This window comes from Halobacillus litoralis (assembly GCF_009856445.1).
In the GTDB taxonomy this organism is placed as follows: Bacteria; Bacillota; Bacilli; order Bacillales; family Halobacillaceae; genus Halobacillus; species Halobacillus litoralis.
Map to the genome: position 1 here is coordinate 56,392 of NZ_WMFA01000006.1, position 57,671 is coordinate 114,062.

Below are 57,671 nucleotides of genomic sequence, written 5' to 3' on the forward strand. Positions count from 1 at the left end.
AAAACCTACTTCGTAACCAATTCCATACAGCAACCAGGGAGCTAAAAAACATAAAATAGAGAGAGGGAGATACTTTTGATCACTTTTTATGTAGTAAAGAGAAAGAATGGCCACAACCAGGGTTATTCCTCCGATGATTTCCGATATGAGAATCATCACCTGTTGGGTGGCATCAGCTTCAGCTGTTACCAAGCTCAGGAATAATAAAACACCCAGTAAAATGACACACCCCACATTTGCATAAAGAAGATTTTTTTCTGACATCACGAAAACTCCTTCCGTCAAAAGCAAAACTTTTCCATACTATCATAACAAAATTTCCAATGCTTTGCGGAAGAAAAAAGCAAAAATGTGTCGGGATTCCCAGAACTGTGACGAACTCTCTGATTGAGGGGGAACGCTCACGGGGATAATAAGACCACTCCTTTCATAAAGGAAGTGTCATCCAATGAGTCACTATGATTACGATAAAGCCCTGCACTTCATGATTTGGGGGCAATGGGACGATTTGCTCGTCCTCATGGTACGCACAAGGGATGAATTTCTTTCAAAAAAGATTGAAACATTCCTTCACTCGGCCTACTATCCGAGTAAACAAAGCGAAATGCTGGAGTCACACGAAGCTTTGTTGAGTTATATCGATCACGCTCAAGCAACCACCCTACAACCAAACTTTTTCACATAAAAGAAAGACCGGGTCATCCAATTGATGGATGACCCGGTCTTCATTAGTTTTCCTTTTATACACGCGGATAATCCTGTATGAGCGGGTGGAGATGCATTTCATCAATGACCATATGTTTCGGTGCAAGCGCCATATATACAACAGCTTCAGCAATATCATGAACCTTGAGCCACTCTGCTTTTTCCGGGTCTCCCTGAGTCCCATTGGCGAAATAAGTATCCACCATTCCGGGATTAATGGTACCTGCCCGGATGCCATCTTTTCTTACTTCTTGAGCAAGCGATCCCATAAACCCTTGAACCGCATATTTCGTAGATGTGTATAAAGCTCCACCTTCTGGAATTGTATAACGAGAGACATCGGATGCGACCGTAATGATTGTACCGAACTTTTGTGACTTCATGATAGGCAGAACGGCTTTGGTCGCAAGAAATACGCCCTGTACATTAATATCAAACGTTCGACGCCATTCTTCTACAGTCACTTCTTCGATTGGCTTGAAGTCTCCAATCCCTGCATTGTTCACAAGAATGTCCACTTTGCCATATGCTTTCTTCGTTCCTTCCACGACCTGATCCATTTCGTTCTCATCACTCACGTCAGCAGTATAGGCCAAAACATTAGTGAACCCTTGCTTTTCTAGTTTTTCCTTCGTATGGTGAATTTCTTCTGAACTGCCTATAATCGTTAAATAAGCTCCTTTTTCAGCGAGTTGGAACGCAATTTCTTTTCCAATTCCTCGAGAAGCTCCTGTCACAATAGCTACTTGTTTGTCCAACACAACACTTCCTCCCTTACGTTCGTTCTGGCTTTTCTTCTGTGTCTAATTTAAATCGAAGATCAAATAAATCCCGACGTCGATCCCGCAGCTGCCGGACAGTCCCTGATTTTCGTTGTCTTCTCAGTATTTCTAAATCAACATCTCCAACAACAACTGTTTCCACATTTGGGTTACACTCGCCAATAATCCCATCACGGGCAAATTCAAAATCCGATGGCGTAAAGATGCCTGATTGTGCATACTGAATATCCATATTCTCCACTTGCGTCAGGTTCCCTACTGTACCTGCAATAACGGTATAGACCTGATTTTCAACGGCACGAGCCTGGGCGCAATATCGCACGCGCAAGTACCCTTGTCTGTCATCTGTACAAAACGGAACGAAAATGATATTCGCTCCCTGATCGACCGCATAGCGAGCGAGCTCAGGAAACTGGATGTCGTAACAAATTTGAATAGCAATCCTGCCACAATCCGTATCAAAAACTTTGACTGCATCTCCAGGCTGAATGCCCCACCAAGTCCGCTCGTTCGGCGTAACATGAATTTTGTATTGCTTTTCTATCGTACCGTCACGTCTGAATAGATAAGAGATGTTATAAATTTGCTCTTCTTCCTCTACGAAATGAGACCCGCCGATAATGTTCACATTGTACTTCACAGCAAGATGTGTGAACATTTCTATATATTCTTCGGTGTATCCACTCAATTTACGAACCGCTTGAGAAGGTACTTTTTCTTCTAAAAAGGACATGAGCTGTGTAGTGAAGATTTCAGGGAATACGGCAAAATCAGAGCCGTAATCAGCGGCGACATCTACGTAGTACTCGCATTGCTTCGCAAACTCTTCGAAAGAATCGATATTTTTCATCATATATTGAATGACCATGATTCTCACTGGGTGACTTGTCTTGAAATATCGCTTCGTCCTGGCACGATAATCTATATTATTCCATTCCATCAGCGTCGCATACTTTAAAGACTGCTCGTCATCCGGAAGATAGTCTGGATTAATCCGCATGACAGTAAAGCCATTCATGATCTGGAAAGTGAGGACAGGATCATAAATGTTTTGATTGCGAACTTCCTCCACATATTCACGCGGCGTCATTTCATCTTCATACTTGTGGTAATTCGGTATACGGCCACCGATAATGATGCTCTTCAAATTCAACTCGCGTGCTAATTCTTTCCTTGCTTCATACAAACGCCTTCCAATTTTCATACCTCTGTATTCAGGATGGACCATCACTTCAATTCCATACAAATTGTACCCGTCTGGGTCATGATTGGTTATATACCCTTCATCTGTAATGTCATCCCAGGTGTGTTTGTCATCATATTCGTCAAAATTCACGATCAAACTTGAACAGCTTCCAATAATTTTCCCGTCGAACTCGACGACAAACTGCCCTTCTGCAAAATGTGTCAAGTGGCTCTCCAGGTGTTCCCTCTTCCATGGATCCATATCAGGAAAGCAAACCTTTTGTAACTTAAATATCTGTTCGATATCTTTATCCTGCATATTTCTAACAATCATTTTCTTTTCATATTGAGTCAGATCAAGCTTCGACATTTTATCTTCCTCTCCTCATCATGATCGTTCAACCATTTTCATCGTACTCAACCTCCATCCTTCTTGTCTAGTTTTTAATAAAGTTATTCCACTATATGGCAGGATTGTGGAAGACTCAGTTTCGAGACGTTTGTTGAGTGGATGGGGGCTGCGGGGAATGACTCGCTTTCCGCGGGAGCGCGGTGAGCCTCCTCGGACTGCGTCCTGTGGGGTCTCACCAAGCACTTTCTTCCCGCAGGAGTCTCGCCATTCCCCTCCGCCCCTTAACCAAGTATGATTCTCGAAACCACTTCTAAAAGATCAGCTGGAATAATGAAGCGAAATGAATCATATAAAATTTTCTACTGCTGGCTGCCAGAACTTAAGGATTGATATAGAGCGTTTTATGCCTACTTAGGATAGAGGAATAAGAGACACTCACTTTCTGTATAGGGGTTCGTTCCACTTCTCCACAAATGGGGTGGTTGGGAAGCTGCGAGACTCCCGTGGGAGAAAGGAGATCGGCGAGATCCCGCAGGACGTAGTCCGAGGAAGCTCGCCACTCCCCCACAGGAAAGCGAGTTGCTTCCCAGCCACCCCTAACGCTTAACCAGGCAACGAACCCTGGAAACATCTCGAAACTGAGTCTTCAACTAAAGGGAGCGTTAGTGAAATAGGGATGGTTGGATTAAGTGTGTGCAGAAATGAAATGTATGAATTGAATCGGTTCATAACTTCGTGTATGATGGTTTAAGAAGAGGTGTAGACAATGAACGGATTTGAAAGAAGGAAAGAACGCAAAAAGCAGAATATTTTGAACGCCTCCCTGAAATTGTTCTCAGAATATGGGGTGCAGAAAGTCAGCATCCAGGAAATTGCCAAAAAAGCACAAGTTTCTCAAGTCACCATTTATAATTATTTTGGCGGTAAAGATGAACTGCTATTCGAGACGGTAAAAAAATTCATTTACGAACGATTGGACCGTTTTCGGGACGTCGTCCACAATGACGATATGGACTTTAAGGATAAGATTCGTTTTGTAATTCAAGATAAAAAAGAAAACATCCTCCATATGGACCCTGGATTTCTTGAAACCGTGATGAGGGACCAGCCTGAGTTACAAGAACTGATTCATACCTTCACACAAAAAGATGCGGTTCCTTTACTTATGGAACTCGTGGAACAGGGAAAAACGCAAGGTTTCGTTCATCCGGATATTTCTTTTCGATCCATTATGTTTTATATAGAAATGTACTACCAGGCGATGCGCTCGAAGGAAGATTTCTTCGATCATTCTTTACCTGAATTAAGTGAAGAGATCACCCATATGTTTTTCTATGGCCTTATGGGGAATCAAGACGAACATTTGCACGAAGACTAAAATATTGGATAGAAAAAATGCGTAGAGAAACGTTTCTCTACGCATTTTTGGATCCTTTATTTATCTCCATTTTTTCACATACCAGCGAATAAGATCATTCCATTTACTTCCGAACAGTTTCTCTCGCCAATACAGGTCTGCGGTTTGAGAAACGACATTGTTTTTAGCCGGGTAAGGGTGTATAACATTCGAGATGCTTTGAAACCTCTTATTGAGGGCCTGAACGGTCCCGACTTCCTGCATCCATTCTCCAGCACCGTCGCCAATAGCATGAGCTCCGACGATTTTCCCGCGATTCGTTGTCAAAATTTTTACAAGACCCTCTTTTTTCCGTTCGGCCATAAACCGATCGTTATCAGCTAATTTTGTTTTAAAGGTTAATAAATCTTCCCCATACTTCTCTTTTGCTTCTTGTTCGGTCAAACCAAGATGATAAATCTCTGGGTTTGTGTAGACAACCCACGGGATTTTTTCATAAGAAGCTTTTCTAGAAAGGCCCAGAACCGCGTTGGATACAGCGATTTTCCCTTCCATTCCTGCAACATGAGTGAACGGCATTGAGCCATTACAGTCACCTACAGCATAGATATGTTTCTGATTCGTTCTTAAAGCTGCATCCACTTGGATCGAACCTTTCTCAGATACAATACCTGCCTTGTCCAACCCAAGCCTACCGATGTTCGCTTTTCTTCCAGCCGCTACAAGGATGGTATCGGCAGTCATGCTGTTTTGAGCCCCGTCTTTCGTATAGTGAATTTTCACCTGTTTCCCGTCTCTCTCGACTCGTTCAGCCTTAGTATTTGTTAAAATATTCAGCTCTTCTGATAACAATCGTTGGGAGAGATTTGCAATTTCCTTATCCTCTTTGGATAAAACTTGTTCACTTCCTTCAATTACTGTCACTTCTACACCCAGACGACTCATGGCCTGCGACAGTTCTACTCCAATCACTCCTCCACCGATCACCACCATGGAAGAAGGTTTTTTCCTTAGAGAAAATATGGTTTCATTTGTTAAGTAATCCACTTCGCCTAAACCATCAATAGGAGGGACTGCGGGGGAAGATCCGGTAGCTATAACAAAACGTTTAGCGGTGATCGTCTGTTCTCCTACCTGCAGTGTATGTTCATCTAGAAAACTTCCTTCTGCTTCATAAATATCAATTCCCAGGTTGATAAAGCGGTCTTTGGAATCATGTGCCTGGACATCTTGTAAAGCTTCAGATACTCGTTCCATCGCTGATGTGAAAAAACTTTCGTAATCATCTTCCGTCAATTGAGTATATTTAGATGCATCTTCTATTTCTTTAGAAGCTTGAATCAATGCCTTCGAAGGCATGCATCCATAATGAAGACAATCCCCGCCAAGTTCATTTTTCCGTTCAATAAGAGCTACTTTAGCACCAAAACTTGCCGCACCTGCTGCTACCGTTAACCCACCAGAACCGCCACCTATAACAACGATCTGATAATCAAACGTCATGGGTTTCTCTCCTCATTGAATCATAATGTTGGGATATGGCTTCCATTCGTTTTTTATTGACTCCGAAGTCGGAATATCCCACTCTTGAAGCAGACCTGAAATGGACGACCTCATCCTTCTGATCAAAATAAAATTCAACGTCGTCCTTGAATTTGATCCACTTGGATTCAACTACAGCATGGATATAATTTTCGTTCTCTGTCTCAATCGTCGTTCTTTGTCTCTCACTTAAAATCTCTTCTATCAAAGACTTTGTGGTTTCCAAGTCCTTGGTAAATACCAAAGCATCCATTCTCTTTTCTTCCTGATCTGTTTGAGTACTGACACAGTTTGGAGACGTCGGGCATTCAGAGAGTCTCCCGTTCTTAACGCCTATATATGGTTTACTCATCATTACTCCTCCTTTTCTACACGATACCCTTATCTTCCCTGCTTCTTCAACAAAAAAGCACTCCCAACTGTCTAGGAGTGCTTTCCGTTCGAAGAATTTCCGTTACCTTGAGGAGGTTTCTCTTTCCCTTTTGATCCTCCTCTTTCTCGTTCATCCTTCTTATGATTATGTTTTGAACCATTCCCCTTACCCTTCTCTTGGCCTTTTTCTTTCTTGTTTGGCTTAGGAGACGGCTTTTTGGGTTTTTCCTGATGTTTACTGTTCGTTTTTTTATCTTCGTTTTCTTTATGTTTATTCTTGTGGTCTTTCTTTTCTATGTGTTTGTTCTCGTTGTCTTTCTTTTCTATGTGTTTTTCCTCATGTTCAGACTTTTGCTTTTCTTTTTGCTGACCCGGAGCTTGGGATTTCCCTTTTTGACCCTCTTGTTCAGGTTGTCGGTTCTTCGCACTCTGGTTTTCAGGTTTTACATTTACAGCCGGAGGAGCCGTGGGTTTCTCTTCGGAATCTAGAACTTCCTTCTGTTTTTCTTCAGATGATTCTTCTTTATAAAACGATTGTATAATTTCTCGATCATCATCTTCAACGTGAACAGGGAGTTCTGATTCTCCTGTCTGATCCTTTTCTTCACTCTTTATTCTGTCTGCAACCATTTCATTGACAGATGCCTTCTGAGCAATGGCTTCCCTTCGTAGATCCTTCGGGACCAGAAAAGTAGCAACGCTTATATTCGCCGCTTTATTCATGAGAAATGTTTCAATTTCTTCCGCGTACTTCTGGTTCTCTTGTTCTTTTAAATAACTGATACCAATGAGGACTTGATTCGCATCATTGACATACCCTTTCTCTTGACTCAATTCAATCAACTCAAAGGTAACCTCGGATGCATCTTTCTTTTTCCAATCTTCTAAAGAGGAAACAATCTTTTCAGCTTCCTCATTTTGAGGGATGATATCTATGACTTTCATTTGATCATTCAATTCAAGTTCAACACTGGGATTAATATCGATATTCATATAGGCAAACGCCTGATTGCTGCCATACCACGAGAATACAGGGAAGACCATTAATAGAAAGATAATGGCTACAACAGCTGCCCGCGTATAATTGTTACGCAACACTTGAGTCCATCGATGCAGGACTTCACGCTCACTGATTGTCCTGAACTGGATTTCCATCCCAATATCTACATGGTCAACCTTTTCAGCTCTATGAAACTTGCCATCACTAGTCATGACAATCATATATTCATTCTGCTGTTCCATGACAATACCTTTTTTCACATACCCACCCCTTTCAGATAATCCTTAAGATATACGTAATCCCCGTTCAGGATGAGAACTAAGGCGATAATGAATTTACGGTTCCGTTCTAATGTTTTCTTACTAACATCAACACGATCGACCAAGTCCTTGATCGGTAAACGTCCTTTATCAATGACTTGCGAACATAAAAACTCATCTTCATAAACGAGCCTGGCCACCTGAACCGCGGATTCCCTAGCATCTCTATGTTTTGGAGAAGCCTCAATCAGCTCTTCAAATGAAAGCTTATACTTTTGCAACTGAGCCTGAAATTCCAAAATTTCCTCTTTACGATGCCAAGCTTCCGTTTCCAATTGAAACTTCTCCTTGGCTGCTGAAATTTCGACAGGGTTTTCCATTTGTTCTTCATCATGGAAATCCTCATCAAGAGAAGTGACTTGCACACGTTTTTGTTCATTCCGAATGTAATCAATCACTTTCCGCTTAATGACAAGTCTTGCAAAAGAAAGAAATGAACTGCCCTTATCACAGGAATAAGATTGGATGGCTTCATTGAATGCAAGCAAACCGATACTAAACTCATCATCTTTTTTAGGGTCTATATATCTTTTACAAACTTCAGAAACACTTTTGGCGATGAAAGGTTGATACTGTTTCAGCATTTCATTACGTGCATCATCATCTCCCTGTTTGGCTGAAGCTACTTGTTCATCCAGGGAGGGATCTGCTTTTTGAAAAAGACGTTTGATCAACCTTTATCACCTCCAGCCTATTAATGTTTTCGATTATGGCTTATATTTTTTGGGTGTCTTTTTTAAGATTATTTCAATTGTGTTACAAAATCGTATCAACCAAAATTTCTGAAGTTTGCAGTTATTGGGTCAGGGAAAAAGGTATTGTCCTCGACCATGACCATTTTACTGAACAACGCCTGAACGGTCTACTTCATAGGGGTTACATTTTATTAAATAACCATTTCAAAAAATAAGACCTAAGACTCTTCCAAGGTATACAAGGAATTATAGTAGTCGAAAATAAGGAATTTATAGGCATATATACCCACCAGAGCAATGAATGACATACCGTATGATCCATTGCAAGAAAATCAAAAGAGGAAACCCTAGGGGAGGTTTCCTCTTTCGGTCTGTTCGTAGTAATAATCTATAGGTACCGCCAGGCCGACCCGTCCCTCATCATCATCATGTAATGTTGCAAAAACTACACCAATCACTTCTCCTTGATCATTGATGACCGGGCTTCCTGAGTTCCCTCGATATATCGGCGCATCAAGCATTAGAACTTGTTGGTCCCAATCAGACAACTGTTTATATCCAATCACATTCCCCTCATTGGCAATCCCCGTAAACTTGAGAGGATTCCCGATGAAGTACACATGTTCACGGTCATCGAAAACCGCTTCATCAGCAAGTTCCAAATGAGGAAGGTTTTCTCCTTCGACATCAAGAACAGCAAGGTCGACTTCTGGAAAAGAGGCAATGACTTCAGCGTCGAAAAGCCCGTCATCTGGAAAGCCAACAGAAATTCTTTTTTCATCTTCAACCACATGATGGTTCGTAAGGATATAACCGTCTTCGGTAAAAGCAAACCCGGTGCCTTTACTTTGTCCTGCCTCAACCACAACAACGGATTCCTTATAAGTCTGCACCTTTTCATCTGTCGAAAGTTTTGCAGAAGTCATAAGAAAGTCAATCGCCGGTATAGAGAATGTATTCGGAAGGACAGCGACGATATTCAGGACCATCATGAAAGCGATCAACCAAAATATCCACTTAGGGAAAGGACGCTTTTCCTTCCGCTGTTCTTTCTCTATCCTTTCCCGTTCATATGCTTTTCTCTTTTCTTCCTGAACGAGTTCATATAGTTCTTCATCATCTATTTCTTCATACAGGTCTTCATCGATGATGTCTTTTTTTTCGTATTCTTGCTCATGCATGAAACCTGCCTCCATGTCAGCAGTTTTGAGACCTCTATACCGCTTCTATACCTGCAGCACCTTGCTGCATTTGGTACATGCGATAATACTCACCTTTGTTATGAATCAGTTGCTTGTGGGTCCCTTGCTCCATTATTGTACCATGATTCAGGACAAAAATTTGGTCGGCTTGCTGGACAGTAGACAATCGATGAGCAATCACCAAAGTGGTTCTCCCTTTCTTTAAGACTTCCAATGCTTTTTGTATCCGTTGTTCTGTTTCCGTATCGATGTTGGCTGTTGCTTCATCCAAAATCAAAATGGCAGGATCAAAAGCCAACGCCCGGGCAAAGGAAATCAACTGCCTTTCACCCATCGACAAGGTATCCCCTTTTTCGTTAACGGGTTCATCATATTTTCCGGGTAATTTCCCTACAAAGTGATCAGCACCGACAGCTTCTAACGCTTTGACGGCCATTTCCCGGGAAATACGCTCATCATTCATGGTCACATTCGACAGAATCGTCCCACTAAAAATGAAAGGGTCTTGAAGGACAGTGCCCATGTGGCTGCGAACTTGTTGTCTAGACCACTCGCTCGTCGACTTTCCATTAATACGAATTGCTCCCCGCTGCGGATCATAGAAACGGAATAACAGATTCATGATAGAGCTTTTACCTGAACCGGTATGACCGACGAAGGCCGCTGTCTCTCCAGGTTTTACTTTGAATGAAAGATCTTTTAGCACATCGTTGCCTTTTTCATAGGCGAACGTCACATGATCAAAGTGAATCTCCCCATTGTATCGTCCAATTGGGTTATTCTTGACAGGCTCCCCATGTTCATTAAGAATTTCAAAGACACGCCCTGCAGCTACTCGTGCTTCCTCGAGCTGAGGCAACTGATTGACGAGATCGGTCACGGGCTGAAAGAGTCTGTTCAAGTAATCAACGAATGCATAAAGTACTCCTGCCGTAACCATTCCTTCAGGACCGATGGAACCTGCTCCGAAGTACCAGATAAAAGCTACGAAAGCGAGATTTCTCAATACATTCACGAGATTAAATGATGTTAAAGCATTAAGCCTGATCAATTTCCTCTGGTAGGTGAAGTGACGCTCATTCAAGCTTTCAAACCCAGCTGATGTCTGTTTTTCCTGCCGGAAGGATTGAATGATTGACATGCCCTGGATGGCTTCATTAATATTGCCATTCATGTCACTGACGGTGGAGCGGATGACTTGGTTATACCTTCCTGCATACCCTTTGAACAGCTTCATCCAAATTAGTAAAATCGGGATTAATAATAAACTCAACAAAGCGAGTTTCCAATCCAAGAGCAGCAACGCAATATAAATACCGCTCATATAAAAAAAACTCGTCACAAATGTCGCCAGCACTTTTACATACAATTCACGGATCGACTCTGTATCATTCGTTATACGAGCGACTACTTTCCCTGCCGGCTGATCAACAAAGAATTGAACCGGCAGTGTCTGAATGTGTGAAAAAAGGTCATCTCTCATTTTCCTAATAATTCTATTGGAAGACTTTTGTAACAAAAAAATATGGGAAAACTGAAAAACAGATGCTATGAGCAATAACCCTACATATAAACCGAGTAGCCAATAAATGGACTTCATTTCAGGTAGAAAAAAGCTGTACAATTCCTGAACCTCTAATTCTTCAGCACCTACAGCATACATATTGTTTGACGTTTTAATAGTCAGAACCCCATCCTGCCACTGACGACTACCACTCACCGGCACTTGTTCTTCTGTGAAGTAATAGTTTCGATCCACTTGTAAAATGGTCCGAGTTTGAACGATCTCATCCGACTCATCTTTTCGATCCGAGCGTTTATATATATTTCCTCTGTACGTTACGGTATGATCATCTTGTGTTTCAACCTGATACCATTGATTTTCAATTCCAATGATATGCTGATCAATCAGCCTTTTGGCAATGAAAGGACCGGTGAGTTCTAAAGCAACGGCGATAATTAAACAAACCAAACCAATGAATATACGTTTACGGAATAGCCACGCATACTGAAACAGCTGTTTTTCCGTCGACTTTTTCATCGTCCCACCTCCCGGCTCTCCAACTGTTGATGTTCATACTGCTGTTGATACCATCCACCATTTACAACAAGTTCTTCGTGCGTCCCCTGTTCGATAACTGCCCCATCCTCAAGGACCAGAATCTGATCTGCATGGGTTACGGCTGACAGTCGGTGAGCGGCGATGAACGTCGTCTTCCCTCTTCGTTCTCTCCTTAGGTGTTGAAGAATCTCTGCTTCAGTTTTCCCGTCAACGGCTGACATGGCATCATCCAACAAAAGAATTTCCGGGTCCATGATGAACGCCCGGGCGATGGAGACCCTTTGTTTTTGTCCACCCGATAGCGTAACTCCACTTTCCCCGACTTTTGTGTCCAACCCTTTAGGCAGAAGTTGAATATCATTTTCAAAATGAGCAAGTTCCAACACGCGGTTAATTTCAGAATCGGAGGCCCCTGGTTTACCAAATTGGATATTTTCTCGGATTGTCTTTGAGAACAGAACCTGATCTTGGGGGACATAACCGATCCAGGATCTTGTCTGATCCAGACTAAGGTCTTCTATAGAAACACCGTTCACCTCAAGACGCCCCGAAGCCCCAGGATATTCACGAAGAAGCTGACGGAACAACGTCGTCTTCCCTGCTCCTGTTTTCCCTACAACTCCAACGGTCTCCCCTCGATTCACCGTTAAATGAATGTCATCAAGACTTTTCTTCTCAGACCCTGGATAAAGAAAAGACAATCCTTTAAACTCCACCTGCTTTGGATCTTCAAGGAAGGCAGGTGACTGAGGGTCTTTTACATCTGGCTCATAGTCAAGCGTCGTTTGTACACGATCCAAAGACGCATTTCCACGCTGCAAAACGTTAATCAGTTCTCCCACAGCGAACATAGGCCAAATCAACATTCCTAGATAAACATTGAACGAAACCATTTCCCCTAAGGTGATATGTTTTTGGAAGACAAGGTTCGCTCCGTACCCCAATCCGATCGTATAAGAAAGGCCCACCAATATTTTTATGGTCGGTTCAAATAGCGCATCAATCTTGGCTACCTCTATGTTTTTGTCGTAAACCTCCGTGGTCATATGGTTAAATGAGCGTTCATCATTTTTTTCTTGCACAAAAGCTCGAATGACTCGAACTCCCCGAATAGATTCAAGAACTTGGTTATTCATTTCTCCGAAAGATTCCTGTGCTTCTGTAAAACGCTTATGAATCACTTTGCCGTACCGTTTCATCACAAGAGCCATAATCGGCAAAGGAATCAACGCCGCAAAGGTCAACGGCCAACTTATCGTAAACCCCATAACAGCAATGATCATCATCATAAACACGGTCGAATCGACCAGTGTCAGTATACCGAAACCTGCCGTCATCGTCAGAGCTTTCAAATCATTCGTTGCCCTCGCCATCAGATCCCCCGTACGGTTCTTTCCAAAGAAAGTGGGAGTCATCCGCAGAAAATGATTCATTAACCGGGATCTCATCGTTCTTTCCATCATCATTGCACCACTGAATAGCGTGTAATCCCATAAGTAGGAAATGGTATAACTCAAGATGATGATGCCCCCGTAAAGGAGCAGCAATTCCAATAGACGTTCTCTTGTAAACGAATGGAATTGTATTTCGTCTATCGCCATCCCCACAAGTTTTGGAGGGATCAGATCAATCATACTTACAACAATTAATGCTATAATCGCCAATGTGTACCGCTTCCAATAAATTTTAAAAAACCAGCTCAGCTTGAATAATACACTAAACATCGTTTACCACCCTCTCTACTAAACAGTCACTAGCCGCTCTCTTTCCAATCTTCGTTCCATTCTTTCTTTTCCATGTAGTGAACCATCTTGATTCCTCCTCTGATCATCTCATTCAATTTATATAAAAATCGGTCGTGTAACCGACTTCTATTCTCAGACACAAAAAAGCATACGTCCTTTGACGTATGCTTTCACACATAAAAAAAGGCACGTATCTACGTGACCTTGTTTCTTCTATACGAGTCCAAGTTGTCAGATAAACAAACGGCTTTCAGTCACGATCGATATGAAGTTGTCTTTATATTGAAGACGTTGCTTTTCCATCATCGTGACCTCCTTTTTGTATCAATGATTATATATTATATATTTTTCTGAATTTTAAATCAACCATTATTTTCAAACAGTCGTTATTAAACAATATGGCAGGTTTCTTGAAGACTCAGTTTCGAGACGTTTGTTGAGTGGATGGGGGCTGCGGGGAATAGCTCGCTTTCCGCGGGAGCGCGGTGAGCCTCCTCGGACTGTGTCCTGTGGGGTCTCACCAAGCACTTTTTTCCCGCAGGAGTCTCGCCATTCCCCTTCGCCCCTTTGCTATATCAGAGTCTCGAAACCACTACTGGAAAACTTAGCTTGTATGGTTATGAGAAGTGAATGATGTAAACTCTACCCCATTGCCGTTTAGCAAACGGCAATGTTTGATACAAGACACTATACGCCCGCCTAGGGGACGTGTGGGACAGGTGAGACCCCGGAAGGCGTAGCCTGAGGAGGCTCACCGCCCGCCCCATGGAAAGTGTTCAAATGCGGAATCGTCCTGGTAGACACGAGTGTCTGGACGATGGAGCAAGACGAACCTTTTCCCGGAGCCCCTAGAACCTTACAATCATCTCGAAACTGAGTCTTCAAGAAAAGGGAGCTTTAGTCAGATAATGTTCTGGCCTTCAAGAATGACAATGGCTAGGATGAGGACGATGACGATAACGAATACGATGGAGAGGGGACGGGAGACATTCGCTCTTTGAACCTCCTCCCACCGAACAGGTCGGATACCGCTGATCGAGAAGATGGAGACGGCAGCAAGGAGGATGGACATGATGTTTACCGTCACTAACAAGAATGCACCATATGCGGCTGCCATCGATCCATCGCCGATCGACATTCCCATAGCTACAGAAGGCGGGAGCAAGGCTACAGCAACCATTACACCCACCAGGTTTCCGGATAAACGATTTAAAAAAGCTAGTGCTCCAGCAGCACCAGAAGCGACTCCCAATGGAATATCTATCAAGGTCACTTTCGTTCTATCCAAGTATTGAGCGTTCTCCATTCCGACATCCGTAAAAAAACCAAAGGCTATGGAAATAAACAATACGATGGCTACCCCGTATAATGAACTAACCGCTGACTGCCCAAGTCCTTTATAATCACCCAGAATAGCAAAAAATGCAACGGAAATGACAGGACCAATCATAGGGGCTATCACCATAGCCCCTATAACAACCGCTTCGCTATCTTTAATGATACCGACAGTTGCTACAATAGCTGATAGCAAGATAAGTAAGGAATAATTCATTGTAATATGGCTGTTTTTTTCAGCGGCATTCATTAATTCATGGCGACTTGCTCGCAGCAAACGGGACTTTTCCTCTTCGTCGTCTTCTTTTTCTTTTTCCTTTTCCTCTTTGGTTTCTTCATGAATGGTTTCTTTAGATATATAAGTTTGGACAGGAATTAACAGGGTCTCAAACCCTTCCACCACATTAGAAACTTCCTCCAAATAATTAAGGATCTTTTCCACTTCATTTTTTTGGACGAGTATGCGCACAAGCATACGTTCTTCTGATTCACTTGACACCCAATATGAACGATGATCATACTTTTTCAACTTTTCATCAATGGATTCAAAGTGTTGGTCAGGAATGTACACTTCAATTAATTGCAAGTTCATGCTGTTCACCTCTATTCAACCATTCTGTATAAGCTATGAAGTATTAAAAGAACACTAAACTATGGGTGATTCTGATAACTCCAGTCCCTCCGCTCCCTTTTCCAGATGGAGATGTACTGAATCTCCTTCATAATGTCTCCTATTTTCCACATACTAATTCTACTTAGAGAAGAATAGAAAGGGGGTTCCTTGATGTCTCTCCTACTACCGATGAAGAGAGAACAGTTTCTGTCGTCATCCAAAGATTTACTTAATCAAAGTCCGGACCTTGTCCAAAAAGTGTTTAATCATGAAGGTCAATCGATCATTGTCCAATTCATTCATTATCAAGTAAACAAAGAACAGCTGGAGGATGAAATTTTAGAAATTATCACTAGATCTACTCATCCTTGGTCGAACGAGGGACTGATGAATAAAATCCCTCTAGCTTCCACGAAACAAGAGAACAAAATGGATGCCATCATAGAGCAGATGATTCACGGGAGTGTCTGTATTTACATTGAAAGTGAAAAAGAAGCCACGCTATTCGCTCTGCCAAATCAAGAACACCGTGCTTTAAACCGTGCAGAAACAGAGTCGCTGGTTTTCGGTCCTCAAGTGTCGTTTACTGAATCCCTCATGACGAACTTGAATGTTATCCGTTGGCGTCTAGACACATCAGACCTCGTTACGGAAAAGTTGATTGTTGGCGAACGGATTCAATCGGAAATACGTATCGTGTACTTGAAGTCTCTTGCCAATACAGAGAATGTGAACACTATGAGACAACGGATTCAGGATTTAAATATCTCTGAAGTTGAAGACACGAGTGTCCTTGGACAATTGATAGAGGATTCCTCAAGTACCGTTTTTCCTCAGTTGATATTCACGGAACTGCCCGATCGCTTTTGTAATGCCATTTCTAAAGGTCGTGTAGGGGTTATGGTCGATAAAAGCCCGACCATGTTGCTGGGACCGATGAATCTCTTCAGTTTTTTTGAGTCGACGGAAGATTTATATATGCGCTGGAATATGGGGAGCTTCATAAGGCTGCTTCGATTCGTTTCTATGGCTTTGTCCATCATTTTGACACCGATGTATGTAGCAGCACTGACGTTTCACTATGAAATCATCCCTAGCACATTACTTGTATCCTTAGGACAATCCAGATCGACGGTACCTTTCCCACCTGTTTTAGAAGCTCTTTTACTGGAAATCCTAATTGAATTGCTTAGAGAAGCAGGCGCTCGCTTGCCTACAAAGGTGGGGCAAACGATGGGTATTGTTGGAGGAATCGTCCTTGGTCAAGCTGCTGTAGAAGCTGGATTCACGAGCAACATTCTCATTATTATCATCGCACTCAGTGCTCTGGCTTCCTTTACTGCCCCAAGTTATTTAATGGGGACAGCGATTAGAATCATCCGCTTTCCGATGATCCTTCTGGCAGGTGCCTGGGGAATCATCGGTATTGTATTCGCCTTATCTTTCCTTGTTATTCATCTATTAAAGCAGAAATCATTGGGACGTCCATATTTGGCCCCCATCTATCCATTTGAATGGAGTGATTTCAATGAATCCATTTTCAGAGTACCTTTTCAAAAAAACGCCAAACGCTCCAAAGCTCTTATGACCAAAGACAACTCGAGGTACAGTGAGTCAAAAGCGAGAGAACGAAATGATGTGGACCGTCTATGAAAACGAATATCCCCTTTCATCCTGATCGTACCGTTCAAGCTTTCTATCTTTTCTTTATCATCCATACCTCACAAATCGGTGCTGGGTTAATGGGGGTACCCCGAATACTTGTGCTGGAAGCAGGGGTGGATGCCTGGATTTCAGTATTGGTAGCGGGCCTTTACCTTCATTTGATAGTTTTCATCATGCTCCAAATATTGAAATCTTATGAGAATGCCGACATTCTTGGGATTCAGCAAGATTTGTTTGGCGTGTGGATCGGGAAAGCCTTGGGCATAATATATGTCCTCTACATTTACATGCTTCTTTTGACGGTCATTAAAAATTACATTGAAGTGGTTCAGGTATTTATCTTTCCTGAAATGCCGATATGGCTGATGTCTCTCTTTTTACTATCGCTCATGGTTTATAGTATTTTAGGCGGATTCAGAGTGGTCGTAGGGACAAGCGTCGTTTTTTTCTTTCTTACCATCTGGCTTGTCTTTACCATCTACAAACCGATCACCTATATGGATTGGGAACACTTCTTCCCCGTGCTTCAGACACCTGTTCCTGATCTGCTAAAGGGAGTGCAGCAAGTCACTTTTTCCGTGCTTGGACTCGAGATTCTCTTTTTTGTTTATCCGTTTATCCAGGATAAAAAAAGAGCAGCCCTTCCAGCACATGCAGGTGTACTCTTTACGACTTTTCTCATCCTGTTGGTTACCGTTGTTTCCATCGGTTATTTCAGCCCTGATCAGTTAAAGTCCACTGTATGGGCCACTTTATCTTTGTTCAAAATCATAAGTTTTTCCATATTAGAACGATTTGATTTTATTGCTGTGGCGTTATGGATGATGGTTATCATTCCGAATATCGTTTTATTCGGATGGATGATCATCCATTCTTTAAATCGGCTTTTCAATGCACCAAAGAAACCATCCTTGTACGGATTAGCCTTTCTCTTATTCATAACCTCGATCACAGCAGAAAAAAGGGTCGCGCTAAACGAACTGACCGACTGGACGGGGCAAATTGGTTTTTGGATTGTTTTTGTCTATCCATTATTGATTTACGTGTTGGTTCTACTAAAAAAATCAATGAAAAAGAGGCATGCATCATGAAATGGTCATCCCTTCTTGTCGTCCTATTCCTCTTGGCCGGCTGCATCCCCAAATCGTATATAGAAACATTAGGTATCATTTCAGCTGTTGGATATGACTTGACTGAAGATGAAAGGATACGAGGCACTCTTGTCATGTATCAATTTGATGCTGGGGAAACAAGCACCTCGCAGGTCGTTACGGGAGAAGCAGATACATCAAAAGGGATACGATTTGCTACAAGCCGTCTCACCAGTCATCAACTCGTCTCCGGTCAAGTAAGACTTGAAATATTTGAAAACGAGCTGGCCAAACGAGGGATGATGAAGTATATGGACACCCTTCAAAGAGATGCTGCCATATCGGATATGGGTTACTTAGCTACAAGTGAAGTTCCGTCAGAAGAATTGTTGAAATCAGGAAATGACGAAGATCGCCCGAACACGGGGAATTATATTCAGGAGCTAATTAAAAAAAGCATTAAAGAAGAAGCGATTCCCAATGCTGTATTGACAAGCTTTCTGCATGACTATTATGACACGGGTAAAGACCCCATTCTTCCATCACTTACACTTGAAGACGATAAAGCCGTGATCAACGGGATCAGTTTATTCCAGGATGACCGCTATGTCCATACGACATCCCATGAGCACACGTTCTACATTATGCTCATGAAACAAGAATTTGACCATGGGCAATTTCAAGTCCAACTGCCCAAGGACGCATTAGAGAAGTACCACAAAAAAGAAAGCATCGACCAACCAGGGGAAAATGCTCTGCATGTATCTATCCATGAGCTGAATTCTGAACATGCCATTACCCCTTCTAAAGGAGATCCAACCAAACAATCATTCAAACTGAAAATGGAAGGTCGTTTGTTGGAAATCACACAGGATATAGATTTAAAAAATGAAGAAGCTGTAGAAACTTTAGAAAAGGAAATTGCAAAACAAATAAAAGAACACCTTCAAGAAACCTTGCAGGTGCTGATTGATAATAAAGTCGATCCTGTTGGATTCGGTGCAAAGTACAACACCCAGAACAGAACGAATCGGGTAACTAAAGAAAATTGGCGGGAGCAAATCCCAAGTCTTCAAGTCGATTTTGATGTATCCTTTAAACTTCTTCGCTATGGCATTTCCGAATAATGTAGAAACCCTTGTGAAAAATGTTGCACCTTCTTATCACAAGGGTTTATATCCATTTATGCATTCTCAAGGATGGACTTTGGATGTGTGCATCAACCACTCCTGCGCTTTTAAGCGGGAAGTACTAAAGCGTCCAAAGTCCATCCTTATCTGTAAGGAGAAAGTCTTCCGGCTGCCTTCCAATCAAATAAAGACGATGCAGAGGCCTCGTCATAGCTACATAAAGCATTTTCAGATCCAGTTCATTTCTTTCATACGTATGTTCATTACAGTAGAGAATAACAACATCAAACTCCAGTCCCTTGGCAAGATAGGCGGGGAGAATGACGCGATCTCCTAACACGTCCGTGTTTTCGTCCATAATCTCAAATGAAGGAAGTTCATGAGCTAACTGCTCCGCTTCATGTTTTGTTTTCGTAACAAAAGCAAAGTTATTCATCCCTTTTTCGAGTAAATCTTTAATCAATGGATGGATATTCTTAATTGCATGCTCATCCCTATAAAGGAAAGCAGGTACATCCCCATGTCGGACGACGGGCTCGGCTTTAGGAAGTGCATCTGGCATATCATCCAAAAGGCTGTTCGCTAAATTCATGATTTCAATGGTCGTGCGGTACGTCTTCTGCAAAGTAAGATAATTCGCGGTTGGGAATATTTCGTTTTGTAACGTCTCCCAATTCTCTAAACCTCGGTAATGATAGATCCCTTGAGCCAAGTCCCCTACAATGGTGAACAAATCTGTTTGGAAAGCCTTCCTCAAACTGAAGATTTCCATAAAGCTATAGTCCTGCGCTTCGTCAATGACCACTTTCTTTGCACGATCATCAGGGTCAAGACCGGTGATAAAGGTCTTTAAATACAAAAGAGGAGCTAAATCCTCCGCACAAAGCTTTCCTTTTGCATGAACTTTTCTTGTATTCTTTCTCATTTGTTCCCATTCAGAAGATTCTTCAGCAGCAACCAGTGAAAAGCATTCTTCCTGAAAGAGCTGCTGATAGAGTGTCCAGACAGCCACTTCCGGATATTTCTTCATGTAACGATTGACCGCTGTCCTGGCTGCTTTTTTAATTTCATCCAGCCTCTCCTCTTTCCGTGTAATCAAAAAACTAACACGGATTTTGCGTTTTTCTGCATTCTTCATCCCATAAAGCGCATCATCCAGGGCTTCATCATATTTGACAGCCATTTTATTCAAAATTTCCTTCTTTTTTCTTCGTAATTCACTTTGCAAAACAGCCTTGATTTTTTGAACGCGCACCTCGTAAGGAAAATAACTGTATTCCTCAAAAAACAGTCGATTGATGGCTTTTGCACTTTTGCAGATAGCGATCCAGGATGTCTTTGAACATTTTGGACCCTTTAAGTCTCGCATCATGAATAACGCTGTGTTTCTTAGGATCTTCTACAACATTCATGAGCACCTCGTGCTGGGAAATGACCGGCAGATGAAGACTGGTAGCTTCTTGAACAAACTCGGTAAATGTGGTCTGTCTCGCTCGATCTACTCCAAGTTCCGGCAGGACTTCAGATATGTACTGAATAAACAGACGGTTAGGGGCGAGAATGAGCATTTCTTCCGGGCGGAAAATCTCTTTCATTGTGTAGAGAAAATAAGAAATCCGGTGAAGAGCAATCGTCGTTTTCCCACTCCCCGCAGCCCCTTGCACAATGATTGGTTTTCGTAAGTCTGCACGAATGATTTTATTCTGTTCTTCTTGAATAGTTGCTACAATTTCAGTTAAACGCTTTTCTGCATTTTGAGCTAACGAATCCTGCAGCAACTCATCCTTTGTAGTAAGGTCGATATCCCGATAATCCAACAGCTCACCATCTTCAATCTGATACTGTCGTTTTAGGGAAACATCTCCTTCATACCTTTCTCCAAGGGCTTCGTAACTCACTTCTCCCAAGCGGCCTTCATAATAAACATTGGCCAGAGGGGATCGCCAATCCAAGATAATAGGAAATTGAGTCTCCCGGTCAAATAAAGACGTCTTACCAATATAAAAGATTTCTCGATCGGGTTTTTCTTTCTGATGAAAATCAATGCGGGCAAAGTACGGTTTATTTCGTAGATGTTTGAGGTTCTCCAGCTGTTCTTTGGACATTTTCATGAAATTTGCATGAGAGAGCATTTCTTGATATCTAAGACTGCTGTCTTTAAAGCTAAGGTTTTCAAGGGTGTCTTCCTGGCGCTTCTTCAGTGATTCCTGACCTGTTTCCTGTGAGGCGATCAGTTTGTCCATGTACGTTTTCGTAAAGGAAAGCCGATCCAATTCTTTTTCAAATTCCGGATGCCGTTCCGTCATTTGAGCCATTCCTCCTTCTTTTTGTTCTGAAGAGTTCACAGAACATTTACCTAATGGAATGACGCGTGAGCGCTGGCCCATCATGCAGTTTTTCGAAGCAACGAATAAATAAGATACCACACACGCCTTGGAAGCGCAATCATAATTGTGCGCTTCAACTGAAATCATGAATGTGAAACGTCACGTAATCCATTCAATCACCTCAAAATTACGTTTAAAAAAATCCTTCTCTATCGTTATGTAAAAAAAAAAGCAGTTTAGTTTAAGGATGCGCTTTATCCTGCGCATACACCTAAACTAAACTGCTAACATTAGGGGCCTAGTGTCTGTTTTTATTTTCTACATATTTTGGCAGATGCATTTCAAATATGAAGAAAGAAAGAATACGCAAAAGTACAGGATATAAGGCCAGGAATCCTACCAAATCCCCAATCCTCCCAAGAAGATCGGTTAAAAGAAGAACGATTGAAAGAACAAGCATGAGAAAAACAGTCACAAGTCCTACTCTCCCATTAATAGGTGTCCACGCTCCTGCAATGGTCCTTGTGTCCTGCTCTAACAGTTCGAAGCAACGGTAGTGATAAGGGCGTATTCTGAACCAGTTGGATGCTGTGACAAGCTGGTCACGGTCCTGGATTTTTTTGAAACAATAACGACAGATGTTTGTGTTCACGAAATCTACTCCTGATTGAGATATTTTTTCATCAGCAAACACTCGTTGCCCTTTTCATTATATCGTAAAACATCCATAACTCTAAGCATTAACGTAATTCCACGTCCACTCTCATCTAAATCTTCCACACTTGGGAACCAGTGCTTTACATCACCTGTCACCTGATAAGGCCTCCAGTCAAACCCATCTCCATGATCATAAATTCTGACGAGCAACCTTTTGTGAAGAAAGTGGATTTTTAACAAGACGGGATAATCTGTCCTCTCATGGTGGCCGTGGACCCATGCATTCCTTACAGCTTCAGTAATGGATGCATCCACAAGAAGTTGATCATTTCCGTAGTATTTGGAAAGATATGGTGAATATTTGCGTCGGACATCTCTCAGTTCTCTCGGATGTCTGATATTGGCTTCTATAGATGCCTTCATTATTCAGCCTCTCCTCTTTTAAGTCAATGATGTGCAATCATTGTACTTAGCAAATGGATTTGTTCACTTTCCTATTCCCTTTATCCAAATCACTTAAAAGGGGATGTCCTGTTTTTTTCATAAAAATGGAAAACGATACCAGTTCCAGGCGGAAGAACATTACTCCTTGCCTATCTTTGACTATAGGAGTACGGATCTTATTTATTCTTTTCATGACTCTGAATGATGTCCACCACTTTTTCCTTCGTTTGTTCACTTTGATAGCTTTGCATAGAGTCAAGAATCTGATTACGATTATGAATGAGTTGACGGAGGTCATTTACTAATGTTTCATTAGTAAGTTCCTCTTCCTCTCTTTTAAGCGCATACCCCTGTTTAACAAAAGAGTCTGCATTCAAAATCTGATCTCCGCGGCTGGCTTTTCTTGATAAAGGAATAAGAAGCATCGGCTTCTTCAAAGCTAAAAACTCGAAAATGGCATTTGATCCTGCCCGAGAAACAATATAGTCTGTAGCAGCAAACAAATCTTTCAGCTCATCCTGAACATATTCGAACTGGGCGTATCCCCGCTTATTGATGGACGTATCCTTGTGCCCGTGCCCGCAGATGTGAACAATCTGGACTTCCTGAAGCAATTCATCCAGATTACCACGAATCGCATCATTGATTCTTTTCGATCCAGTACTTCCTCCCATCACCATTACTACAGGTTTTTGCTTATGAAACTCACACAAAGCTAAACCTTTAGAGCGGTCTCCTTCAAACAGTTCCTCACGTACAACGGCTCCGATATATTCGCCCTTTCCTTCTGGCAAGTGTTTCATTGTCTCTGGAAAAGTGGCCAGAATTTTTTTCGCAAATGGGAAGGAAAGTTTATTGGCGAGCCCCGGCGTATAATCCGATTCATGTATGATGGTCGGCACGTTTTTCAGGCGAGCCGCCATGACTACAGGTACAGAAACAAATCCACCCTTTGAAAAAATGACTTGAGGCTTTCGTTTCTGAATGATGCGAAGAGATTGGGCTAATCCTTTCAAAACTTTAAAAGGATCCTTAAAGTTTTCCTTAGACATGTACCTTCTAAGCTTTCCAGTAGAGATGCCATGGTAGGTGACTCCATCTAAAGGCTCGATCAAGTTTCTTTCAATCCCACTATAAGAACCGATGTAATCAACGGTATATCCTTGTTTCTGGAATTCTGGAATAAGCGCAAGGTTCACGATCACGTGTCCCGCGGTTCCTCCACCGGTAAATAAAATTCGTTTCTGACTCATATGTTAATCAACGTCCTTTCAGAGGGCTTCTTAAGTAGGTCTGTATGTGTTACTATGCTATAATCCTCGTATTCCTCTAAAGAGAATTGTACCAGAAAAGAGTGTGGCCTATGTATGAAACAAAAACATTAAAGGAAAAAATCAAATTGTTCAGCATCATCCTCATTCCTATCTTAATTACGCAAATCGGGATGTACCTTATGAACTTTTTCGATACGATTATGGCTGGGCAATCCGGGCCGGATCAACTGGCAGGAGTAGCAATAGGATCAAGTATCTGGATGCCTGTATTTACAGGATTAAATGGCATTCTCATGGCTATTTCCCCAATTGTTGCCCAATTAAAAGGGGCAAAGAAAGAAAACGAGATTTCTTATTCCGTCAAACAAGGCATCTATTTGTCCATTGTTTTGGCAAGTGGAATAGGTACCATTGGATTCTTTTTGCTGGATCCCATTTTGTCTTTATTAGACATTACTCCAGAAGTCCGGCATGTCGCAAAATATTACTTAGTGACACTGGGGATTGGAATTGTCCCTTTGTTTGTTTTCAACATCCTTCGGTCATTTGTAGATGCCCTTGGGCAAACCAAAGTTTCAATGACCGTCATACTTATGACGCTACCCATTAATGTTCTTTTCAATTATATGTTTATCTTCGGTCGATTGGGGGCCCCTGAACTCGGAGGGATCGGCGCAGGAGTAGCTTCTGCTCTCACCTACTGGGTATCATTAGTTATCCTTGTCAGTATCATTCACAAAATCCGCCCTCTAAGAACATATAAGATCTTCCAATCATGGATTTCTCCTGAATGGAAAGAATGGTGGGCACAATTAAAGATTGGCATTCCCATCGGTTTTGCCATCTTTTTTGAAACGAGTATTTTCGCAGCCGTCACTTTTTTCATGACAGCTTACGACACGAATACGATCGCCGCTCACCAGGCAGCCATCAACTTCGCATCACTTCTCTATATGGTCCCATTGAGTATCGCCTTCACCTTAACCATAGCCGTTGGTTTCGAAGTTGGGGCAGAAAGACACAAGGAAGCGAGGACGTATTCTTATTTAGGAATTGCATCAGCTGTAACGATGAGCATTTTTGCAGGACTGGTCTTATTCATATTTGATGATGCCATTGCAAGACTTTACAGTACAGATGACAGAGTGATTGAATTGACGAAGAATTTTATTATCTATGCTATATTCTTTCAGCTGTCTGATGGTTTCGGTGCGCCTCTGCAAGGGATTCTCCGCGGCTATAAGGATGTGAACATTACACTTGTCATGGCGTTTATTTCTTACTGGGGCATAGGCTTACCAAGTGGGTACTGGCTGGCGAACTATACGGCACTCGGTCCTTATGGATACTGGTTAAGCTTGACCATCGGTCTGACCGCAGGAGCCATCACCCTCCTCATCCGTATGTTGTACATCCAAAAAAGAAACACCCCATTAAGTACCACTTCCTAGAACAGCTTATTAAACATACTGGCAGGTTTCTTGAAGACTCAGTTTCGAGACTTTTGTTAAGTGGATGGGGCTGCGGGGAATAGCTCGCTTTCCGCGGGAGCGCGGTGAGCCTCCTCGGACTGCGTCCTGTGGGGTCTCACCAAGCACTTTTTTCCCGCAGGAGTCTCGCCATTCCCCTCCGCCCCTTAACCAACGAAGGTTCTCGAAACCACAAATTAAAAAATCAGCTCCTTTGGTTATCAGAAGTGAATGATGTAAACTCTACCTCATTGGTGTTTAGCAAACGCAAATGCTTGATGCAACACGCTATATGCCGGCTTAGGGTAAAAGAATTGGAACCTTACTTATGAATACAGGTGTTCTAATCGTCCACTTCCCTCAACCATTTAAGCTGACCATTTTAGAAGTGGTTTCGAGACACTTATAAGGTCAAGGAGCGAAGGGAAAAGGTGAGACTCCTATCCTTTAGTGTGGAGGTGCCTTGGTCAGCGGTGTATGGACTGGACTGAGCTGGCGGAGATAAAGGAAACACGGAGAGCGTAGCGATTCGATGTTGACTTATCATACAGAAGCGAGGGAAGTCTCACTAGCCGCTAGGCGCCGGAACCGGATAACCAAAAGGACGTGTGGGACAGGTGAGACCCCGGGAGGCGTAGCCTGAGGAGGCTCACCGCCCGCCCCATGGAAAGCGAACCTTTTCCCGCAGCCCCCATCCACCTAACAAAAGTCTCGAAACTGAGTCTTCCACTAAAGGGAGCATATCTTGAATATAAAAAGAAGCGTCCTGAGTCAGGACGCTTCTTTTTGGTTTATGGTCGATAGTTATTGGTTTAGGTTAAGAACGATTAAGCGTTCTTCTGTCATATCTTCGATCGTGTATTTCGGCCCTTCTTTACCCCAGCCACTATCTTTCACGCCCCCATAAGGCATGAGGTCGACACGATATTGCGAGGAATCATTGACCATTAAACCTCCAACTTCCACATTTCTCGCTGCATAAAAAGCGGTATCAAGATTCTTCGTGAAAATACCCCCTTGGAGGCCATAAGGGGAATCATTCACTTCCTCTATACATGATGGAAGATCAGAGAACGGAATGATGCTCACAACAGGAGCGAATATTTCTTCGCAGACGACTTTCATATCTGGCTTTACATTTGTTAAAACTGTTGGATGGAATAAAGCGGCTTCGCGATTACCGCCGTGGATGACTTGGGCTCCTGCTGATTTCGCTTCTTCCACCCACTGTTCGGCGCGATCAGCTTCATCTTCGCTGATCATAGGACCAACATCGGTATGAGGGTCATTCGGGTCGCCTACATTCAACTTTTCAATCGCTTGAATGAACTTGTTCTGGAATTCTTCTCGGACTTCTTCGTGGACGTACAATCGTTGGACAGATATACAAACCTGTCCGGCAAACGCATAACTTTTAGCGGCCACATTTTCTGCAGCTGCATCAAGATCCGCTTCTTTATCAACGATAACTGGTGAGTTATTTCCGAGTTCCAGGATTAGTTTGTTCAGCCCTGTATTTTGTTTTAACTTGAGCCCGACTTCTGCACTGCCTGTAAACGTGTAAAGGTTAATCCGGTCATCCTTCATCATTTGATTTCCCACCGTAGATCCTGAACCTACCACCACATTAAGAAAACCTTTCGGAAGTCCCGCCTCTTCAAATAACCCGGCTAATTTAAGCGCAGATATCGGTGTTTTACTTGCAGGTTTCAAGACCACCGCATTCCCTGCCGCTATAGCGGGTGCGATTTTATGTGCGACAAGGTTAACCGGGAAATTGAATGGGCTGATGGCTCCGACAACTCCTACAGGAACTTTGATCGTGAAAGCCATACGGTTTTCAGACCCTGGAGCAGCCTCTACTGGAACACCTTCTCCATGGATCCGTTTCGCTTCTTCTGCTGCCAATTCAAATGTTTGAGAAGCACGGTCCAGTTCGGTTAACGCCTGTTTGATCGGCTTGCCGGCTTCCATCGTTATGACTTTTGCCATTTCCTCCTGGTTCTCTTTCAGTAGTTCACTCACACGTTTTAATATTTCAAATCTTTCATAAGGAGACATGGCATGCTTCTTATACGCATGCATGGCTGCTTCAATGGCTGCATCGACTTCTTTCTCAGAAGCTTTCGCCACCTGAGCAAAGGTTTGCTGAGTGTATTTGTCCCATACGTCCAGTTGATCATTAGTGTCTATCCATTCTCCATTAATATAGAGCTTATGACGATCCATGAACCTCTCTCCTTTGAAATAGAATCTACAACTTTTCCTATTTTCTGAGCAACGGTTGGAGGACTCGCATAGAAGAAAACAAAAAAAGTCTGAATGGAGGAAACCCTCCATTCAGACTTTTCGGCACTTTATAGGAATAATCCTGCAATTGTTGCAGAAAGCATAGAACCTAGCGTGGCACCGATAAGAAGTTTCATACCGAAACCAGATACTCGTCCACCTTTTTCCGCATCAATACCTTGAACAGTACCAGCAATGATACCAATCGAGGAGAAGTTAGCGAAACTTGTAAGGAAGACCGTGACAATACCAACTGTTTTCTCAGATACACTATCAAGCATGTTAGAGAATTCAAGCATCGCTACGAATTCGTTCGTTACGATTTTCGTACCCATGATGGCACCAGCATCAACAACTTCAGCAGCTGGAATACCCATCAGCAACCCGATTGGAGCAATGATATAACCAAGCAGTTCTTGAAGTGTAAAGCCGTTGAATACAGCTCCGAACACCCAGTTCACAAGTTCAAGTGAAGCGATGAAAGCAATTAGCATAGATGCAACGATTAAAGCGATCTTACCGCCATCAAGGGCACCATTACCCATAGCTTCAAAGAAGCTTTTCGCATTGGAAACGTCTTGAATATCAACTTTGTCCTCTTCTTTAGAAACTTTAACCGGTGCGATGATGGATGAAACAATCAAGGCACTGAACATGTTTAACGGAAGAGCCACAAGGATATATTGACTTGGCAGCATTCCAAGATAAGCACCTACGATAGATGCAGATACAGATCCCATAGCGGAAGCACTTACAATATACAAACGGTTATCATTCAAGTTGTGGAACTGTGATTTGATAGCAATCAAAGCCTCGGACTGACCGAAGAAAATACTGTTGACCGCGTTAAATGATTCAACTTTCGGCAAACCGGTAATTTTAGAAAGTCCCCAACCAAGATATTTAATAATGAATGGCAAAATCTTAAGATACGTTAAGACAGAAAGAATGGTTGCGAAGAAAATGATGATCAGCAGCACGTTGAAGAAGAAAACGCCGTTCTCTCCTACTTCTACGCCCCCTAGTACGAAGTTAACACCGACTGTTCCAAATTCAATCAGCTTGTTGAACCCGGCGGAAATTCCATCAATGATGAGTTTTCCGATGGTCGTGTTGAACATGAAAGCCGTAATTAGCAACTGAACAACAATCATAACCCCTATACCTTTGTAGTTAATGTTCTTACGATCATTGGACATTAGAAAAGCGATTCCAAGAATGATCGCAACAGCAAGAATTCCTAAAAGAATACCCACAATAAGTCCTCCCCTAATTGTAAAATAAAGTATTTATGAAAATGCTTACATCAAGTAATTCCACTATGGATTTTATCAGGTTGTCAGACGTCATGCAAGGTTTATTTGTATGTAATAAATAACAAATCATGACATGCTAGTCGTCCTATGCTCTAATATGCCTTTATTCCTAAGGGTTTATCCCCCTTTCAAAAACCTTAATTAAAAATTGTCATATGAGTATACACATGTACACAATAAAAAAGAAACGCTTTTAAAAGCGTTTCTTTTTTATGATTTCTGCATCTTTCTCAATAAGAATAGAAAGTACGGAGCTCCGATGACAGCCGTAAAAATGCCGGCAGGAACTTCTGTAGGTGGAAACAATCCCCGGCCCAGGTTGTCAGCAACCATTAAAAGCAACGTGCCCGTCAGCGCTGAAACAGGTAAGAGATAGATATGCTTATTCCCCACCAGTTGCCTAGCAATATGCGGCGCAATTAACCCGACAAACCCAAGTGTACCGACAACGGCCACTGAAGCTCCAGCTAGAATCACGGCTATGATCAATAATATCAACCTTGCTTTTCTTACGGGTTCTCCTAGCCCTTCCGCAACATCGTCTCCTAGACTAAGAACATCGAGCTTTGGAGCTAGGAAAAACGTAATGGGAACAACAATCACAATCCAAGGCAGAAGCATCCACACATCTGTCCAATCTTTTCCCCATAAACTCCCGGTCAACCAGACAAGTGCTGCATTTGTCTCCAATGGAAATTTAACGGTTAAAAATTGTATACCAGCCTGACATATTGCTCCTAAAGCAATCCCCACCAGGGCGAGAGTCGCTGGTTGGACTCCCCTTTTAAAAGCAAAAATATAAAGGCCGATTGTGACCAGCCCCGCTCCTAAGAATGCAGCGATCGGGAGACCGATGACAGGCAATGAAGGAAAGAGGATGATGACAGCTGCGGCTGCAAACCCAGCTCCCTTGGTGATCCCAATGACGTCTGGAGATGCCAGGGGGTTACGGATAATTCCTTGCAGCAAAGCACCAGATACACCCAATCCAGTCCCTACCAACAAACTCATAATGATGCGGGGCAATCGGAAATTTTCAATGATATAGCCACTGCCGCCTGCATCAACTCCAACCATATAGTTGTATATCGATCCAGGAGGAATCCAAACAGCACCTACACCAATGGAAACAAAGGCTCCTAACAAAACCAGAATGGTAAGGGAAACAATAATCGTTATTGGATTCAACTTTTGCAATCTCACACTGAACGCCCCCCTTTACTAGCAAGGTATAAGAAAAACGGGGCTCCAAGCAGTGCCGTTACTATACCCACTGGAGATTCTGCAGGAAAAGAAATGAACCTTGAAAGAACATCAGAAATTGTTAATAATGCTGCCCCGAAGATAGCTGATACCGGAAGTACTAAGCGGTAATCTGATCCAATGAGCTTACGTACAATATTCGGAATAATTAAGCCTATGAAACCGATTGGACCAGCAACCGCCACGGAAATGCCGGCCAATAGAATGACTAAGATAGCTGATGAAACCCGGATCCATCCAATTCTCTGCCCTAATCCCCTTGCAACATCTTCACCTAATCCAAGGATTGTAAGCCCTTTACCTAGAAATAGTGCACCGATGAGACCGGTCAGTGACCATGGAATCATTAACTGGACATCAGCCCAGTTGCGACCATCGATTCCACCGGCCAGCCAAAAAAGAACATCCTCCGTTGATGTTTCATGAAAAAGGACGATTCCCTCAATTAAAGAGGAAAGAAATAAATGGACAGTAATCCCTGCCAGAGCTAATTTCACTGGTGTCATACCGCCCCCTGTAGAAGAGAGCGAATAGACGATCGCTCCTCCAACGGCTGCACCTAAGAATGCGAAATAGACGAGCGTTGAAGAACCAAGTCCCGGAAAGAGGACAACACCTGCCACTACCATTAATGAGGCTCCCGCATTCACCCCGAAAACTTGAGGAGAAGCTAAAGGATTGTTCGTAATGGCTTGCATTATTCCTCCGGCTATAGCTAAACATGCGCCTACGATGATTCCTACCAAAGCCCTTGGTAAACGGATTGTATGGATGATGGAAGCAGCTTTCCCCTCATCAGGGGCAAATAAAAATTTCCATACATCAGTAAATGGAATAGCATAGGCACCAATACTTAAACTCGCCATGAAGCTCGCCATAAGGACCAAAATACCGAACAAGAAAATGAGGACCATTTTATATTTGAATATGGATGATTGCTCAGATATATGCTGCACATGAATTCTCCTATCTATATACTCTTTTCACCATATCACAAACGATAGGAAAGCCCTATGGTAAAAAGGAAAGAGCGAAGGGAAGCCCTCCGCTCTTCATACCGTTATTCCTCATATAAATAGTTGATCGCGTCCTCTAGTATTTTTTCAGATGAAATCAACCCTCGAAAACGTGACCACATGTTGCGATCAACTTCATGGACTTCTCCATTTTCCACAGCAGAAATACCTTGATATAAGTCATTGCTTTCCCACTCATCAACAACCGTTTGATCACCAGCAACCATATGGAACATCACATCCGGATTGAATTCAACGACCTGTTCAAGGTTGATTTTATTGTAGCGCTCATCTCCACTTTGAATCGCGTTTTTCAAACCGATGGATTCCAAAAGAGAACCGGTGTAGGATTCCATGTTGTGTGCGAAGTAACCGCTGTCCGCTACTACGGCCGGAAGGACGGTACGGTCTTCGTCCTCAGGTACCTGCGCTTTAAGTTCTTCCATTTTTGCCTGATGATCGGCTAAAACTTCTTCACCTTTCTCTTCCATACCCATGGCTTTTGATACGGTTTCAAAGCTTGTAATAATGCCTTCATAATCAGCAGCTAGTGAAGGAAGGATAATCGTCGGAGCAATATCAGACAATTGATCATAGATATCCTTGTGTCTTTTCATATCGGCAATGATCAAGTCAGGTTGAAGAGAGCTAATTACTTCTAAGGAAGGCTGCTTTCTTGTACCTACTGATGTATAGTCACCGATTTTCTCACGAATCGGTTCGATAATACGTTCTGAATCATCATCATCCGCGATGCCCACGGGTGAAACCCCCAACGAAGCAAGGTTGTCCACGAATGAAAACTCCAGCGCTACAACCTTCTCAGGCTGCCCTGAAATTTCTGTTTCTCCCATTTCATGTTCAACCACACGTGTTTCCTCTGTTGTTTCACCGTTCTCATCTTTTGTATCTTCTGAAGTTTGATCTTCAGAAGCACCCCCACAAGCACTTAAAACGAGTACAAGAACAAGCATAAATAACGAAACTATACTTTTCTTCATATGTAATACCTCCATTGTTATTGATAATCATTATCAAATGCTTTTTTTATCATACTTAAATTCAGGTCAATTGTAAAGGGTACAGCAAAAGGGATGCCGCTTTTTCGAAGCAACATCCCCTCCATTTATTGTGTTATAAACATCTGAGTCCAATAATAACCGTAACTTCCGCCTTCTGCGTAACCTACACCGATCTGTCTTAAATTAGGATCTAGAATGTTCTTCCTATGCCCAGGGCTTTCCATCCACCCATTAACCACTTCCTGTGGTGTTTGCTGGCCGGCAGCGATGTTTTCGGCAGCACGATTGTAAGAAACATTAAAGTCTCTCATCATATTAAATGGTGAACCGTAAGTCGGTGACGTATGGGAAAAATAATTTTTATTCGCCATGTCTCTGGACTTGTACCGAGCCACGCGTGATAGCTGCCAATTGGCTTTTAAAGCAGGAAGTCCATTTTTCGCCCTTTCCTGGTTCGTCAAATCAATGACTTGCCTCTCGACTGATTTGATGTCTGCTTTTAGAGGAACCGTCACCCTGTCCCCTGGATAAATGAGATCAGGATTGTCAAATTGAGGGTTGGCATTGATGATTTCTCTCAAGCCGATTTTATATTTTTTTGAGATCTTCCATAGTGTGTCCCCACTCTTGACTGTGTAAGTATCCGTTTCTGCATGTGTCATTTGCGGGGCTTGCACAAACAACACGGCAGCAAAAATGATAGCGCCAAACCACATCCATACTTTCAAGTTTCTCACTCCTTTTTTAGTGTCAGATGTAGTTTGGCTCTCACACATAAAAATATGTATATAGAGGAAAAGTTTAGAAATTAAAAACGCACCCACCGGTGGTCAATCGGTGAGTGCTATACCATAGGGGAGGTATAATCATTTTATGAATGAAACGAGCGGGCCACTTCAACCAATTGTTGACGTGTCACACTCTGTTCATTATCTTCTTCATGCGCCACACTGGCGCGGTAAGTCATTAAATACGTCACACCATCTTTTGTCCAAGTTAGTTTCTTGGAAAAGCGGTTATTTTCGTATAAGCCATCTAGATTTCCAAGGATAGAAAGCTCTTCCGGATCTATCCACGGAGTATTAATTTCCCCTTGAGAAAATTGAATGGTCAGCAGATCATTATCAGGCGTATAAAAACTCAGGTCCATCAACACTGAACCTTCACTCTGATAGATGTCTGTCACGACGCTAATCATAGGTACAGGAATGTACTCAGGCAGCTCAGGTTGAAAGTCTAATTGTTCAACAGCCGAGGATACTTTTTCTAAATTGTAAGAATGGTATCCACTAGGAATGGCGTGGGTTTTACTACAAGCACTGACTAACAACAAACAGAAAAATAAAACACCAAATCTTCTCCACACACTGTTTTCCTCCGTCATTTCTATGTTTCTACTATAGAGACGAGGTGAAGCATAAAAAGGTTTCACCTCGGAGGAAAAAATTTTAATTAATAATTCCGTGTTGGATGACTTCCACTTTCACGCTCGGTTTAATGGATATTTCCGGATACTCTTCCTCCCACTTTATTTTTTTCCAAACGTCAGGATGATAAGCTTTCACTCTTCTTCCAATCCCAAAAATATCACTGTTCGCTTCTTGAAGCTGAGCGATAATATCTACAGAATCTTCGGTGAGTGTTTCTGAGAGCTTCTTGCCAATTTCCTCAACCCTCCCTTTTACGTACAAATGATCCGAAGGGTATTCTACAATCTTCACTTTCATATCGAGATTAATCGTTACAGAAATTTCTCCATCCTTATTTTCAATTTTCATTTTGCGGTCGTTTTCTGCTACATTCACAGTCACATAATCCAAAATCTCTTCTTTTTTATTATCATCAATTTTTTCCGTCAAACGGGCGACTCTTCCCTTTACCCCCTCCAAAAGCATAAACAAGGTCGTTTGCTCCGCGTCAATTTTTTCACCTGTATAGGCTTTATCATGAAATAGCCCCATTCCACTGAAAGTAAGAAGATTCCCTTCATCTTCTATTTTCAGCATAGGCACAGAGAAATCAATTCCAGGTTCCAACAATTCCGCACAAAGCAGCTGCAGGTTTTCACCAGTCGCATGAGTCGATGAAACCGCAGCCTCCAGGAGACCACTGACATAATTGCTGATTCTTGTGGCTCCCGCATGATTCATACTGATTACATCTTGGGCCGTCCCTTCCTCGACAACAGCAAGATAGGCATTCAAGTTGCTGCGAGAGTTTCGATACATGTCATCCAGGATCGGGTAGATGTTCTTCTTCGCAAGGTCTTCCCCTAATACGACGACTTTCACTTTGGAAGGGTCATAAGACTCCGAGATCATGAGGTCGATCTTATTTCTTGCTTGCAACGGGGTTTGGGCAGAAGTTGAGAGGATTTGCAGACTCTCACTCCCCGGCCCTTCTGTAGCTCTATTGACTGTAGGAATAGAAACGGTCTGTATGATTTGACCTTCGTCTCCTTGATCGAATCCTAATGAAAGCACGAGCTTAACATTTTTAAACTGTTTTTCATCCCAGCAACCCGTAAGGAATAAGAGACCTGTCATAACAACGATCAAATATCTCCTCATGATGTACCTGCCCCCTTATCTTTGTTCCTCCTCCAAAAGCTTAATGGGACCATAATTAATGGAAGAGTCACAGAAAAAACATAACCAGAATAGGTCACGACATTGTTGAAAGCTTCCATTTTTTTAATATCCATACCAATAAACATACTAATGCTGAATACGACCACGCCGATCAAGACAATAAATTTCGTTGTGGACTGCTTCTTAAACAAATCCGAAAAGCCAATACTCGATAAGTAAAGGTACGTCGCGAAGGAGGTGGCGACATTAATCACCCATATCGTTATAAAAAACAAATCAATCCGAGCGATAATCGGTAGCGAGAATGATTTCAACATATACAAAACAGGTTCTGGAACTAATGGGAGTTCACTAGTACTGAAGAAGGTGTAGCTTGCAAGCACCGTAAACAAATAAAAAAGCGTTACAAACCAGTGAGCAAGGACGATCGTCGTTAACTTTTGTTTGTTCGTTCCTTCCACTTTTGAATAAACAACCAACGTAACGATAAACCCAAAATAGGAGAAAATGGCTTGGTTGATTCCAGAAAACACCTTCCCCCATCCTGATTCTAAGATAGGAAAGAGGTACATGATTTGCATTTCTTTTGCTCCGAAGACCATAAGGATGAGCAAAAATACAATCAATATCGAAAGCATGGTGTACATCCTTCCTAGCACGAGCAACCCACCGTGAACCATGTACATACAAACGGTGATCATTAAAAGAGCCGTGACCCAAATGGGTGTATTCGGCAAGACCCACACATTAATCATTCGGCAGAATAACAAAATGATAAGTGTCCCAACACCGATAAAGTACAGGATATACAAAATGGATAGTGGCCGCCCTATCCATTTTGTGTACAACTTATCATTCATTGTATATAGAGTATCTTGTGGAAGGTTTTTAGCAACAACCCATATTCCTATCAATAAAAGTTGAATAGCTATTGCTCCTAACAAAAGAGAAATCCAACCGTCCTGCTTAGCTACCGTGTGCAGTTCATATGGAACTGATAATACTCCCACTCCAATTTGGGTTTGGATGATTATGAAGAAAAATTGCCTGCGTGACAATTTCTGCTCATTCTTTTGGTTTGTTTGTTGTGGAGGTTTGGTCCCCTCCTTGTTTTGATTGTTTTTGTTCATCACGGTTTCTCCACTCCCTTGAAGGGTCCAAAGCTATAGGTTTAATTGCATGAGCATCTTTTGGTCTTAGCTTCATCATATACATGGGCAAACGGACAAACGTGTCTTTCAAATCCACCAGACTCAAGGGAGCAAGTGGTGCAAAATAAGGAACTCCGAAAGAGTGAAGGCGCGTTAAGTGAATGAGAATGAATAACATCCCGAATACGATACCAATAAACCCAATCGTCCCTGCGAGTAAGATCAGTGGAAAAGTTAACAAACGCAGGGCTGTGCTCAGTTCATTGGAAGGGACAACAAAGGAAGCAATAGCCGTCAAGGCCACCACAATGACCATCAAGTTGGATACAAGTCCTGCCCTTACAACCGCGTCACCAATGACAAGGCCTCCGACTATCCCGATGGTCTGCCCAATGGGTTGTGGTAAACGTATACCTGCTTCCCTGATCAGTTCAATAATAATAACCATTACAAGAGCTTCTAATATGGGGGGATAAGCAATCTCATTAATCGATGCTTTGACTGGAATGATCAGCTCATCAGGAATGACTTCATAGTGGAAACTTACTACCGCAATATAGAATGCAGGTAAACTCACAGCTATCACGAAACTGAAGAGTCGAATCAAACGGACAAACGTGCCTGTGAACCATCGCATATTATAATCATCCGGGGCCTGATAGAACATAAAGAATGTAGCAGGTGCAATAAGAGTCGTAGGACTCCCTTCCGACATAATGGCGACTCTCCCCTCTACTATGTTAGCCGCCACACGATCGGGTCTTTCAGTATTTAACATTTGAGGAAAAGGAGAGTTCGACTGATCTTCAATAAATTCTTCTACGTGTCCTGGACTATGAATCATGTCTGAATCAACAGAGTGTAATCGGGTCTCAACTTCCTGGACAAGCGTAGGATCCGCAATACCATCCATATACATGACAGCAACATTCGTATTTGTCTTTCTACCCAACTTAAAGTATTTGATTGTTAAATCCCTGTGCTCTACTCTTTTACGTATCAGGTTGATGTTCGTCATCATATTCTCCACAAAACCATCATGGGCACCCCGAACAACTTTTTCGTTTTGTGGCTCTTCAGGCGTTCGGCTGAAAGATGATGTCACACTAAACTGGGCGATTTCTCGTTTCCCCTCTTCTAAATAAAGCGCATGCCCCCGCAGAATAGTGCGTACTGCTTCCTCCAAATCGTGGGTATGCTTTGCATTCGGAAGTTGAAAAACATCATCAGTGTGCCCCATTTCTATGGGAGCAAAAATTTTCTCATGGATTTTTTCGTGTTCAGCTAAGGATTCTAAATATAAAAGAGTCGCGTCCCCTTTCTTAAGGACACGGATTTTCAGATCATTCGTTTGGTGGAAAGCATCTAAGATATATTTAACATTCTCCGTTAATTTTTTTGTGGTTGGCACTTCTTTATCACCCGAAGGTTCAGACATGTGCCGGTCTTTCAATATGTCCCGGTTATTCCTGAAGAATCGCGTAAAGATTCCCATTTTCGCATCACCTACCCTTAATTTGCCACGAATAAAATGGAATATACGCAAGAAAACCTTATGAAAGCCGAATCCCCCTCTTTGTCACTAACGCTCCCGATTGTGGAAGACTCAGTTTCGAGATGTTTCCAGGGTTCGTTGCCTGGTTAAGCGTTAGGGATGGCTGGGAAGCAACTCGCTTTCCTGTGGGGGAGCGCCGAGCTTCCTCGGACTGCGTCCTGCGGGATCTCGCCTATCTCCTTCTCCCACGGGAGTCTCGCAGCTTCCCAACCACCCCTTTTGTGGAGAAGTGGAACGAACCCCTATACCGAGAGTGAGTGTCTCTTATTCCTCTATCCTAAGTAGGCATAAAACGCTCTATATAGCCTTAAGTTCTGGCAGCCCGCAGTGGAAATTTTATATGATTCATTTCGTTTCATTATTCAAGTTGATCTTTTAGAAGTGGTTTCGAGAATCAACCTAGGTTAAGGGCGGAGGGGAATGGCGAGACTCCTGCGGGAAAAAAGTGCTTGGTGAGACCCCACAGGACGCAGTCCGAGGAGGCTCACCGCGCTCCCGCGGAAAGCGAGTCATTCCCCGCAGCCCCCATCCACTCAAAAACATCTCGAAACTGAGTCTTCAAGAAACCTTCCATTAAGTTGAATAACAAAAAAATCCTATGGCTGGATTGCCATAGGATTTGGTGGAGTTAGTGGCCTGGGAAGAAGACCATTTGTAATATGAAAATAACTGCGAACATGTATAAAATCCAGTGTACTTCTTTTCCTTTTCCAGTAACGAGCTTTAACAATGGATACGTGATAAAACCAAACGAGATTCCTGTTGCAATACTGGATGTGAGTGGCATGGAAAGGATGATGATGAAGGCTGGGAAAGCGTCATCGAAACTAACCCAGTTCACCTTTGCAAGACCACCCATCATGAAGCAACCGACAATGATTAATACAGGAGCTGTAATAGCTGGTAGACCGGAAACGGCTCCTACAATAGGGGCAAAAAACATGGATAGAATGAACAATAGAGCAACGACCGTCGTCGTCAGGCCTGTCCGTCCTCCAGCTGCTACCCCTGAAGAAGATTCAATGTAAGCAGAAGAAGGACTCGTTCCAAACATAGCTCCAACGGTTGTAGCTGACGCATCTGCCATTAAAGCAGCCCGCGCCCTCGGCAGACTTCCATCTTTACGGATGAACCCAGCTTGTTCCGCCACACCGATCATCGTTCCTGTCGTGTCAAAAATCGTGACAAGAAGGAAAGCGAAAATAACCGTATAGAGGCCATTGCTGAACACCGCTCCTATATCCATATCCCAGAATACAGGAGCTGGTGGTGCCTCAATAAAGCCTTCTAGCTGAAGCTGACCAGTGAAAAAGCCGATAATACCTGTAACGAACATGCCGATGAATAATCCACCTGTCACATTTCTCGCGATCAGGACCAGTGTGAAGAAAAGCCCGAATACCGTCAATAATGGACCTTTTGCTGTCAAATCTCCAAGTGTAACCAGCGTCTCTTCACTGGAAACGATGATGCCTGACATTCTTAACCCAAGGAAAGCTATAAACAAACCGATTCCTGATGTAATCCCATATTTTAATGAAGCAGGAATCGCTGTAATCAACGTTTTACGTAAACTAGTCAAACTAAGAAGAACAAATAATATACCTGATACAAAGACAGCCCCAAAAATAACAGAATAACTAACATCCTGTTGGACAACTTCCGTAACGAAGTACGCATTCAATCCCATACCAGGAGCTATAGCAATGGGGTAATTAGCAGCAAATGCCATAATTAACGTACCAACAATTGCCGCAATGATCGTCGCCATAAACACTTGTTCGAATGGCACGCCCGCACTTGATAGAATTGCCGGGTTAACAACAACGATATAGACCATCGTTAAAAAAGTCGTCACTCCTGCAAGCAACTCTGTTTTAACATCTGTATGATTTTCATTTAATCGGAACCATTTGTTTAACATTTGGGAACACCAAACTTTCAATAAGAATTACAACGTGTATTATAATATTATTTTTACGAACAAAAATCAATAGTAACAACAAAAATGTTCGCTTTTATTATTTTCACACAAAAAAACCGCCTGAGTACTCATTCCTCAGACGGTTTTTCACTTAATCTCTTGACTCTATACCAGTGCATGATTTCCTCTGTATCGCTTTTCTCAAGGTAATAGCAGGAAGCAAGCGATCTGCCTCCTCCTGACGTTAACATAACTTCTATGCTTGAGAGATGTGTCCTTTTTTGAAAATACGTTTGTTTTTCATAAGATGCCTGAATTCGGTACTTTTTCATAAAGTACGTCTGCTTGATGATTCCTCTCGATCTTAAAGTCAGCTGATCTTCTCGAATATTCCATCCTGCATCATGGTAGGCTAACCAGCCCAGCACGGCTAAGAATCCACCGGCCAAAATGGATAACAGACCATAAGGAAAAAAGAAGATGCTGATGGGAATTGACGCTAAAAATCCGAACCATGAATGGCGCAGAATGTATCTGAATAACGATCGCTTAGGCGGTTCATGGAAATGGTCCACAACATCATAAGCAGGAAGAACCTTTTTCAGTACCTTGCCCACGTCTTCTTTTTTGATCATTGGCAGCAGTCGTAATTGGTGCTCATCATTCTTTAAAACCGATCCCCCTGCGCTGATTAGCGTTACTGAAGCGTATCCTAAAGGCTGTCGAATTAAGTTTTCTTCCATTCGAATGCCCTGAATCCGATTTAAAGGTATCGTCATCTGTTTTTTCTCAAGCCAGCCACGCGTAATAATCAAATCATCTTCGTCAATAAAAACAGAAAAGTTGGCATACCTTAGAATCGTCATTACAATTGATATCCCATAAGCCACTAAGAGTATGACAAGGGCGGTAAAAGCAATCACCAATACGCCAATTTGGATCCAGTCAAGGATTTCATTATAGATCGTTCCTACGGGTAAAAGGTCCATAAATTGAGAGAAGAAAACTGCTACTCCGGAGATGACTACCCCCGCTCCTCCAGAAGTGACGGCCATCATCACAATTTCCTTCATGGACATAGCATAGACCTTTTCACGATTTGACTCTTCTATTTCTGTCTGAGCTTGTTCAGTATCACAAAAGTCGTCATCAGGTCTTGCGTTTCTACGTTTCTTTTCCTGGAAAATAGCTTCTTCCAAAGAATCTGCCTCTTCCTTCCGGATGGCTGTTAGTTCAGCCTCTGCCTTTTCATTCCCTGTTGAGCCTGCCGTCTCAATTGACACCTTAACAAGGTTCAAAGGACGATGAAAAATACCTTCTGAAAAATCAAGACTTTGAATTCGATCAATAGGGATATACCTCTTCTTACGAAAAATAAGCCCGTATTCAATTCTCAGCTCTCCTTCTTCCATCCGGTATGTAAATCGCAGCCAGCGAATAATCCCTGCTCCCAATACAAGGATCAGTACACCGATCCATATCAGCAATGGAATCCAATCCACTTCCCCACTAAATATGTTTCCATTTAACACGAGCACAATAATCAATGGTAAAGCCGCATCTTTTAACGTCTTCACAAAGTTGATGACGGCTGAAATCGGATGCAGTCTTTTCGGTTCAAACATCATCTTCCGCCACCCTTGCTAGGGAAGAGATGGACTGACGTAGACGCTCGGCTTCCCTCTCATCCAGTGCCGGGATTTTATGTACCGTCGCAGCTGTAGAAATGCTGATGGTAGATAAACGAAACTTCCTGAGTAAAGGTCCTTGTTCTGTATCCACATGCTGAACTCTGACCATAGGTACCAGCGTACGTGTCACAATAAATAATCCGTACTGCAAATCGATTTCTGTTTCCGTGACATCATACCTCCACCTTTTCCAGCGTAAACTTGGTACGAGCCATACAAATGAAAGGACTTCCAGCAAAGCGATGCCTAGCCCAATCAGCACAATCCACCATGGCCAATCCCATAAGAACACCGTCACGGTTAATCCAATAGTCAGCAAAAGAACGATCCCTACTTGGATCCACCCATAGATGCGCCACACCGTCAGCGCTTGCTGTGATATTCTTTGTGTCGGTTGCTGTTCCATTCTTCCACCCCCTATGTATGCTTACGAATGACTGTTCGAAATGTTTCACTATTTATAAAAGAAGCCGGACGTAACAGCCCGGCCCTCCCTTTATTATTTTCCTTTTGATAATGCTTTAGACTTCTCTGTACAAGCTTCCATCCCTTGAATAATCGCATTTCTAAAGCCGGCTTCTTCAAGCTTTGTAACTCCTGAAATGGTTGTACCTCCCGGAGTACAGACGGCATCCTTCAGCTCGCCAGGGTGGCGGCCGGTTTCTTTAACCATTTGGGCCGCCCCTTGGACAGTCTGAGAAACCATCTTGTAGGCTTTGTCTCTGGGGAAGCCTTGTTGGACAGCCGCATCCGCCATTGCTTCAATGAGCATATAGATAAAAGCTGGTGAAGATCCGCTGACGGCTGGAACCGCATCCATCAACTTTTCTTCGACTATTTCAGCTTCTCCAAAGCTCTCAAACACTTCCATCACGTCTGCTAATTCTTCCTTGGTCACGAAATCGTTCGGACACAGAACGCTCATGCCTGCTCCGACAAGCGAAGGCGTGTTCGGCATGGAACGAATCACCTTCACATTACGGCCGAAGGCTTCTTTCATAGCGTCGAGAGTGATGCCGGCAGCAATGGTAACCACCACAGTATCCTCAGGTACTTCGTCCTTAATTTCCTGGACGACTCCTTGGTACACATAAGGTTTCACCGCTAAGAAAAGCAGGTCACTCTCTCTTGCCACTCGTTTATTTTCATTGGAAATGTTAATTCCGTATTCATCCGTCACAAAATCTATCGTTTCATCGGATAAAGCCGTGGCAGCGATATCACGCGCTTTCACAAGGCCTGCATCAATCATGCCCTGTATCATCGCCCGCCCCATTTGACCACAGCCGATAAAACCTATACGTTTGTTCACCGTACATCCCTCCTTAGTGATTCTTATTGTATAGGAAGATTGTCGAACGTACAATTCCATATTGGATTTCCCTTGTTTCTCTAGTAAAAATTACATGTTTTTTCTAGAAAAGGTTTACAAAGCCTTATATCTTACCTATAATAATAACTGTATTCTTCATATCATAGTGAAACGCCCAAAATATCATAGCTGCTACGAAAAAAGCCGAGCTGCCTTAAGCTCGGCTTTTTTCGTGTTCTTCTTCTTTCTCTTCATTAATTGCTTCAAGCAGCTTCTTCACTTCTTTTTTATTTTTCCTTGCAACAAGGATATACAACGTATCCCCCGCTTTAATTTCTGTTTGACCATAAGGAGTGATTACATCTCCGTCACGGATGATGGCGTTGATTAAGGCTCGATCCGGCAATTCCATATTTTCTAAAGTCTGACCAACAATGATGTTCCTTTCCGTTACATCGAACTCAATCATTTCAACATTCGCTTTGCCGATGGAAATTAACTCAAGAGAATGAATCGGGTTTCCAAGCTTATCGGAAACCAGTTTGAAACGTTCAGCAATACGGGTGATGGACGACCCTTGAACAAGAGCTGATGTAAGAACAGTAAAGAAAACAACGTTGAAGATAAGCTGGCTGTTCTGTATTCCAGCCAGCATCGGGAAGATCGCCAGTACGATTGGTACGGCACCACGCAACCCAGCCCAGGATAAAAAGTACTTTTCCTTCATCGTAAACGAAAAACCAGACAGGCTTAAAAGCGTGGCTACAGGCCTTGCAATAAATATAAGCACAAGTGCTATAAGCAATCCATCCATCATAACAGGCCATGTGAAAACTTCAGTGGGCGAAACAAATAACCCGAGAATTATAAACATGAGAATTTGAGCCATCCAGCCAAATCCCTCATGAAACCGCAAGATGGAATAACGGTAAGCCAGTTCAGCATTTCCAATGACAACGGCTGTCACATATACAGCTAAAAGACCACTTGCTTGGAGAAGGGAGCTTGAACTGTAAGATAAAAATGCGAAACCTAGAGCGAACAATGGATAAAGTCCACTTGAATCCAAATTGATTCGATTTAATGAAAAACTGGCCAAGTACCCGATTCCAAATCCAACCGCTAATCCAGCACCCATCTGCCAAAAGAATGAACCGATCATCCCTAATATATTGACTTGATCAATCGTGAGCAACTGAATAAATGAAATAGTGAGAAACACAGCCATAGGATCGTTTGTACCAGACTCCGCTTCCAGTGTCGCTTCAAGCTTAGGTCGGACATTTTTTCCTTTTAAAACAGCAAATACAGCTGCCGCATCTGTAGACCCTACAATAGATCCTACAAGGAAAGCCTCAATCCAACCGATATGTAAGATGAATTTGGCAGCTAAAGCTACGATGGATGTCGTAAGGACGACTCCTACTGTGGCTAAAGAAATGGAAGGAACCACTACAGGTCGTATATCTTTCCATTTTGTCAACATACCACCTTCAAACAAAATAACAATTAAAGCGATGACACCGATCAACTGAGCAATTTCTGGGTTATCAAAATAAATGAACCCAAGCCCATCATTTCCGACGAGCATTCCAACCGCAATAAAGAGAACGAGCGATGGAACCCCGAGTCTGGAAGAGAATTTTGTAACGATGATACTGACAATAAGCAATAGAGCCATCAACATGATGAATTGATTGGACTCTAAAATTTCCTGAATCATAAACGATACTCCTTTTATTTTCTTTATAGCGACATTATACCAAGGAAGCCTAAGGTTCAAGTAATAAAACACTCGTCCAGCTTTTGAAAACACAAAAAAGGCCAAGCAACAAGATGTTACTTGGCTTCTTTGCAACATCAGCTTAGCATCTCTTCAACCTGTTCACTGAAGAATTGTTTCATGGCATGAAATACATCTGCTTTTCTTCTCAAAATGTAATAGCGGAACTTCGGGTGATCGATGGATTTATAGGCCTGCATCAAACTGGAGGAACGATTGTATTGGTTGACTTCTCCATAACCAAACATTTGTGAAACTTCAATCAGCTGTTCAATCAATCCCAGGCAGCGTTTATTATCAGATGTTAAATTATCACCATCAGAGAAGTGGAACGGGTAAATATTATAGCGCTCCGGCGAATACTTGGTCTCAATCAATTCTAAAGCCTTGCGATAAGCTGAGGAGCAGATCGTCCCTCCACTTTCCCCTTTAGAAAAGAAATCATCTTCACTGACGACTTTAGCTTGTGTGTGATGGGCAACAAATTCAATTTCCACTGTTTCATAGTTCCGGTTCAGGAACCTGGTCATCCAGAAGAAGAAACTTCTGGCCATATACTTTTCCCATTGCCCCATGGAGCCACTTGTATCCATCATCGCAATAACAACAGCTTTTGATTCCGGTTTGGTTTTCTCATTCCACGTTTTAAAACGAATATCTTCTGGATAAATCGGTGCAAATGAAGCTTCTCCGCCTAGAGCGTTTCGTTTGTATGCTTCAAGCATCGTCCTCTTCTTGTCGATGTTTCCTGTTAATCCCGTTTTCCGAATATCGCTGAACTCGATGTCTGTGTGAATGATATTGTCTTTTTCCTTCTCATCCAAATTCGGTAAGGTTAATTCCTTAAACAAGGCTTCTTCTAACTCGGCTAATGAAATCTCTGCCTCATAATAATCTTCGCCAGCTTGATCTCCAGCTCCGTCTCCATCGCCAGGCTTACCTTTCGATTGCTGCGGCGCTTGAGCAACAACATCCCCGACTTCACTATCCCCTTCACCTTGTCCTGCATGTTTATTCTTCTCGTGATTATAACGAATCTTATATTCATCAAGTGAACGTATTGGAATCTTAACGACACGCTTTCCATTCGACATCACAATATTCTCTTCAGTAATGAGATCAGGTAACTGCTTGCTCATCGCATCCTTCACTTTTTCTTGATGTCGCCGCTGATCGTCGTAGCCTTTCCGATGGAGGGACCAGTCGTCTTCGGCGATTACGAAACTCATCTCTTCATCCATGTAATTCCCTCCTAATCGAGTATTACTCTATCGTATGCAGGTCCACGGTAATGGATGAAAGATATTGAGATATACATGGATTATTTGTTTCTTTCGCCCATATTGTCTATCGTTTCACAAGCAGATTGATAGTCCATGCTGGTAAATATGTTATTCAAGTATAGGCAGCGTTTGTGTGATTAGGAATATAAAATCCCCTTCCACGGGAGTTGTGGAAGGGGATTGGTTTTAGCCTTCGAGCAAGAGATCGAATGGATCTTCAATCATTTCTTTAATTCTGCGCAAGAACTGTACCGCATCTTTTCCATCTACGATTCTGTGGTCATAGGAAAGAGCAATGTACATCATCGGACGAGCTTCGATGGAGTCATCCGGCATAACTTTCGCGCGTTTTTCAATGTTATGCAAACCAAGGATTCCTACTTGAGGTGCATTCAAAATCGGGGTGGAAAGCATAGATCCGAATATTCCACCGTTCGTAATCGTAAATGATCCACCTTGCAAGTCATCAAGACCAAGCTCTTTGTTTCGGGCTTTGGTAGCAAGGTCTGCAATTCCTTTTTCAATTCCGGCAAAGTCAAGACGGTCCGCATCACGGACAACAGGAACGACGAGACCTTCATCTGTGGAAACGGCCATCCCGATATCATAGAACTGTTTCTTAATGATTTCGTTCCCTTGAATTTCGGCATTCAGTAGCGGGAATTCCTTCAATGCCCCAACTGCAGCTTTTGTGAAGAAGGACATAAATCCTAATTTAATGTCATGCTTCTTCAGGAAGGATTCTTTACGCTCACTTCTGAGCTTCATAACATTAGTCATATCCACTTCGTTGAACGTTGTAAGCATTGCAGATTCCTGTTGGGCTTCAACGAGTCTCTTAGCAATGGTCTGGCGTCTGCGGGACATTTTCACTCGCTCGACCGGCTTATCAAATTCTGTTTTCTTCGTTTCTTCTTTTTTCTTCTCCTGCTTCTTAGACTGGTCCTCAGAAGAAGACTTGGATGAACCTTTAGATTGCTGCTTGCTTTCTCCTTTGGCAGCTGCATCAACATCTTCAGGGCGGATGCGTCCAAGGGGATCGCGAGCGGAAATCTCACTCAAATCAATTCCAAGTTCACGCGCACGTTTGCGAGCGGCTGGAGTAGCAATCACGTCTTTAGAATCCTTACTGGAAGACTCTTTTTTCTCTTCAGAAGATTGTTGCTGCTCTTCTTCTTTCTGAGATTCTTCTTCTTTGTTGGATTTCTCTTCTTTTTCTTTTGGTTCAGATTCTTCCTCATCATCAGAAGAAGTGTCTTCGTCTGAACCTCCCGCTTCGCCATTTTCATCGACTTTAGCAATCACATCGCCGACTTCTACGTCGTCTCCAGCTTCTCTCAACAACTCAGCAATAACTCCACTGGCATCTGCATTCACTTCAACGTTTACTTTATCTGTCTCAAGCTCGAGAATCGGGTCGCCTTTTTCCACTTGATCCCCTTTTTTGACGAGCCATTCTGATATTGTACCTTCTGTTATGGATTCAGCTAATTCAGGAACCTTAATTTCCTTCATTTGTTTCTCCTCCTTTAGACATCTGTAGCGCTTCATGAATGATTCGATTCTGCTCCGTTTTATGGATGTTCGGCTCGCCGACGGAAGGTGAAGCACGGTGCGGACGACCGACAAAGCGGTGAATCTGCCCCTCTTTCAACAACTTGTGCAAAATCCCTTCGACGAAGTACCAGCTACCCATGTTCTGCGGTTCTTCTTGGACCCATACTAATTCTTCTAAATTAGGATAAGACTCTAACATCTCAGCTAATCGTTGTTCAGGGAACGGATAGATTTGTTCGATTCTTACGGCATCGATCGACTCAAAGGTTTGATCAGTACCATCTACCGTATCTTCGATATCGACCATGATCTTCCCGCTTCCGAGAAGAAGTGTTTTCACTTTTTCTTTATCTTTGTTTTCAGATAAGATTGGTTGCTTCATAATCGGTTGGAAGCGTCCAGTGCTGAACTGTTCCCCGGAAACGGCCACTCGTTGATTTCTTAAGAGACTCTTCGGTGTCATCAACACAAGAGGACGCGCTTCTTCCTGATTACTAATAGCTGCTTGTCTTCTTAACAAGTGGAAGTATTGAGCAGAAGACGTGACATTGGCAACCGTCCAGTTGTTTTCAGCAGCAAGCTGTAAGAAACGCTCCAGTCGCGCACTCGAGTGCTCAGGCCCTTGTCCCTCATATCCGTGAGGAAGCAAGAAGACCATATTGGACTTTTCACCCCACTTGGCACGGCCGGCAGATACGAACTGGTCAAAGATGACTTGTCCAGCATTAGCAAAATCACCGAACTGTGCCTCCCAAAGGACTAGAGATTCTGGAGCCTGGACACTATATCCGTACTCAAACCCAATAACCCCAGCTTCGGACAATGGGCTATTATGAATGTCAAAAGAGGCATTTGCCTGTTCTAATCCGTGAAGAGGACAGTACGTTTCCCCTGTTTCCACATCATGAAGAACAAGGTGTCGGTGGGCAAATGTTCCGCGCTCCGTATCTTGACCTGTGATTCGAATAGGACGTCCATCTTCAAGAATTGATGCAAATGCTAGGGCTTCGGCTGTAGCCCAGTCAACTTTCTGACCATCATCAAGCATTTTACTGCGCCTCTGGAGAATTTTCTCAAGCTTTTTAAAACCATTAAAACCTTCAGGACGCTTCAGCATACCTTCATTTAAACCTTTTAGACGATCAATATCGATGGCTGTATCGATTTCGTCGAGATTACGTTCCACTCCACTCGGACGATCTTTGACATCAGGAGAAGACGTTTCATGCTCGTTCATATTGTTATAGATATCGCGGAGTTTCTGTTCCACTTCCGCTTTCATATCTTTAAGAGCACCATCACCTACGACTGATGCTTCCTGTAGCTGTTTTTCAAAGACAGCAGCAGCTGTCGGATGTTCGTCAATTTCTTTATAAAGTCTCGGTTGTGTAGAGCGTGGTTCATCCATTTCATTGTGACCGAAACGACGATATCCGACGAGATCGATCAAGAAATCTTTATGGAATTTCTGACGGTACTCATACGCAAGGGCCATCGCTGATAAACAAGCTAGCGGATCATCAGCATTTACATGAACAACAGGAATCTCGAACCCTTTGGCAAGATCACTCGCGTAACGTGTCGAGCGTCCGTCTTTCCTATTCGTCGTGAAACCGACAAGGTTGTTAGCAATAATGTGGACCGTTCCACCTGTGCGATAGCCAGGGAGGTCACTCATGTTCAAGGTTTCTGCTACCACACCTTCTCCGATGAAAGCAGCGTCACCATGAATCAAAAGGCCGAATGCCTCGTCCTCATCCATTTTTGCATAACCCGGCTCTGATCGGTCATCCTGAGCCGCACGTGTAAATCCTTCTACTACAGGATTGACGTATTCTAAGTGTGAAGGGTTGTGGCTTAGAGTCACACGCGTAGCCGACTGTTCACCGTTCTCAATTTCTCTTCTCGCACCGAAGTGATACTTCACATCACCTGTCCACCCATAATTAATTCCCATCGAACCTTCCGATGGCATTAGCTCCTTATCGGGAGAAAGGTGGAATTCAGAAAAAATGCGGTCATAAGGTTTTCCAAGGATATGTGCAAGTACATTCAAACGACCACGGTGGGCCATGCCCATCATGATATTTTTTATTTTGTCACCTGATGCTGACTGGATAATATGATCAAGCATCGGCACCATCATGTCCAAGCCTTCAATAGAAAAACGCTTCTGCGCAACAAATGTTTTGGCAAGGAAATTTTCAAATCCTTCTACTTCGGCCAGACGGTATAGTAATTGCTTCTTCTCTTCATCTGTCAGTGACACGGTATAAGAACCAGTGTCGACTTTATCCTGAAGCCATTTTCTTTCATCTTCGTTATTCACATGACCAAATTCAAAAGAAATGGTCCCTGCATATCGTTCTTTTAATGTTTTGACTACTTGAAGTGCGTTATCCAGTTTCATTGGGGCATCAGGCCACACCCAATCAGCCGGGATTTCTTTTAGATCCTTTTCTTGTAGTCCATATGTTTCTAACTCAAGCAAATTTGTTTTAGGTCGCTCATCACTGCCTACCGCGTAAATATTCGCCTGCAGGTGACCATGACGACGAATAGCCTCAACAAGTTTCAAAGCTGAGGTAATTTTAGCTATATCCCTTTCAGAAGGTGAAGCAGATCCATTGGTTTCGGCAACCATATCGCTTCCCATCCATGCAGGAGCCCCGTGCTCATCAAAGATTTCCTTCAAGGAAGGATCGACAGCACTAGGATCGTTTTCATATTGTTCGAATTGTTCTTCGATGTACCCCATGTTGGGGCCATGGAAATTTTCCCAAAAGTTTTGAGTGGAGCCTTGTTTAGACACGTAGAATACCCCCAAGTAGTTGTTGGCTAATGTTTCCTCGAAAACGTTTCCAAGTCCATGTACTATTATAGAATTGAAACGCTTCCGTATTCAACAAATTTCGCTTAATTTTTTAATAATGACCAAATCCATTCCATTATAACAAGAAAGACGCACCGATGGGTACGCCTTTTTCACTTTTTGCCACTAAAGTGATATATCGTTGTTATTCTTCATCCTCTAAGACACGGTAAGCCATATCGTAAAGTTTCATCTGACTATTGATGGGCTGCGCGTTTTCAGGGCGTTTAACATGTTCATAGGACCCGTCATTCTTTTGTTCCCTGGCTTTGACATTATCACTCAGCATGACAGATAAAATCTTTTGCAAACGATTTTTTATCACTGGTTCATAGATCGGGAATAAAAGTTCGACACGCTTGACCATGTTTCTTGTCATCATATCAGCAGAGGATAGAAAGACACGATCGTCTCCATTATGATGGAAATAATAAATTCGGCTGTGCTCCAGGAAGCGACCAACAATACTAATGACACGGATGTTATCGCTGAAACCCTGGATCCCGGGACGCAGACAGCAGATTCCACGCACGATTAAATCAATCTGCACACCTGCTTGAGAGGCTTCGTAAAGCTTCATAATTAAATTTTTGTCCGTCAAAGAATTCATTTTTAAGATGATGCGCCCATTGCCATGTTGTTTTTGGAAACGGATTTCATTGTTGATATAGCGGATAAAGTCATTTCGTATATCAAACGGAGCCATCGACAGATGATGGAATTGCGGTTTCTCGGTAAACCCGCTTAAATAATTGAAAAAGTCTGTGGCATCAATTCCAAACTTCCGCTTGGCTGTGATGATTCCCATATCTGTATAAAGCGATGCTGTCTGGTCATTATAATTCCCTGTTCCCAGGTGAACGAAACGTTCAATTTTTTCGTTCTTCTTCCTGACCACCAGAGTAATTTTGCTGTGCGTTTTCAAGTAAGTCATTCCATAAATGACATGACAACCTGCTTTTTCCAATTCTTTTGCCCATTGCACGTTGTTTTCTTCATCAAACCGTGCTTTTAGTTCAACAAGTACGGTGACCTGCTTCCCTTTCTCCGCCGCACGCTTGAGAGCTTCTATAATCGGTGAATCTCCACTAACCCGGTATAATGTTTGTTTGATAGCCAGCACATGTGGATCATCTGCTGCTTCCGCGACGAAGTCTACGACCGGTTCAAAAGATTCAAACGGATGGTGTAGGAAAACATCCCGATCCATTACTTGTTCAAAAATATTTTCATCACTACTCAAATCACGCGGAGGCTGAGGCATCAACGTTTCGTAATAAAGGTGGTCCTTGATGTCTTCAAACGTTTTATGGAATTTAAATAAGAAAGTTAAGTCCAGCGGTCCATTTGTAATGTATAAGTCATCTTTATGAATTTCGAGGACATTCAATAAAAAGCTGACCAATTTCTCATCATATTTTCCGTCCCGCACTTCCAGACGGACAGCCGCTCCCCACTTCCGTTTCTTCAATTCTTTCTCTATTTCTTTTAATAAATCACGGGCGCCTTCTTCATGAATTGTCATATCAGCATTTCTCGTAATTCTGAACTCTGTGATCGACTCAACTTTATACCCTTTGAAGAGCTTATTCATAAAATGACCGATGATTTCTTCCAATAAAACATACTGATATTTATCATCATGGTTCACACTTACGAAACGGTCCAGTACGGATGGCACTTGAACAATCGCCGTTTTCGTTGCTCCCTCTTGGTCGAGTTCATCCCGAATGACGACAGCCAGGTTGATGGACTTATTCAAAAGCATCGGAAAAGGACGATAGGCATCCACTGCCATAGGGGTCAACACGGGAAAAATCTCTTCATCGAAATAGGTTTCAAAGCGCTTGATTTCCTCTTTGGTGAGGTCGTCAATGGACAAAATCGTAATTCCCTCTTTTTCCAATTCCGGTTTCATCGCCTGATAGGCCGCATACTGCTTTTCCACATTTTTGTGGTTAATCTCAGCAATTTTGTTCAGTTGCTGCTTTGGCGTCAATCCGGCTTTGTTTTCCGGTTTATTAAAGCCGGCTTTGACCTGGTCCTTCAATCCCGCGACGCGTACCATAAAAAATTCATCAAGATTGGAAGAGACAATAGCTAAAAATTTCAACCGTTCGAGCAAAGGGTTGTCCATATCAAGAGCTTCATCCAAAACCCGTTCATTGAAGCCAAGCCAGCTGAGCTCTCGATTATTATAAAAAAGTGGATTATCCAGTTCTTTCGTCTTCATTTCTGTTGACATAACGCACACCCTTTACACATGTATTCACATATAGGTTAATACATCCATATATTCCACATATGAATGCAAAGTTAACTTTTTGTAAAAATTTGATTGAAAATGTCGAACGATAAGACAAAAAATAGAATGACAAAAAAAGCAGCCCGGGAACGGACTACTTTTTATTTTCCACAAAAGAAAGCTCGATAGTCTTCTTCAGTGACTTTTCCAAGTGTTTTTTCTGTTTTTCTGCTTGATATTCCTCAGGCATGTAAGCACCGTTACAATAGAGAGTTACCCGGAGGTCATCTCCATCATTGGATAGTTCCAGCCTTTCCACCGTCTGCCTGCGGGTGCTGTCCAGACTATAACAAAACTTCAACATGGACCCGAGAAGGCGGATCTTTTTCCGTTCATCTTTCAAGAACCACTGTTTGTATGGATTGAGGAATTGCTTGAAGATTGTCTTATTTTTGAAAGAAGCCATAAGAGCCATCCGTAGTCTTTCCATATGCATCAATCCGTCAATCGTACGGTTAGCAAGAAGGTAAAAAGTGTGCTGGGAGCTTGATTCATTGTCAATGTATTCTCCAAGGTTAAACACATAGCTTGCTCTTTTCACTTCCTGCCAGTCTTTTTTCCTCAAAGAACCGATTCCATGATCGTGGAGCTGATGGAACAATTCGTGGGCCAGGTGCTGAACATGCTGGATGTGTTTCACATTCAACTCATAATCACTGATCAATTCCTGGATGCTCTCCTCTAACACATTCGGAAAGAGGGCTGTTCCCATCTCACTCGTCAGCTGCTCGAAGAAAATACCGTCACGCAACCCTTTTCTACTTAAGATAAAACCAGAAGCATGGACCGTATCATATAAAGAATGGAAGACTTCGGTTGCGGGAAGGATGATGTCCGCACGATCCTTAGACAGCCCCTCAACCTTCTGCAACTTCTTCATATTCAAGGTGAAAAGGTAGTTCTTAATAAACGCAAGGTCACTGTCCTTCATTTTATACTGGTGTAGACCTGCGAGAGGGTATTCTTTCAAATTCTGATCAATTTGAACGAGGTTACGTGCCCCTCCCCCGATTCCGATCAACGGGACGTTCTTTTTCTTCAGCCATGGAAGAGATTGAAATTGCTCAATCAAATAATGACGAAGGTCAGACATTTCTTCCTCTGTAGGAAGATCTTTTTTAAAAAAGTCTTGTTTAAGCGTGAGTGCTCCGAATGGGAAACTATGGGATTCTACCAATTCCCTGTCCTTAAAATATGTAACTTCTGTACTTCCTCCACCGATGTCTACCGTTATTCCTTCTGTCACAGGTGTAGAGTTCACTACAGCCAAATACCCATAATAAGCTTCTTCCTGGTCGGAAAGTATTCGCATATCGAAGCCTGTTTGATCCGATACCTGATGAATGATTTCGGCTTGATTTTGCGCTTGCCTGATGGTAGCAGTCGCTACACAAACGATCTCCTCCAAAGGATATGACTCTGCGACTTGTTTGAAGCTTTTTAAAGTGGTCAAAAGGATTTGGATACCTTCAGTAGATAATAGGCCGTCGTCCATGAGGTGATTCCTCAATCGGGCAACAGCTTTCACATTCTCCACTTCCCGTAGACGTCCACCTTTTTCCCTTAAATAAATGACTAGGCGCATTGTATTCGATCCGACATCAATAATTGCATAATATTTTTTGGCCATCGTCTCACCACACTTCATTTTTGGCCATTATACCACAAGAAACCGCCCTCTTAATAGAATAAGAGAGCGGCTGGGGGTTGCCCATTATCTATTCAACAAGCTACCGACATACTTCAATAATTCATTGGCAGAACTGGAATTGTAACCATGTTCATCAACGAGAGTCGCAACCACTTCATTGATTTTCTTAAGTTGCTGCTCATCCGGCGTCTTCGTGGACGTGGTAATTTTGACAACATCTTTCAGATCTGCGAACAACTTCTTCTGAATGGCTTCACGTAACCGCTCATGAGACTGATAGTCGAATTTCTTGCCTTTTCGAGCATAAGCGGAGATTCGGATCAAGATCTCTTCACGGAACGCCTTCTTCGCATTTTCTGATACACCAATCTGTTCTTCAATGGAACGCATGAGGCGCTCATCCGGGTTCAATTCTTCACCGGTCAGTGGATCCCTAAGTTTCGCCTTGTTGCAATAGGCCTCTACGTTATCTAAATAGTTATCCATTAATGTGACAGCTGACTCTTCATAAGAATAGACAAAAGCCTTCTGCACTTCTTTCTTCGCGATTTCGTCGTATTCTTTTCTAGCAAGCGAAATGAAATCAAGATAACGTTCTTTATCTTCACTGGAAATGGAAGCATGGCTTCCAAGCCCGTCTTTCAGCGAACGCAGCACATCCAGCGCATTTATAGACGTCAACTCTTTCTTAATAATGGTTGAGGAAATGCGGTTAATGACATAACGAGGGTCAATGCCGCTCATTCCTTCGTCCGCATGCTCTTTCTTCAGCTCTTCCACATCTACATCGCTGAATCCTTCTAAAATTTCACCGTCATACAGGCGCATTTTCTTCAGTACATCGACAGAAGCTTTTTTCGACTCCTTCAACCGGGTTAAAATGGTAAACATCGCCGCAACCCTCAGTGTATGCGGGGCGATGTGCACATCTCTGATGTCACTTTCTCTGATCATTTTTTCATAGATCCGTTCTTCCTGACTCACCTTCAAGTTATAAGGGACAGGCATAACAATCATCCGTGAATGCAAGGCCTCATTTTTCTTATTGGCTATGAAAGAACGATATTCCGCTTCGTTCGTATGGGCGATGATCAATTCATCGGCAGATATTAGGGCAAAGCGACCAGCCTTGAAGTTTCCTTCCTGAGTCAGGCTGAGTAAGTGCCATAAAAACTTCTCATCACACTTCAGCATTTCCTGAAACTCCATGATCCCACGGTTTGCTTTATTCAATTCTCCATCGAAACGGTAAGCCCTGGGATCTGATTCAGAACCATACTGGGCAATCGTAGAGAAGTCAATAGAACCGGTTAAGTCCGCTATATCCTGGGATTTTGGATCGGACGGGCTGAACGTACCAATGCCTGTACGCTTATCCTCTGAGAAAAAGATACGTTCAACTAAAACATCTTCAATCCTTCCGTCATATTCTGTTTCAACTCTCATCGTATTTAACGGGGATAGACTTCCCTCTACACGAATGCCGTACTCATCCTGGAAATCCTTACGCAGATGGTTCGGAACAAGGTGTAAAGGATCCTCATGCATCGGACAACCCTTAATGGCAAAGACAGCCCCTTCATCGGTATGCGTGTACTTCTCCATCCCACGTTTAAGTAAATTAACGAGCGTTGACTTACCACCACTGACAGGTCCCATCAGTAAAAGGATACGCTTTCTAACATCCAGCCTTCTCGCAGCCGGGTGGAAATATTCTTCCACAAGCTTCTCCATGGCTTCATCCAGTCCATAAATATCCTCATCGAAAAACTTGTAACGCTTATGATCGTGCTCTTCTGCTACCCCCGCACTTTTAATCATATTGTAAACGCGGGAATGGGCGGATTGAGCCAAATACGGACGCTCTTTCAGCAATTCCAAATACTCTGAGAATGTACCTTCCCATTTCAGTTCCTCTTCTTGTTCCCGGTGGTCTTGTATTTTCTTTAAAATGTCCACTTCGCGACCTCCCCCGTCGTAAGAGACGAATTTTAATACATCCTATGCCTGGCTACTGTAAAACATGTGTAATTTAGAAATGTGGAAGCGGCCTGGTTAGACGCGACAAGCATAAGGCAAACGGCGCAGTGGTGTGTTTTTCCACCACGGAGGCGGTTGACTTATGTCTCGAGTGTCTGGCCGCTGCAACTGAACAAACGCGCAACCTACCATTCATTCCAGGTGTCTGGTGGATACAACCCTTTCGAAAACATAATTTCAAAACGCTAACTATGAAGAGTCAACTGAAAAGTGAGGGTAAAGCCCTCTTATCCACCCTATGCCTACCTTGTTCATTCATGACAGAAAAAAAGAGGACCAACATGAAAGTTAGTCCTCTTCGTAATCCTTTTCTTGAGTATACCTGCGTCTTTTGGACAATCCCATGACCAAAAAAGCAATAAACAGAAACAAATTAAGCCACCTGAAATCGTCATAAAATATAGCTAATAATGCCCAAATTGCTGCACTGACCAAGAAAAGGATGCTGGAAATCAACGTTTGGCTCACGATCATCCCTCCTTCCTTTATTATAAATCAACAGTACCGGATTGTATGTCCATTTTTTTGCAATGAGTAAGTAGTCCTAAAGGTTGAATTTACGCTTGTTAGTAAATTTTGACACGATGATATCCCCTTGTTAGAATTGTTACGAATATTTTAATAGGATAAAGTGCTACACAATAGAAAGAAGGACTGCAAATGGAAACATGGTACTTTGTCGATTCAGGTCATTGCACCCCTGCGATGAACATGGCATTGGATGAAGCCTTGATGAATTGGCACCGCAATGGAGACATTCCTCCTGTACTCCGCTTTTATGGATGGGAGCCTGCTGGATTATCTGTAGGATATTTTCAGAAAGTCAAAGGAAAGATTGATTTGGAGGGCGTCCAAAAGCATGGATATGAGCTTGTTCGCCGTCAGACGGGTGGACGAGCTGTCCTACATGACAATGAACTCACATATAGTGTAATTGTTTCGGAAAATCATCCGGATATGCCAGACTCTGTAAAAGAAGCCTACCTTGTCCTATCAAAAGGTTTGCTTGAAGGATTCACAAACCTTGACATACAAGCAGAATTCGCTGTTCCTGAAGGAAAATTAGATGTAGCAGGATCCGCGGTATGCTTTGAAGAACCTTCATGGTATGAACTTATTGTCGAAGGTAAAAAAGCAGCGGGAAGTGCACAGACAAGAAAGAAAGGGATTATCCTTCAACATGGGTCCATCCCCATTGATGTCGATGATGTGAAACTGTTCGACATGTTCATCTATAAAAATGAACGCATTAAAGAACGCGCACGAAAAGCCTTCGGTGACAAAGCCATAGCGATCAACCAAATCGTTGATCACCCAGTAACTTTCGAAGATACAAAAAAAGCTTTTAAAAATGGTTTCGAAAAAGGACTGGGTATTAAACTTGAGCCTTTTACCCCAACAGAAGCACAATGGGACGAAGTAAGAAAAATTGCAGAAGAACGTTATGAAAATGACGAATGGAACTACTCACGCTAATGAATAAGGAGTGAATGAAATGGCCAAAGATCAAGAGTACATAAGAAAACCAGAATGGCTGAAAATAAAGATCAATACGAATAAATCCTACACAGGCTTGAAAAAGCTGATGCGTGATAAAAAACTGAACACCGTATGTGAAGAAGCCCGATGTCCAAACATTCACGAATGCTGGAGTGAACGAAAAACGGCGACATTCATGATCCTTGGAGATACATGTACACGAGGATGCCGCTTCTGCGCGGTCAAA

47 protein-coding genes (2 of these 47 only partly in view) are annotated in these 57,671 nt (G+C 42.6%); 8 read left to right on the top strand and 39 right to left on the bottom strand.

Annotated features, from left to right (window positions below):
- Positions 1–264 carry the 5' portion of a hypothetical protein gene (locus tag GLW00_RS14635; RefSeq protein WP_160915313.1) on the bottom strand. 207 nt of this gene lie to the left of the window's left edge, so only the first 264 of its 471 coding nucleotides appear in the window; its start codon is at positions 262–264; its stop codon lies beyond the left edge, outside the window.
- A 184-nt stretch (positions 265–448) separates the two neighbouring features.
- Between GLW00_RS14635 and GLW00_RS14640 the strand changes: the two genes are divergently transcribed.
- Positions 449–685, top strand: coding sequence for a YhdB family protein (locus GLW00_RS14640; RefSeq protein ID WP_160915315.1), 237 nt, complete (start codon positions 449–451; stop codon positions 683–685).
- Between the two features lie 55 nt (positions 686–740).
- Here GLW00_RS14640 and GLW00_RS14645 read toward each other — a convergent pair whose 3' ends face one another.
- Both GLW00_RS14645 and GLW00_RS14650 read right to left on the bottom strand, forming a co-directional pair.
- Entirely contained in the window at positions 741–1,466 is a 726-nt protein-coding gene (locus GLW00_RS14645; RefSeq protein ID WP_160915317.1) for an SDR family oxidoreductase, read from the bottom strand.
- A 13-nt stretch (positions 1,467–1,479) separates the two neighbouring features.
- Entirely contained in the window at positions 1,480–3,042 is a 1,563-nt protein-coding gene (locus GLW00_RS14650) for a GNAT family N-acetyltransferase (RefSeq protein ID WP_160915319.1), read from the bottom strand.
- Between the two features lie 748 nt (positions 3,043–3,790).
- On the opposite strand from GLW00_RS14650, the gene GLW00_RS14655 reads away from it, so the two are divergent.
- Positions 3,791–4,402 (top strand): TetR/AcrR family transcriptional regulator, encoded by a 612-nt coding sequence (locus GLW00_RS14655; protein WP_160915321.1) that lies wholly within the window; start codon positions 3,791–3,793, stop codon positions 4,400–4,402.
- 60 nt (positions 4,403–4,462) lie between these two features.
- Here GLW00_RS14655 and GLW00_RS14660 read toward each other — a convergent pair whose 3' ends face one another.
- The 9 genes from GLW00_RS14660 to GLW00_RS14695 form a co-directional block, all read right to left on the bottom strand.
- Entirely contained in the window at positions 4,463–5,884 is a 1,422-nt protein-coding gene (locus GLW00_RS14660) for a dihydrolipoyl dehydrogenase family protein (RefSeq protein ID WP_160915323.1), read from the bottom strand.
- Positions 5,874–6,275, bottom strand: coding sequence for a DUF1499 domain-containing protein (locus GLW00_RS14665; protein ID WP_160915325.1), 402 nt, complete (start codon positions 6,273–6,275; stop codon positions 5,874–5,876). Before GLW00_RS14665 ends, GLW00_RS14660 begins: the two co-directional genes overlap by 11 nt.
- A 71-nt stretch (positions 6,276–6,346) precedes the next feature.
- Complete coding sequence (locus tag GLW00_RS14670; RefSeq protein WP_160915327.1) at positions 6,347–7,555, bottom strand: anti-sigma factor domain-containing protein; 1,209 nt, start codon at positions 7,553–7,555, stop codon at positions 6,347–6,349.
- The gene (sigI, locus tag GLW00_RS14675; protein WP_160915329.1) at positions 7,552–8,289 is read right to left on the bottom strand and encodes an RNA polymerase sigma factor SigI; all 738 of its coding nucleotides are present in this window, start codon (positions 8,287–8,289) and stop codon (positions 7,552–7,554) included. Before sigI ends, GLW00_RS14670 begins: the two co-directional genes overlap by 4 nt.
- Positions 8,290–8,657: 368 nt before the next feature.
- Positions 8,658–9,491: a S1C family serine protease gene (locus GLW00_RS14680; RefSeq protein ID WP_160915331.1), complete on the bottom strand. Its 834-nt coding sequence runs from the start codon at positions 9,489–9,491 to the stop codon at positions 8,658–8,660.
- Positions 9,492–9,525: 34 nt separating this feature from the next.
- On the bottom strand, positions 9,526–11,553 hold the full coding sequence (locus GLW00_RS14685) for an ABC transporter ATP-binding protein (protein ID WP_160915333.1): 2,028 nt from the start codon (positions 11,551–11,553) through the stop codon (positions 9,526–9,528).
- Positions 11,550–13,298: an ABC transporter ATP-binding protein gene (locus tag GLW00_RS14690; RefSeq protein WP_160915335.1), complete on the bottom strand. Its 1,749-nt coding sequence runs from the start codon at positions 13,296–13,298 to the stop codon at positions 11,550–11,552. The genes GLW00_RS14685 and GLW00_RS14690 overlap by 4 nt, the downstream gene beginning before the upstream one ends.
- 29 nt (positions 13,299–13,327) lie before the next feature.
- On the bottom strand, positions 13,328–13,459 hold the full coding sequence (locus tag GLW00_RS20825) for a hypothetical protein (RefSeq protein ID WP_272482820.1): 132 nt from the start codon (positions 13,457–13,459) through the stop codon (positions 13,328–13,330).
- A gap of 761 nt (positions 13,460–14,220) precedes the next feature.
- Complete coding sequence (locus tag GLW00_RS14695; protein ID WP_160915337.1) at positions 14,221–15,246, bottom strand: TIGR00341 family protein; 1,026 nt, start codon at positions 15,244–15,246, stop codon at positions 14,221–14,223.
- Between the two features lie 192 nt (positions 15,247–15,438).
- On the opposite strand from GLW00_RS14695, the gene GLW00_RS14700 reads away from it, so the two are divergent.
- Genes GLW00_RS14700 through GLW00_RS14710 form a run of 3 tightly spaced genes read left to right on the top strand, consistent with a single transcriptional unit; the run spans position 15,439 to position 19,150 of the window.
- Complete coding sequence (locus tag GLW00_RS14700; RefSeq protein WP_160915339.1) at positions 15,439–16,920, top strand: spore germination protein; 1,482 nt, start codon at positions 15,439–15,441, stop codon at positions 16,918–16,920.
- Positions 16,917–18,023, top strand: coding sequence for a GerAB/ArcD/ProY family transporter (locus tag GLW00_RS14705; RefSeq protein WP_160915341.1), 1,107 nt, complete (start codon positions 16,917–16,919; stop codon positions 18,021–18,023). The genes GLW00_RS14700 and GLW00_RS14705 overlap by 4 nt, the downstream gene beginning before the upstream one ends.
- The gene (locus GLW00_RS14710) at positions 18,020–19,150 is read left to right on the top strand and encodes a Ger(x)C family spore germination protein (protein WP_202412519.1); all 1,131 of its coding nucleotides are present in this window, start codon (positions 18,020–18,022) and stop codon (positions 19,148–19,150) included. The genes GLW00_RS14705 and GLW00_RS14710 overlap by 4 nt, the downstream gene beginning before the upstream one ends.
- Positions 19,151–19,274: 124 nt before the next feature.
- Here the strand turns inward: GLW00_RS14710 and GLW00_RS20735 are convergent, their stop codons facing one another.
- The 5 genes from GLW00_RS20735 to murG all read right to left on the bottom strand — a co-directional run bounded on the left by GLW00_RS20735 (position 19,275) and on the right by murG (position 23,834).
- Positions 19,275–20,336 (bottom strand): ATP-binding domain-containing protein, encoded by a 1,062-nt coding sequence (locus GLW00_RS20735; RefSeq protein ID WP_237417537.1) that lies wholly within the window; start codon positions 20,334–20,336, stop codon positions 19,275–19,277.
- Between the two features lie 97 nt (positions 20,337–20,433).
- Complete coding sequence (locus tag GLW00_RS20740; protein WP_237417532.1) at positions 20,434–21,459, bottom strand: HelD family protein; 1,026 nt, start codon at positions 21,457–21,459, stop codon at positions 20,434–20,436.
- Positions 21,460–21,778: 319 nt separating this feature from the next.
- Positions 21,779–22,132 carry a hypothetical protein gene (locus GLW00_RS14720; RefSeq protein ID WP_160915343.1) on the bottom strand — a complete coding sequence of 118 codons (354 nt, stop codon included), beginning with the start codon at positions 22,130–22,132 and terminating at the stop codon, positions 21,779–21,781.
- A 5-nt stretch (positions 22,133–22,137) separates the two neighbouring features.
- Positions 22,138–22,560 carry an ATP-binding protein gene (locus GLW00_RS14725; RefSeq protein WP_160915345.1) on the bottom strand — a complete coding sequence of 141 codons (423 nt, stop codon included), beginning with the start codon at positions 22,558–22,560 and terminating at the stop codon, positions 22,138–22,140.
- 197 nt (positions 22,561–22,757) lie between these two features.
- Complete coding sequence (gene murG, locus GLW00_RS14730) at positions 22,758–23,834, bottom strand: undecaprenyldiphospho-muramoylpentapeptide beta-N-acetylglucosaminyltransferase (RefSeq protein ID WP_160915347.1); 1,077 nt, start codon at positions 23,832–23,834, stop codon at positions 22,758–22,760.
- A gap of 110 nt (positions 23,835–23,944) precedes the next feature.
- Between murG and GLW00_RS14735 the strand changes: the two genes are divergently transcribed.
- Positions 23,945–25,306, top strand: coding sequence for an MATE family efflux transporter (locus GLW00_RS14735; RefSeq protein ID WP_160915349.1), 1,362 nt, complete (start codon positions 23,945–23,947; stop codon positions 25,304–25,306).
- A gap of 822 nt (positions 25,307–26,128) precedes the next feature.
- Here GLW00_RS14735 and GLW00_RS14740 read toward each other — a convergent pair.
- The 22 genes from GLW00_RS14740 to GLW00_RS14845 form a co-directional block, all read right to left on the bottom strand.
- Positions 26,129–27,553 (bottom strand): aldehyde dehydrogenase family protein, encoded by a 1,425-nt coding sequence (locus tag GLW00_RS14740; RefSeq protein WP_160915351.1) that lies wholly within the window; start codon positions 27,551–27,553, stop codon positions 26,129–26,131.
- A gap of 128 nt (positions 27,554–27,681) precedes the next feature.
- On the bottom strand, positions 27,682–28,869 hold the full coding sequence (locus GLW00_RS14745; RefSeq protein ID WP_160915352.1) for a NupC/NupG family nucleoside CNT transporter: 1,188 nt from the start codon (positions 28,867–28,869) through the stop codon (positions 27,682–27,684).
- A gap of 270 nt (positions 28,870–29,139) precedes the next feature.
- Positions 29,140–30,132 (bottom strand): FecCD family ABC transporter permease, encoded by a 993-nt coding sequence (locus GLW00_RS14750; protein ID WP_335808487.1) that lies wholly within the window; start codon positions 30,130–30,132, stop codon positions 29,140–29,142.
- A complete protein-coding gene (locus tag GLW00_RS14755) occupies positions 30,129–31,106 on the bottom strand; it encodes a FecCD family ABC transporter permease (RefSeq protein WP_160915417.1) in 978 nt (325 codons plus the stop codon). The genes GLW00_RS14750 and GLW00_RS14755 overlap by 4 nt, the downstream gene beginning before the upstream one ends.
- A gap of 146 nt (positions 31,107–31,252) precedes the next feature.
- Positions 31,253–32,209 (bottom strand): ABC transporter substrate-binding protein, encoded by a 957-nt coding sequence (locus tag GLW00_RS14760; protein ID WP_160915354.1) that lies wholly within the window; start codon positions 32,207–32,209, stop codon positions 31,253–31,255.
- A gap of 125 nt (positions 32,210–32,334) precedes the next feature.
- Positions 32,335–32,958 carry a SafA/ExsA family spore coat assembly protein gene (gene safA / locus GLW00_RS14765; protein WP_237417533.1) on the bottom strand — a complete coding sequence of 208 codons (624 nt, stop codon included), beginning with the start codon at positions 32,956–32,958 and terminating at the stop codon, positions 32,335–32,337.
- A gap of 143 nt (positions 32,959–33,101) precedes the next feature.
- Positions 33,102–33,596 carry a hypothetical protein gene (locus tag GLW00_RS14770; RefSeq protein WP_160915356.1) on the bottom strand — a complete coding sequence of 165 codons (495 nt, stop codon included), beginning with the start codon at positions 33,594–33,596 and terminating at the stop codon, positions 33,102–33,104.
- A gap of 82 nt (positions 33,597–33,678) precedes the next feature.
- Positions 33,679–34,800 carry a Ger(x)C family spore germination protein gene (locus GLW00_RS14775; RefSeq protein WP_160915358.1) on the bottom strand — a complete coding sequence of 374 codons (1,122 nt, stop codon included), beginning with the start codon at positions 34,798–34,800 and terminating at the stop codon, positions 33,679–33,681.
- A complete protein-coding gene (locus GLW00_RS14780) occupies positions 34,797–35,951 on the bottom strand; it encodes a GerAB/ArcD/ProY family transporter (protein WP_160915360.1) in 1,155 nt (384 codons plus the stop codon). The genes GLW00_RS14775 and GLW00_RS14780 overlap by 4 nt, the downstream gene beginning before the upstream one ends.
- On the bottom strand, positions 35,887–37,467 hold the full coding sequence (locus tag GLW00_RS14785; RefSeq protein WP_160915362.1) for a spore germination protein: 1,581 nt from the start codon (positions 37,465–37,467) through the stop codon (positions 35,887–35,889). Before GLW00_RS14785 ends, GLW00_RS14780 begins: the two co-directional genes overlap by 65 nt.
- A gap of 688 nt (positions 37,468–38,155) precedes the next feature.
- Positions 38,156–39,451: an NCS2 family permease gene (locus GLW00_RS14790; RefSeq protein ID WP_160915363.1), complete on the bottom strand. Its 1,296-nt coding sequence runs from the start codon at positions 39,449–39,451 to the stop codon at positions 38,156–38,158.
- A gap of 128 nt (positions 39,452–39,579) precedes the next feature.
- Positions 39,580–41,076 carry a PH domain-containing protein gene (locus GLW00_RS14795; RefSeq protein ID WP_237417534.1) on the bottom strand — a complete coding sequence of 499 codons (1,497 nt, stop codon included), beginning with the start codon at positions 41,074–41,076 and terminating at the stop codon, positions 39,580–39,582.
- Positions 41,069–41,548 carry a PH domain-containing protein gene (locus GLW00_RS14800; protein ID WP_160915366.1) on the bottom strand — a complete coding sequence of 160 codons (480 nt, stop codon included), beginning with the start codon at positions 41,546–41,548 and terminating at the stop codon, positions 41,069–41,071. The genes GLW00_RS14795 and GLW00_RS14800 overlap by 8 nt, the downstream gene beginning before the upstream one ends.
- Positions 41,549–41,641: 93 nt before the next feature.
- Positions 41,642–42,454 (bottom strand): pyrroline-5-carboxylate reductase, encoded by an 813-nt coding sequence (gene proC / locus GLW00_RS14805; protein WP_160915368.1) that lies wholly within the window; start codon positions 42,452–42,454, stop codon positions 41,642–41,644.
- A gap of 214 nt (positions 42,455–42,668) precedes the next feature.
- Positions 42,669–44,177 carry a potassium/proton antiporter gene (locus GLW00_RS14810; RefSeq protein WP_160915370.1) on the bottom strand — a complete coding sequence of 503 codons (1,509 nt, stop codon included), beginning with the start codon at positions 44,175–44,177 and terminating at the stop codon, positions 42,669–42,671.
- Between the two features lie 137 nt (positions 44,178–44,314).
- The gene (gene yhbH, locus GLW00_RS14815) at positions 44,315–45,478 is read right to left on the bottom strand and encodes a sporulation protein YhbH (RefSeq protein WP_089653080.1); all 1,164 of its coding nucleotides are present in this window, start codon (positions 45,476–45,478) and stop codon (positions 44,315–44,317) included.
- 228 nt (positions 45,479–45,706) lie between these two features.
- The gene (odhB, locus tag GLW00_RS14820) at positions 45,707–47,035 is read right to left on the bottom strand and encodes a 2-oxoglutarate dehydrogenase complex dihydrolipoyllysine-residue succinyltransferase (protein WP_160915372.1); all 1,329 of its coding nucleotides are present in this window, start codon (positions 47,033–47,035) and stop codon (positions 45,707–45,709) included.
- Entirely contained in the window at positions 47,022–49,889 is a 2,868-nt protein-coding gene (locus GLW00_RS14825) for a 2-oxoglutarate dehydrogenase E1 component (RefSeq protein WP_160915374.1), read from the bottom strand. The genes odhB and GLW00_RS14825 overlap by 14 nt, the downstream gene beginning before the upstream one ends.
- 205 nt (positions 49,890–50,094) lie before the next feature.
- Positions 50,095–52,194, bottom strand: coding sequence for an RNA degradosome polyphosphate kinase (locus GLW00_RS14830; RefSeq protein ID WP_160915376.1), 2,100 nt, complete (start codon positions 52,192–52,194; stop codon positions 50,095–50,097).
- A gap of 154 nt (positions 52,195–52,348) precedes the next feature.
- Complete coding sequence (gene ppx / locus GLW00_RS14835; protein WP_160915378.1) at positions 52,349–53,884, bottom strand: exopolyphosphatase; 1,536 nt, start codon at positions 53,882–53,884, stop codon at positions 52,349–52,351.
- 84 nt (positions 53,885–53,968) lie between these two features.
- A complete protein-coding gene (locus GLW00_RS14840; RefSeq protein WP_160915380.1) occupies positions 53,969–55,864 on the bottom strand; it encodes a PrkA family serine protein kinase in 1,896 nt (631 codons plus the stop codon).
- Positions 55,865–56,233: 369 nt separating this feature from the next.
- A complete protein-coding gene (locus tag GLW00_RS14845) occupies positions 56,234–56,413 on the bottom strand; it encodes a hypothetical protein (protein ID WP_160915382.1) in 180 nt (59 codons plus the stop codon).
- 192 nt (positions 56,414–56,605) lie between these two features.
- On the opposite strand from GLW00_RS14845, the gene GLW00_RS14850 reads away from it, so the two are divergent.
- Both GLW00_RS14850 and lipA read left to right on the top strand, forming a co-directional pair.
- On the top strand, positions 56,606–57,421 hold the full coding sequence (locus GLW00_RS14850; RefSeq protein WP_439108899.1) for a lipoate--protein ligase family protein: 816 nt from the start codon (positions 56,606–56,608) through the stop codon (positions 57,419–57,421).
- Positions 57,422–57,440: 19 nt separating this feature from the next.
- On the top strand, positions 57,441–57,671 hold the 5' end (the start) of the coding sequence (gene lipA / locus GLW00_RS14855) for a lipoyl synthase (RefSeq protein WP_160915384.1). The gene runs 714 nt beyond the window's last position; the window shows 231 of its 945 coding nt (coding positions 1–231); its start codon is at positions 57,441–57,443; the stop codon falls past the right edge of the window.

Excerpts from the sequence above, each read along its gene's own strand:
- GLW00_RS14695 (WP_160915337.1), bottom strand. The coding sequence starts at position 15,246 with ATGAACTTGCAATTAATTGAAGTGTACATTCCTGACCAACACTTTGAA.
- GLW00_RS14785 (WP_160915362.1), bottom strand. The coding sequence starts at position 37,467 with ATGGGAATCTTTACGCGATTCTTCAGGAATAACCGGGACATATTGAAA.
- odhB (WP_160915372.1), bottom strand. The coding sequence starts at position 47,035 with ATGAAGGAAATTAAGGTTCCTGAATTAGCTGAATCCATAACAGAAGGT.
- GLW00_RS14755 (WP_160915417.1), bottom strand. The coding sequence starts at position 31,106 with ATGGTCCTCATTTTCTTGTTCGGTATTTTGGTCCTTATGGCGAGCTTC.
- ppx (WP_160915378.1), bottom strand. The coding sequence starts at position 53,884 with ATGGCCAAAAAATATTATGCAATTATTGATGTCGGATCGAATACAATG.
- GLW00_RS14790 (WP_160915363.1), bottom strand. The coding sequence starts at position 39,451 with ATGTTAAACAAATGGTTCCGATTAAATGAAAATCATACAGATGTTAAA.
- GLW00_RS14700 (WP_160915339.1), top strand. The coding sequence starts at position 15,439 with ATGTCTCTCCTACTACCGATGAAGAGAGAACAGTTTCTGTCGTCATCC.
- GLW00_RS14800 (WP_160915366.1), bottom strand. The coding sequence starts at position 41,548 with ATGGAACAGCAACCGACACAAAGAATATCACAGCAAGCGCTGACGGTG.
- GLW00_RS14705 (WP_160915341.1), top strand. The coding sequence starts at position 16,917 with ATGAAAACGAATATCCCCTTTCATCCTGATCGTACCGTTCAAGCTTTC.
- GLW00_RS14830 (WP_160915376.1), bottom strand. The coding sequence starts at position 52,194 with ATGTCAACAGAAATGAAGACGAAAGAACTGGATAATCCACTTTTTTAT.
- GLW00_RS14850 (WP_439108899.1), top strand. The coding sequence starts at position 56,606 with ATGGAAACATGGTACTTTGTCGATTCAGGTCATTGCACCCCTGCGATG.
- GLW00_RS14655 (WP_160915321.1), top strand. The coding sequence starts at position 3,791 with ATGAACGGATTTGAAAGAAGGAAAGAACGCAAAAAGCAGAATATTTTG.
- yhbH (WP_089653080.1), bottom strand. The coding sequence starts at position 45,478 with ATGGATGAAGAGATGAGTTTCGTAATCGCCGAAGACGACTGGTCCCTC.
- GLW00_RS14690 (WP_160915335.1), bottom strand. The coding sequence starts at position 13,298 with ATGTTTAGTGTATTATTCAAGCTGAGCTGGTTTTTTAAAATTTATTGG.
- murG (WP_160915347.1), bottom strand. The coding sequence starts at position 23,834 with ATGAGTCAGAAACGAATTTTATTTACCGGTGGAGGAACCGCGGGACAC.
- GLW00_RS20735 (WP_237417537.1), bottom strand. The coding sequence starts at position 20,336 with ATGGCTGTCAAATATGATGAAGCCCTGGATGATGCGCTTTATGGGATG.
- GLW00_RS14685 (WP_160915333.1), bottom strand. The coding sequence starts at position 11,553 with ATGAAAAAGTCGACGGAAAAACAGCTGTTTCAGTATGCGTGGCTATTC.
- GLW00_RS14735 (WP_160915349.1), top strand. The coding sequence starts at position 23,945 with ATGTATGAAACAAAAACATTAAAGGAAAAAATCAAATTGTTCAGCATC.
- GLW00_RS14640 (WP_160915315.1), top strand. The coding sequence starts at position 449 with ATGAGTCACTATGATTACGATAAAGCCCTGCACTTCATGATTTGGGGG.
- GLW00_RS14780 (WP_160915360.1), bottom strand. The coding sequence starts at position 35,951 with ATGAACAAAAACAATCAAAACAAGGAGGGGACCAAACCTCCACAACAA.
- GLW00_RS14725 (WP_160915345.1), bottom strand. The coding sequence starts at position 22,560 with ATGAAGGCATCTATAGAAGCCAATATCAGACATCCGAGAGAACTGAGA.
- GLW00_RS14795 (WP_237417534.1), bottom strand. The coding sequence starts at position 41,076 with ATGTTTGAACCGAAAAGACTGCATCCGATTTCAGCCGTCATCAACTTT.
- GLW00_RS14650 (WP_160915319.1), bottom strand. The coding sequence starts at position 3,042 with ATGTCGAAGCTTGATCTGACTCAATATGAAAAGAAAATGATTGTTAGA.
- GLW00_RS14760 (WP_160915354.1), bottom strand. The coding sequence starts at position 32,209 with ATGAAGAAAAGTATAGTTTCGTTATTTATGCTTGTTCTTGTACTCGTT.
- GLW00_RS14665 (WP_160915325.1), bottom strand. The coding sequence starts at position 6,275 with ATGAGTAAACCATATATAGGCGTTAAGAACGGGAGACTCTCTGAATGC.
- GLW00_RS20740 (WP_237417532.1), bottom strand. The coding sequence starts at position 21,459 with ATGACGGAACGGCATCCGGAATTTGAAAAAGAATTGGATCGGCTTTCC.
- GLW00_RS14775 (WP_160915358.1), bottom strand. The coding sequence starts at position 34,800 with ATGAGGAGATATTTGATCGTTGTTATGACAGGTCTCTTATTCCTTACG.
- GLW00_RS14710 (WP_202412519.1), top strand. The coding sequence starts at position 18,020 with ATGAAATGGTCATCCCTTCTTGTCGTCCTATTCCTCTTGGCCGGCTGC.
- GLW00_RS14740 (WP_160915351.1), bottom strand. The coding sequence starts at position 27,553 with ATGGATCGTCATAAGCTCTATATTAATGGAGAATGGATAGACACTAAT.
- GLW00_RS14680 (WP_160915331.1), bottom strand. The coding sequence starts at position 9,491 with ATGCATGAGCAAGAATACGAAAAAAAAGACATCATCGATGAAGACCTG.
- GLW00_RS14660 (WP_160915323.1), bottom strand. The coding sequence starts at position 5,884 with ATGACGTTTGATTATCAGATCGTTGTTATAGGTGGCGGTTCTGGTGGG.
- GLW00_RS14810 (WP_160915370.1), bottom strand. The coding sequence starts at position 44,177 with ATGATTCAGGAAATTTTAGAGTCCAATCAATTCATCATGTTGATGGCT.